General features: G+C 58.9%; 42 protein-coding genes and 1 tRNA gene. 16 read left to right on the plus strand and 27 right to left on the minus strand.

The window, feature by feature from the left end:
• Positions 1–91 precede the first annotated feature (91 nt).
• Both ACTQVX_RS07695 and ACTQVX_RS07700 read right to left on the minus strand, forming a co-directional pair.
• Positions 92–1,117 (minus strand): aspartate-semialdehyde dehydrogenase, encoded by a 1,026-nt coding sequence (locus ACTQVX_RS07695; RefSeq protein ID WP_154514908.1) that lies wholly within the window; start codon positions 1,115–1,117, stop codon positions 92–94.
• A gap of 220 nt (positions 1,118–1,337) precedes the next feature.
• Positions 1,338–2,726 carry an aspartate kinase gene (locus ACTQVX_RS07700; RefSeq protein ID WP_154514910.1) on the minus strand — a complete coding sequence of 463 codons (1,389 nt, stop codon included), beginning with the start codon at positions 2,724–2,726 and terminating at the stop codon, positions 1,338–1,340.
• A gap of 104 nt (positions 2,727–2,830) precedes the next feature.
• Between ACTQVX_RS07700 and thrC the strand changes: the two genes are divergently transcribed.
• Together thrC and thrB are read left to right on the plus strand one after the other, a co-directional pair.
• The gene (thrC, locus tag ACTQVX_RS07705) at positions 2,831–4,348 is read left to right on the plus strand and encodes a threonine synthase (protein ID WP_441560763.1); all 1,518 of its coding nucleotides are present in this window, start codon (positions 2,831–2,833) and stop codon (positions 4,346–4,348) included.
• A gap of 156 nt (positions 4,349–4,504) precedes the next feature.
• Positions 4,505–5,386 (plus strand): homoserine kinase, encoded by an 882-nt coding sequence (gene thrB, locus ACTQVX_RS07710; RefSeq protein ID WP_154514914.1) that lies wholly within the window; start codon positions 4,505–4,507, stop codon positions 5,384–5,386.
• 395 nt (positions 5,387–5,781) lie between these two features.
• Here the strand turns inward: thrB and ACTQVX_RS07715 are convergent, their stop codons facing one another.
• The 11 genes from ACTQVX_RS07715 to ACTQVX_RS07765 form a co-directional block, all read right to left on the minus strand.
• A complete protein-coding gene (locus ACTQVX_RS07715; RefSeq protein ID WP_441057876.1) occupies positions 5,782–6,414 on the minus strand; it encodes a helix-turn-helix transcriptional regulator in 633 nt (210 codons plus the stop codon).
• Between the two features lie 31 nt (positions 6,415–6,445).
• On the minus strand, positions 6,446–7,129 hold the full coding sequence (locus ACTQVX_RS07720; RefSeq protein ID WP_441560765.1) for a DUF3990 domain-containing protein: 684 nt from the start codon (positions 7,127–7,129) through the stop codon (positions 6,446–6,448).
• 101 nt (positions 7,130–7,230) lie between these two features.
• Positions 7,231–7,821 (minus strand): ribosome biogenesis GTP-binding protein YihA/YsxC, encoded by a 591-nt coding sequence (gene yihA, locus ACTQVX_RS07725; protein WP_055252447.1) that lies wholly within the window; start codon positions 7,819–7,821, stop codon positions 7,231–7,233.
• Positions 7,822–7,863: 42 nt separating this feature from the next.
• Positions 7,864–8,601 carry a 5'-methylthioadenosine/S-adenosylhomocysteine nucleosidase gene (gene mtnN / locus ACTQVX_RS07730; RefSeq protein ID WP_441536905.1) on the minus strand — a complete coding sequence of 246 codons (738 nt, stop codon included), beginning with the start codon at positions 8,599–8,601 and terminating at the stop codon, positions 7,864–7,866.
• 79 nt (positions 8,602–8,680) lie between these two features.
• Complete coding sequence (locus ACTQVX_RS07735) at positions 8,681–9,799, minus strand: serine hydrolase (protein ID WP_441560766.1); 1,119 nt, start codon at positions 9,797–9,799, stop codon at positions 8,681–8,683.
• Positions 9,800–10,026: 227 nt separating this feature from the next.
• Complete coding sequence (gene pflA, locus ACTQVX_RS07740; RefSeq protein WP_441560768.1) at positions 10,027–10,845, minus strand: pyruvate formate-lyase-activating protein; 819 nt, start codon at positions 10,843–10,845, stop codon at positions 10,027–10,029.
• Between the two features lie 186 nt (positions 10,846–11,031).
• Positions 11,032–11,886: a DegV family protein gene (locus ACTQVX_RS07745; RefSeq protein ID WP_154514928.1), complete on the minus strand. Its 855-nt coding sequence runs from the start codon at positions 11,884–11,886 to the stop codon at positions 11,032–11,034.
• A 549-nt stretch (positions 11,887–12,435) separates the two neighbouring features.
• Complete coding sequence (gene grcA3 / locus ACTQVX_RS07750) at positions 12,436–12,687, minus strand: autonomous glycyl radical cofactor GrcA3 (RefSeq protein ID WP_055252439.1); 252 nt, start codon at positions 12,685–12,687, stop codon at positions 12,436–12,438.
• Between the two features lie 85 nt (positions 12,688–12,772).
• On the minus strand, positions 12,773–14,824 hold the full coding sequence (pflB, locus tag ACTQVX_RS07755) for a formate C-acetyltransferase (RefSeq protein WP_441560769.1): 2,052 nt from the start codon (positions 14,822–14,824) through the stop codon (positions 12,773–12,775).
• Positions 14,825–15,293: 469 nt separating this feature from the next.
• Complete coding sequence (locus ACTQVX_RS07760) at positions 15,294–16,316, minus strand: 2-keto-3-deoxygluconate permease (protein WP_427794436.1); 1,023 nt, start codon at positions 16,314–16,316, stop codon at positions 15,294–15,296.
• A 108-nt stretch (positions 16,317–16,424) separates the two neighbouring features.
• Positions 16,425–17,174 (minus strand): SDR family NAD(P)-dependent oxidoreductase, encoded by a 750-nt coding sequence (locus ACTQVX_RS07765; RefSeq protein WP_427728112.1) that lies wholly within the window; start codon positions 17,172–17,174, stop codon positions 16,425–16,427.
• A 250-nt stretch (positions 17,175–17,424) separates the two neighbouring features.
• Between ACTQVX_RS07765 and ACTQVX_RS07770 the strand changes: the two genes are divergently transcribed.
• From ACTQVX_RS07770 to ACTQVX_RS07785, 4 genes are all read left to right on the plus strand, one after another.
• On the plus strand, positions 17,425–17,874 hold the full coding sequence (locus ACTQVX_RS07770; RefSeq protein WP_154514934.1) for a MarR family winged helix-turn-helix transcriptional regulator: 450 nt from the start codon (positions 17,425–17,427) through the stop codon (positions 17,872–17,874).
• Positions 17,871–20,237: an ABC transporter ATP-binding protein gene (locus tag ACTQVX_RS07775; RefSeq protein ID WP_441031267.1), complete on the plus strand. Its 2,367-nt coding sequence runs from the start codon at positions 17,871–17,873 to the stop codon at positions 20,235–20,237. Before ACTQVX_RS07770 ends, ACTQVX_RS07775 begins: the two co-directional genes overlap by 4 nt.
• The gene (locus ACTQVX_RS07780; RefSeq protein ID WP_441560770.1) at positions 20,237–22,093 is read left to right on the plus strand and encodes an ABC transporter ATP-binding protein; all 1,857 of its coding nucleotides are present in this window, start codon (positions 20,237–20,239) and stop codon (positions 22,091–22,093) included. The genes ACTQVX_RS07775 and ACTQVX_RS07780 overlap by 1 nt, the downstream gene beginning before the upstream one ends.
• 304 nt (positions 22,094–22,397) lie before the next feature.
• Positions 22,398–23,429: a 3-deoxy-7-phosphoheptulonate synthase gene (locus ACTQVX_RS07785; protein WP_154514938.1), complete on the plus strand. Its 1,032-nt coding sequence runs from the start codon at positions 22,398–22,400 to the stop codon at positions 23,427–23,429.
• 528 nt (positions 23,430–23,957) lie between these two features.
• On the opposite strand, the gene ACTQVX_RS07790 is transcribed toward ACTQVX_RS07785, so the two are convergent.
• Both ACTQVX_RS07790 and ACTQVX_RS07795 read right to left on the minus strand, forming a co-directional pair.
• Positions 23,958–26,165 (minus strand): ABC transporter permease, encoded by a 2,208-nt coding sequence (locus ACTQVX_RS07790; RefSeq protein WP_441560771.1) that lies wholly within the window; start codon positions 26,163–26,165, stop codon positions 23,958–23,960.
• Positions 26,155–26,940, minus strand: coding sequence for an ABC transporter ATP-binding protein (locus ACTQVX_RS07795; RefSeq protein ID WP_441560773.1), 786 nt, complete (start codon positions 26,938–26,940; stop codon positions 26,155–26,157). The genes ACTQVX_RS07790 and ACTQVX_RS07795 overlap by 11 nt, the downstream gene beginning before the upstream one ends.
• Positions 26,941–27,202: 262 nt before the next feature.
• Here ACTQVX_RS07795 and vsr point away from each other — a divergent pair, with 262 nt between their 5' ends.
• Complete coding sequence (gene vsr / locus ACTQVX_RS07800) at positions 27,203–28,192, plus strand: DNA mismatch endonuclease Vsr (protein WP_441560775.1); 990 nt, start codon at positions 27,203–27,205, stop codon at positions 28,190–28,192.
• Between the two features lie 701 nt (positions 28,193–28,893).
• Here vsr and ACTQVX_RS07805 read toward each other — a convergent pair.
• Positions 28,894–29,751, minus strand: a complete 858-nt coding sequence (locus ACTQVX_RS07805; RefSeq protein ID WP_022095149.1) for a class II fructose-bisphosphate aldolase — start codon at positions 29,749–29,751, stop codon at positions 28,894–28,896.
• A 334-nt stretch (positions 29,752–30,085) separates the two neighbouring features.
• Here ACTQVX_RS07805 and ACTQVX_RS07810 point away from each other — a divergent pair, with 334 nt between their 5' ends.
• Positions 30,086–30,889, plus strand: coding sequence for a DeoR/GlpR family DNA-binding transcription regulator (locus tag ACTQVX_RS07810; protein WP_441560777.1), 804 nt, complete (start codon positions 30,086–30,088; stop codon positions 30,887–30,889).
• A gap of 64 nt (positions 30,890–30,953) precedes the next feature.
• On the opposite strand, the gene ACTQVX_RS07815 is transcribed toward ACTQVX_RS07810, so the two are convergent.
• On the minus strand, positions 30,954–32,114 hold the full coding sequence (locus tag ACTQVX_RS07815) for an FprA family A-type flavoprotein (protein ID WP_441546429.1): 1,161 nt from the start codon (positions 32,112–32,114) through the stop codon (positions 30,954–30,956).
• 129 nt (positions 32,115–32,243) lie between these two features.
• On the minus strand, positions 32,244–33,230 hold the full coding sequence (locus ACTQVX_RS07820) for a LacI family DNA-binding transcriptional regulator (protein WP_154515200.1): 987 nt from the start codon (positions 33,228–33,230) through the stop codon (positions 32,244–32,246).
• Between the two features lie 383 nt (positions 33,231–33,613).
• Here ACTQVX_RS07820 and ACTQVX_RS07825 point away from each other — a divergent pair, with 383 nt between their 5' ends.
• On the plus strand, positions 33,614–34,819 hold the full coding sequence (locus tag ACTQVX_RS07825) for a galactokinase (RefSeq protein ID WP_441546430.1): 1,206 nt from the start codon (positions 33,614–33,616) through the stop codon (positions 34,817–34,819).
• Entirely contained in the window at positions 34,810–36,438 is a 1,629-nt protein-coding gene (locus ACTQVX_RS07830; RefSeq protein WP_441546431.1) for a UDP-glucose--hexose-1-phosphate uridylyltransferase, read from the plus strand. Before ACTQVX_RS07825 ends, ACTQVX_RS07830 begins: the two co-directional genes overlap by 10 nt.
• Before the next feature lie 269 nt (positions 36,439–36,707).
• Here ACTQVX_RS07830 and ACTQVX_RS07835 read toward each other — a convergent pair whose 3' ends face one another.
• The 7 genes from ACTQVX_RS07835 to ACTQVX_RS07865 all read right to left on the minus strand — a co-directional run bounded on the left by ACTQVX_RS07835 (position 36,708) and on the right by ACTQVX_RS07865 (position 43,124).
• Entirely contained in the window at positions 36,708–37,643 is a 936-nt protein-coding gene (locus ACTQVX_RS07835) for a hexose kinase (protein ID WP_441546432.1), read from the minus strand.
• Between the two features lie 56 nt (positions 37,644–37,699).
• The gene (locus tag ACTQVX_RS07840) at positions 37,700–38,581 is read right to left on the minus strand and encodes an aldose 1-epimerase family protein (protein WP_441083272.1); all 882 of its coding nucleotides are present in this window, start codon (positions 38,579–38,581) and stop codon (positions 37,700–37,702) included.
• A 232-nt stretch (positions 38,582–38,813) separates the two neighbouring features.
• Positions 38,814–39,338: a galactose-6-phosphate isomerase subunit LacB gene (gene lacB, locus ACTQVX_RS07845; protein WP_441560779.1), complete on the minus strand. Its 525-nt coding sequence runs from the start codon at positions 39,336–39,338 to the stop codon at positions 38,814–38,816.
• Positions 39,339–39,401: 63 nt separating this feature from the next.
• Positions 39,402–39,830, minus strand: coding sequence for a galactose-6-phosphate isomerase subunit LacA (lacA, locus tag ACTQVX_RS07850; protein ID WP_006234830.1), 429 nt, complete (start codon positions 39,828–39,830; stop codon positions 39,402–39,404).
• Positions 39,831–40,140: 310 nt separating this feature from the next.
• Positions 40,141–41,151, minus strand: coding sequence for a hypothetical protein (locus ACTQVX_RS07855; protein WP_441031291.1), 1,011 nt, complete (start codon positions 41,149–41,151; stop codon positions 40,141–40,143).
• Between the two features lie 415 nt (positions 41,152–41,566).
• On the minus strand, positions 41,567–41,905 hold the full coding sequence (locus tag ACTQVX_RS07860; protein WP_055252615.1) for a PTS lactose/cellobiose transporter subunit IIA: 339 nt from the start codon (positions 41,903–41,905) through the stop codon (positions 41,567–41,569).
• A 214-nt stretch (positions 41,906–42,119) separates the two neighbouring features.
• On the minus strand, positions 42,120–43,124 hold the full coding sequence (locus tag ACTQVX_RS07865) for a LacI family DNA-binding transcriptional regulator (protein ID WP_427718989.1): 1,005 nt from the start codon (positions 43,122–43,124) through the stop codon (positions 42,120–42,122).
• Between the two features lie 357 nt (positions 43,125–43,481).
• Between ACTQVX_RS07865 and ACTQVX_RS07870 the strand changes: the two genes are divergently transcribed.
• Together ACTQVX_RS07870 and lacG (ACTQVX_RS07875) are read left to right on the plus strand one after the other, a co-directional pair.
• Positions 43,482–45,257: a PTS lactose transporter subunit IIBC gene (locus tag ACTQVX_RS07870; protein ID WP_427718986.1), complete on the plus strand. Its 1,776-nt coding sequence runs from the start codon at positions 43,482–43,484 to the stop codon at positions 45,255–45,257.
• Positions 45,258–45,323: 66 nt separating this feature from the next.
• On the plus strand, positions 45,324–46,763 hold the full coding sequence (gene lacG, locus ACTQVX_RS07875; RefSeq protein WP_154514977.1) for a 6-phospho-beta-galactosidase: 1,440 nt from the start codon (positions 45,324–45,326) through the stop codon (positions 46,761–46,763).
• A gap of 356 nt (positions 46,764–47,119) precedes the next feature.
• Here lacG (ACTQVX_RS07875) and ACTQVX_RS07880 read toward each other — a convergent pair whose 3' ends face one another.
• Positions 47,120–48,121 carry a LacI family DNA-binding transcriptional regulator gene (locus ACTQVX_RS07880; protein WP_441031412.1) on the minus strand — a complete coding sequence of 334 codons (1,002 nt, stop codon included), beginning with the start codon at positions 48,119–48,121 and terminating at the stop codon, positions 47,120–47,122.
• Positions 48,122–48,405: 284 nt separating this feature from the next.
• Between ACTQVX_RS07880 and ACTQVX_RS07885 the strand changes: the two genes are divergently transcribed.
• Positions 48,406–50,163, plus strand: a complete 1,758-nt coding sequence (locus tag ACTQVX_RS07885; protein WP_441031294.1) for a PTS lactose transporter subunit IIBC — start codon at positions 48,406–48,408, stop codon at positions 50,161–50,163.
• Positions 50,164–50,238: 75 nt separating this feature from the next.
• Positions 50,239–51,660, plus strand: a complete 1,422-nt coding sequence (gene lacG / locus ACTQVX_RS07890; RefSeq protein ID WP_441031296.1) for a 6-phospho-beta-galactosidase — start codon at positions 50,239–50,241, stop codon at positions 51,658–51,660.
• A 513-nt stretch (positions 51,661–52,173) separates the two neighbouring features.
• On the opposite strand, the gene ACTQVX_RS07895 is transcribed toward lacG (ACTQVX_RS07890), so the two are convergent.
• Positions 52,174–52,938: a DeoR/GlpR family DNA-binding transcription regulator gene (locus ACTQVX_RS07895; RefSeq protein ID WP_441031298.1), complete on the minus strand. Its 765-nt coding sequence runs from the start codon at positions 52,936–52,938 to the stop codon at positions 52,174–52,176.
• Positions 52,939–53,144: 206 nt separating this feature from the next.
• Here ACTQVX_RS07895 and ACTQVX_RS07900 point away from each other — a divergent pair, with 206 nt between their 5' ends.
• Positions 53,145–54,197, plus strand: coding sequence for an aldose epimerase family protein (locus ACTQVX_RS07900; RefSeq protein ID WP_427795498.1), 1,053 nt, complete (start codon positions 53,145–53,147; stop codon positions 54,195–54,197).
• 206 nt (positions 54,198–54,403) lie between these two features.
• Positions 54,404–54,479, plus strand: a tRNA-Thr gene (locus ACTQVX_RS07905).
• The last annotated feature ends 198 nt before the right edge of the window (positions 54,480–54,677 follow it).

Genomic DNA, 54,677 nt, shown 5'->3' on the forward strand with positions numbered 1-54,677 from the left:
GTCCGCGGCTCCGAAGGAGCAGGACAAGGCGCCGCACATGGTCGAGGACGTTCTGAAAGCTAAGCCCGGCCCCCGCCGGACAGTCCCACCGCTACTCGCAGAGCAGCTTGGCGATCTGGACGGCGTTGGTTGCCGCGCCCTTGCGGATTTGGTCGCCACAGCACCAGAAGGTGATGCCACGCGCGGCCTCGGGGTTCGAGATGTCGCGACGCACGCGACCGACCCAAATCAGGTCCTGGTCGGAGGTGTCCATCGGCATGGGGAATCGGTCGTGCGCATCCTCGGCACCCAGGTCGTCGACCAGCTTGACACCCGGGGCAGAAGCCAGCGCAGCACGGGCCTCCTCGACCGTAATGTCGCGCTCAAACTCGAGCGTAATGCTCTCGGAGTGCGAGCGCAGCACAGGCACGCGCACACAGGTGCAGTTCACGCGCAGCTCGGGCAGGTGCATAATCTTGCGACCCTCGTTTTGCAACTTCATCTCCTCGGAGGTAAAGCCCTCCTCCTTGACGCCGCCAATCTGCGGAATCAGGTTGCTCGCCAACTGGGCGGCAAATGCGCGCGGCTCGGGAATCTCCTCGCCACGACCCAGGGCGGCCAGCTGGGCCTCGAGCTCGGCCATACCGGGAGCACCAGCGCCCGAAGCCGCCTGGTACGTCGAGACGATCATGCGCTTCACGCCGGCGAGCTTGTGCAGCGGCCAGGTGGGGACCAGGCCGATGATGGTTGCGCAGTTAGGGTTAGCGATAAGGCCGTGATGCCACTTGATGTCGTCGGCATTGATCTCGGGCACGACGAGCGGCACCTCGGGATCCATACGGAAGGCGTGGCTGTTGTCGACCACGACGGCGCCACGCTTGACGGCCTCGGGCAGCAGCTCCTTGGCGATATCGTCGCCGGCAGCGCCGAGTACGATGTCGCAGCCCTCAAAGGCCTCGGGGCAAGCCTCCTCAATAACAACCTGCTCGCCGCGGAACTCGACGGTCTTGCCCGCAGAACGCGCGCTCGCCAGCAGCTTGAGCTTGCCAACCGGAAACTCCTGCTCGTTGAGGCACTCGAGCATCTGGGTGCCCACGGCCCCCGTCGCGCCCAAAATAGCAACCGTGTACTGTTTCATGCTTCCCCCTTTAAAGGTTGTGGCTTTTGCCCGCACGCCGAGCAGGCAGGATATTCTTGCCCAGTGTATACAAGAACGGGGCGGACACGAAACCCACCCCGTCGAAACGAAACCGAAACGAAACGCCCCGCGCTAGATTTTTTGGAGCATGCCTCAAAACCCACTCGTGCGCCAAAAGGTAGATTTCTAGACATATCCCAAAAATCTACCGGGATGGTCGCTATTTGTGGAGGGCAGCCAGGGCGGGTTCAATCGGTGCAGGAGCCTCCAGATCGGAGACCTTCACAATGCCGTTCTCGTCGGAGAAGGCACGGTAAATGGTCTGAATCGCCAGGTCGAAGTCCTTATCCTCGACACCGATAATGATGTTGATCTCGTCGCAGCTCTGCGAAATCATGCGCACGCTCACACCAGCCTGGCCGAGCATGCCAAACAGGTGGCCGGAAATACCTGCGCGGCCACGCAGGTTACGACCGACAGTCGCGATGAGCGCCAGGCCCTCGACAACCTCAATCTCGAGCGGCTCAACCTCCTGCTGGATGTCGCCCACGAGCGAGTACAGCGAATCGTGCACATCCTGCTCCTGCACCACGGCGCCAAAGCGGTCGACGCCGGTGGGCATGTGCTCGACGGAAACGTCATAGCGCTCGAAGACCGAAAGTGCACGGCGCATAAAGCCGACGCGGGGCTTGGTGCGATCGCGGGCCACGTTGATGGCGACAAAACCGCGCTTGCCGGTCACGCCGGTAATGATGGGCTCCGCCTCGCCCTCATCAGCCGTCTCGCTAATGATGGTGCCGGGGTCCTGCGGCGCATTGGTGTTCTTGATGACCAGCGGAATACCCGCCTCGCGCACGGGGAACACGGCCTCCTCGTGCAGGACGCTTGCGCCCATGTACGAAAGCTCGCGCAGCTCCTCGTAGGTAACGCGCGCAATGGGCTGAGCCTCGGGAACAATACGCGGATCGGCAGAGTAGAAGCCCGAGACGTCGGTCCAGTTCTCGTAAAGGTCGGCGTCCAGACACTTGGCCAGGATCGAGCCCGAGATATCGCCGCCGCCACGATCGAGCAGCTTAATCTGGCCCTCACGCGTCGCGCCATAGAAACCGGGCATAACAAAGCCGCCCTGCTGACCGTACTCCTGCACCAGCTCGGAGGTGCGGTTCATGCTGAGCGTACCGTCGTGATGGAACGCCACAACCGTCGCGGCGTCCAGGAACGGCAGGCCCAGGTACTCGGCCATCAGGCGAGCGGTGAAGTACTCGCCGCGGCTCACAAGCTCCTCGGTGGAGTAGCCGCCCGAGCGGGCGCGCTCGGCAAAGGCCGCGAACTCCTCACGGATGGGATAGGTGAGCTCCAGCTCGTCAGCGATATCAAAATAGCGCTGGCCAATGTCCTCGAGCAGCTCCTCACACGACACGTGATACTTAACGTGCGCGTTAACCAGGTAGAGCAGGTCGGTCACCTTGGTGTCGCCCTTAAAGCGGCGACCGCAGGCGGAAACCACCACAAAACGGCGGGCCGGGTCGGCATCGACGATGGCCTTGATCTTCTTAAAGTGTTCGGCGTCGGCGACCGACGAGCCGCCAAACTTGGCAATCTTAATCATGGGCTGGAGGTTACCTTTCTAAAAAGCCTCTGCGAACCTATTTTGCACGCTCTGATACCATGGTTTCACCGATTGGGACCAAGGCATCCGAGGAGCAGTGTTATATGGGAACTTATCATAGTACACGAGGACGCACTTTATCGTGCTCAAGTAAGGTGGCAATCCGCACCGGCATCGCTCCCGACGGGGGTTTGTTTGTCTCGGACGAGCTCGGCACCCAGCAGGTCGATATCAGCTCGCTTGCAGATAAATCGTACTTTGAAATCGCTCAAGATGTGTTGGGAATGTTACTGAATGATTACACGGGCGAAGAAATTTCGGCCTGTGTGAATGAGGCATATCGCGGCACGTTCGCGAGTGAAGAGGTTACGCCGCTCGTCAAACTCGACGCTGCGCCGGGCGCTGACGCCCCTCAGACCTATGTGATGGAGCTCTTTGGCGGCCCCACGAGTGCCTTTAAGGACGTCGCCCTGCAGATGCTCCCCCGCCTCATGGCCCGCACTTCCGCCAAGGACGGCGGCGCCGAGCGCATCATGATCGTCACCGCCACGTCGGGCGACACCGGCAAGGCCGCACTCGCCGGTTTTGCCGACGCTCCGGGCACGGGCATCACCGTCTTTTATCCCGAAGGCAAAGTCAGCCGCGTGCAGAATCTGCAGATGTCCACACAGGAAGGCGATAACGTCGCCGTCTGCGGCATTCGCGGCAACTTCGACGATGCCCAGAGTGCCGTCAAGCGCATCTTTGCCGATAAGGAGCTTGCCGAGCGCTTGGAGGCCGCCGGAACGGTGCTCTCGAGTGCCAACTCCATCAACGTCGGCCGTCTGGTGCCGCAGGTCGTCTACTACTTTGCCGCCTATGCGCAGCTGTTGCGCGCCGGCGCCATCGAGGCCGGCGACGCCGTGGAGTTCTGCGTACCGACCGGCAACTTTGGCGATATCCTGGCCGGCTACTATGCCAAGCGCATGGGTCTGCCCGTCGCCAAGCTCATTGTCGCGAGCGACAAGAACAACGTGCTGGCTGACTTCCTGACCACCGGCGTCTACGACCGCAACCGTCCGTTCTTCACGACCATCTCGCCGTCGATGGACATCCTCATCAGCTCCAACCTGGAACGCATGCTCTACTTCCTGTCCGATGGCGACTGCGAGCTTGTTGCCAACCTTATGGAGCAGCTGGCAAAGACTGGTCGCTATGAGGTTCCCGCCGACCTGCTGGCAAAGATTCAGAGCGTCTTTGGCTGCGGCTGGGCCAGCGAGGACGAGGTCCTCGCTGCCATCAAGAGCTGCTGGGATGCGAACGGCTACGTGATCGACCCGCACACCGCTTGCGGCTATCACGTCTTTGAAAATGTCGCTCCCGCCGAGGGCGCCAAGGCCCGTGTGCTGCTTTCGACCGCCAGCCCCTACAAGTTCCCGCGTGCCTGCTGCGATGCTCTGGGGCTCAACGTTCCCGAGGACGACTTTGAGGCCATGCGCGTGCTCGAGCAGGCCACCAATACGGCCGCACCGGCACAGCTCGCCGAGCTCGAGTCCAAACCCGTCCGCTTCGAAGACGTCTGTGACGTCGATGAGATGGCAAGCTACGTCGAGTCTGCAGCAAAAAAGATGGCTACCAACTAAAACCCTTATTAAGCGCCGGCGAAAGCCGGCGCACCTTCTTTTATCAGATAACCCCCGGGATGATGACGAACGCGCACAGCGTGCCTGGCTGTTTAGTTCGTCGCGAGTCCTGCACAAGCAGCAAACTAAACAGCCAGGCACGCCAGGAGGACCCACATGATCAAGATCACCGTCCCAGCAACCAGCGCCAACCTAGGCATCGGCTACGACACCCTCGGCATGGCCGTCAGCCTCTACTCGCACTTCACCTTCGAGCGCGCTGACAAGCTCACCATCACGGGCTGCCCCGAGGAGTTCCAAAACGAGAACAACCTGGTCTACGTCAGCTTTGTCGATGCGCTGGCCGCATGGGGCGAGCCGGCTTTTCCCGTCGCCATCGACATTCAAACCGATGTACCCGTCGCTCGCGGCCTGGGTTCCAGCTCCACTTGCGTCGTCGCTGGCATTATGGCCGCCGCCGCACTGACAGGCCACACCGTCGACCGCGCTGAGCTCGTCCGCATTGCCACCGAGGTCGAGGGCCATCCCGATAACGTCGCTCCCGCCATCCTGGGCGGCGCCGTCTGCTCCTTTACGCCGACCGATTCGCTCCCCCAGTGCCTGCGCTACGAGGTGAGCGATCGCTTGCGTTTTATTACCGTGATTCCGCCCTACGAGGTTCACACGAGCGAGGCGCGCAAGGTCGTGCCGCAGGAAATTCCGCTCTCCACCGCCGTATGGCAAATGGGCCGTATCGCCGGCATGACGCGAGGCCTGGAGGCCGGCGACCTCGACCTGATTGCCGCCGCCAATGATGACCGCATCCAGGAGCCCTATCGTCGTCGCCTGATTCCCGACTACAACGCTGTGCGCGACACCTGCCTTAACGGCGGCGCCAAGACCATCTGGATCAGCGGTTCGGGCTCTACCCTTATGGCTGTGACCGACGACACTATCGTGGCAAAATTCCTGCAGGTCAAGCTGCGCGAGCAGTTCCCCAAGTGTGAGACGCATATTCTGACGTGCGACACCGAGGGCGCTCAAATCGAGTACCTGTAGCGCCCTGTCTCATTGCTCTCACCGGTCTCCTTGGGGCTTCCCCTGAAAACGTCCTCGATCATGAATTGCCCCGTCGTGCGCTTCGCGCGACGGGGCAATTCGATCTGCGGATTGTTTTCAGGGGAAGCCCCAAGGAGACCTACGCGACCTCGACAGGATAATCGCATTCGCTGATTTAATATTGCGCTCCTTCGGAGCTGCGGATAAGCGGGCCTCGTGCTGCGGAATGTTTTTAAGGGGATGCCCCCGGGTGGCCCTATGGCAACGTGGCTAGCGATGTCTATAGGGACCCACGCTTTGGAGGGGCGCCCGGCTGAAATTATGGCCTTTTATTGGTAGGAGCTCTTGCTGGGTAGGAGCACTTACCAGCAACAGGCTTCGACTGTGTGCTTGGTTTACGCCGCACTGGGTTCCTTGTATTCGAAGACTGGTTCTAGGAGGTCTTCGATGTTGCAGTGGAGGGCTTTTGCTATGGCTCTTACGCTTGTTACCGAAGCTTCATTGATGTTTCTCTGGCGCTGCTCGTACATTTGGATTGAGCGGAGTGACACACCCGATTCGTATGCTAGGTCTTGTTGGGTTTTCTTAAGCTTCTTTCTTGCTAACGCAAGTTTGGTTTGCCTGGACGCTTTTTTCGCCATATCGCAGACGAGGCGAGCCACTCGTTCCTCCGAGGCTTCGTGCCAGGGGTAATACAGACTGCGCAGCACATCAAATGGAACGACATGCAGCAAATCTTCGAAAGACTCTCCTAGGCGCCACTGCAGGTATGCCAGCATCCAGCCCGCCCAATATTCCGGCGTCTTCTCAAATCGATAGGTGCAGTCCGGTATAGGCCTGTTTTGATAGCCCGACCTTTCAGCGATAAGCGCGAACAGCTCAACACCCGATTTTCCCGACACTACCCATGCGTTGCCGCGTTCAAACTCGCGAGCAACCCCGCTCAGGCAAAAGAGTTCAGCAACTTCAGATCCTTCTGCTCCATAGTCATTGACGGCATAGTCGAAGCAGTCGCCGAGGTTGTTCATTGCGTCCTCGAGGTAGTAGACGGGATATGTCCTACTCGGCCCACGATCTGTTAACTCTTGGATCATTTAAATCAACCCTCCCTGCCATTAAATCCCTAATGTCGATACCTTCGGAATCGAACCCATTGACCGTATCCAAGTATTTGCGTCGAGCATTCTGCTCTCGCTCAAAACGCTTGGGATAAAACTCAGACCCCGAAGCCCGCTTCCAATCGCAGAATCTAATCATCGAAAATGCGCGCTCGCTCATAAGGGCATATTGGATACCCAAATCACCCAAGCACATGATACGTTGCAGCTGTCTGAGCGATATCATGCCGCTGACAAACTGTCTTGCAAACGAAAAATAGGAGTCGTCAGCACGATAGCCTCGAATAACGTCATAAGGAGATGTATCAATTAAGCAGTTATCAAGTAGATAGCGAAGCCCTTCACGCGCCAATGGCGTCGAAACATTGAACTCTCTGTTATTCGCCAGAATTGCAAGCCAATTGAGGATTGAAAACTCCCCAGACTCCAAATCCAAGACCGAAAGGCCATCTAAATCAAGCTCATATCGATTGGCAACGCCATCAGACTCGGTCCGGCATGCCCATTCCATCGCCATTTCCTCATGTGACGTGCAATAAAACCCGCGCCCATAGTCATTGAATTGTCTGCATTTATCCAACGACGGACGTTCGACAACAACCTCCGACCCGTGCCAAAGCTCCATATCGACCTCCGAACAAAAATATCACCCCAGTGATAGTGTACCAACAACTATCACTGGGGTGATATAGATGGATGAATACTATTGTCTGCCAAGAGCCCCTACTAGAGGCAGGCCTCGGCAATGCGGCGCTTGAGCTCGTCGATGCCGGTGCCGGTCTGGGAGCTTGTGATGATTACGTTTTCGGCCGGGACGTTGAGTTGCTTTTTGATGGCTGCCGCTTGGCGTGCCTGCTGGGTGCGGCTGAGTTTGTCGGCCTTGGTGAGGCAGACGATAAAGTTGAACTCGTTGCCCTGCAGGTAGTCGATCATGTCATGGTCGAGCTTGCTGGGGTCATGGCGAATGTCCACCAGCGACACAACCAGGTTAAAGCTGCGCTCGGAGTCGAAGAAGTCGCCGATGAGCTCGGCCCAGCGGTCGCGCTCGGCCTTGGAACGACGGGCGAAACCGTAGCCCGGCAGGTCCACAAAGTGCACGTCGTCGGCCTCGAAGAAATTGATATTGCTCGTCTTGCCCGGCGTGCTCGAAACCTTGACCAGGTTCTTGCGGCCAAAGAGCTTGTTCATGATGGACGACTTGCCCACATTGGAGCGGCCCACAAAGCTCACCTCGGGACAGGTGGACTCGGGGATCTGCGAAACCTTGCCGTAGCTGGCGACGAACTTGGCAAGCTGGTAGTTAATGGAATCGGCCATGGATACTCCTTGGTCGTAGGTTCTTACAATAGGGATGCACGATTACGCAGCGGCGATGCAGCGGACGATATCGAGTGTGATGCCGCTCGCGGTGCGGGCGTACTCGTCCAAATCGAACTCTCGCTCGCAAAACGCGTCATATGCCTCGTCACAATTATCGCTGATAGCACGCAGCACCAGACAATCGACACCGTTCTTGGCTGCAATATGGGCAATCGCAGCACCTTCCATCTCAACGCAATCGGCATGCGTCGCGTCGATGGCGGCGGTGCGCATAGCGTCGCCCGTTACAAAGCGGTCACCTGTAGCGATAGTGCCAACCAGGAACTGCTTAGGGTCCTTCTCCGCAGCGGAATCGGAAGCGTCAGCATCGATAAACCCATGTTCGGCAAGCACGGTGGTGGCGATGTCAACCAGAGCCGGTGTCGAGGCAAACTCCTCAAGCTCCGGCGCCGACTCGGCGATGAGCGCCGTGTCGGTATCCAGATAGCGCAGACACTTGCCAATAACCACGTCATTGATATGGAGTTTGGAGTTTAAGCCACCCGCAATGCCCGAAAACACAACGGCCTGCGGAGCATATTTGCTGATGAGATGCTGTGTTGCACCAGCGGCGTTTACGGTTCCCATGCCAGCGGTCGTGGCGACCACTGACAGACCGTTGAGCTCGCCGCTTACAACGCTCAAGCCTGCCTCTTGCGACACATGGGCGCCGTTCAGTTCTTCTTTAATCTGCGCAACCTCTTTTTCGAGTGCACCGATGATTGCGATGGTAGGCATACCATCCCCCAAACCTGTGAAAACTGTTTATCCACGGTATGGTACCAGCATTTTGACTCAACCGCGCAATACGAAGCCGTTAGGCCAACGCAGCGCGGGTATCGTAGAGCGCCTTGGCGATGGCGGCCACGGCCTCACTCGAACGGTCACTCCACGGCATCGATGACATGATGCTCATAATGTAGGTGTCGCCATCGACATCGATGAGGCCAGCATCGCACGTCGCATTGCAACCTGCCTCGCTGATCCAACCGGCCTTGTTACGCACCATGACATGGTCGTCCGCAATGCCGTCACGGATAAAGGACCGGGTCGTAGAGGCCAGAAGGCCCGACAGCCATTGCGACGTCTCGCTCTCGCGGCTCAAATACTCGCTCATCTCGCGCCACAACTTGGCCGAGGTGCGCGGGCAGTAGGTTGGGAAATCGCTCATTGGATCGAGCGCGACCTCGTCTTCGACGCCGAGTGCGGCAATCCAATCCTCGTAGCCATCTTGATCAAACGTTGCACGCAACGCGATAAACGAGTCGTTATCCGAGTTGACGACCGAGGTCTCGATCAGGTCGCGAACCGTCAGCCAGCCCATACTGTAGCCGCCATAGGTGCCCAGAGTATCATCGAGCGATACTTGCCCTGTCTCGACCAGTAACTCGCAGACGTAGAGTACATAGAGCGCCTTGTAGCTGCTCGCACCGTACACCTCGGCGTCCGCGTTATACGTCACGCTCTTGCCGCTCGACAGATCGTAAAACACCACACCCACGTCGCCCAATTCCTGGGCCTGATCAAGGGTATCTTGGAGCGCGGCGAGGCTCTCATCCTCAAGGACGGGGATCTGGTCATCAACCAGTGAGAAGGTCTGCACGGTATCGCCTGAGGGAATATCGTTAAAGTCCGCCTTCGAAAGCCTCGTCTTGAGGCTCGCTGTCGACAGGGTTTGACTTGCGGTGGCTTTAGATTTAGAGACCTTTTTGTTTTGCGTCTGTACCGTTGACGCATCTGAGTGTGCCATTCGCTCCGACGCGTAGGTTTTAGCGGTAATTCCGAGGATAATAACCGCCAACGTTAGCATCCCCATGGCGGCAATCTTCGTCACGCGGATGCGAGCGTCGGCAAGGCCACGCGAAGACGTGCCCTTCGTCTCATATCTGCTGCTATGCTGCGGCACATGCTCGTCCCGCGATGCGTTGTTTCGCACGTGGTCTCCTGATTGCTCCCGTTCATATACGAGCAGCATAATACCGAGCAGGCATTTCTTTCCAAAGATATTCAGAAGCGTTTAAGGTGTCTTTAAAGAAACCACAAGCGTATTTATCCAAATGGCACGATTCTGTTGCGCATCTCACCGCAACCCAGAGAGCAGTCTTTTTAGGACGGGGCTCTTTTAGCTACTTCTCCACCCTACCGGCCCCAAATGAGCTACCCCTAGCCGATAGCGTTTTTGAGTTCCGCGCGGCGCTTTTTCATGCCCGTCATGACGGCGTTGCGCAGCTCGGGCATGCGCGCGGCATCCATCTGCGGAACGCCCTCGAGCTTATAGGGAATCCCCAGCTGCTCATACTTGACGACGCCCATCGTGTGATACGGCAGCATTTCCAGGCCCACCACGTTATGCCACGGGGCAATCAGACGACCGAGCGCCTCGCACTCCTCTGCCGTGTCGGTAATGCCCGGTACTACCACGTGACGGATAACGACCTTGATCCTGCGACGCGCCAGCTCATCGCCAAACGCCAGGATGCGCGCAGGATCGCAACCGGTCAGCTTTTTATGCTCGACGGGATCGGCATGTTTAATGTCGAGCAGCACCATATCGGTCTCGTTGAGTACGGCATCGAACTTCTCGGGATGCGCGGGGTCGAACGCATAGCCGCAACTATCCAAGCAGGTATGTACGCGACCGTCGGGGTTGTTGTGCATTGCGCGGAACAGGTCGGCCAAGAACTCAGGCTGCAGGAGCGGCTCGCCGCCGGATACCGTAATACCACCGCTGCGGTAAAACTCATGGTTGCTCTGGAACTCGTCTATCAGGTGCTCGACGGTCACCATGGTGCCGCCGTTAACCGACCAGGTATCGGGGTTGTGGCAATACGCACAGCGCATGGGGCAGCCCTGAACAAACACCACAAAGCGGATGCCGGGTCCATCGACCGTTCCCATCGTCTCGATCGAATGCACGCGGCCCAGGGCAAACGCGGAGTCCTCAGGACGAGCGTCCATACCCTCGAGCTTCATCTCAGCCATTCCCGCTACCTTGCCTCTCATTGGTTTTAGCTACATAAATGCCAGAGTCATTCTAGCCTATATGCTTGATGGCGAAACGGTTTAGCGGTCAATTGGATTGTCCTATTTGGCCCCATGCAAAAGCGGCGGGAAGGTTGTCGCAACCCGCCCGCCGCCGAGGCAATAGAAATCGATAGACGCCAGGCGTTACGCCTTGAGCGTGAGCACCGCGCCGAAGGCGGTCGGGCCGCAATGGCTCGAGATGACGCCGCCGACCTGAGTCCAGGTAACGTCCCTAAAGCCCAGGTCGTGCGCATAGACTTCCATGTCGTCGCGCAGCTCCTCGGAAAGGCCTACCGAATACGCCAGGCCAATGTGCGAGTAGTCAATTTCGCCCTTCGCAACCATGTGGTCAATAAAAGCGCGGGCGCACTTGAGCATAGAGCCGCGGAACTTCTTAGTCGCCACGAACTTGCCGCCCGTTACCTCAATGCAGGGCTTAATCTTGAGCAGATGGGCGCCTAGGAACGCGACGTTGGACAAGCGACCGCCCGCCTTAAGGAAGGCAAGGTCGGTAGGAACAAAGCCCAGCAACACGCGGTCCATAACGGAGCTCGCGAAGGCGAAGATCTCGTCGACGGTGGCATCGGGATGAGCCTCGATGTATTTGGCGGTCTCGACGACAACAAGCGACTGGCCCACCGAGACAAAACGCGTGTCCATGGAGAACACGTAGTCGCGCCCCTCTGCCGCGATCTTCGAGGACTGATGCGAACAGGTCGTGGCCTCGGAATACGCAAGATGCAAAATGGTTGCGTCGGGCTGCTCGGCGTGAATGCGGTCGTACACGCGAGAGAAATCTGCCGGCGCGCAGCCGCTGGTCTTGGGCATCACGCCAAACTCGTTGCAGCGCGAATAGATCTCGAGCGGATCGATCGAGCCGTCCTCGACGGTCTCGTCACCAATCGTGACATGCATGGGCACACGCACGATGCCGTAGCGTTCGCAGAGCTCTGGCGTCACATCCGAACCAGATTCAACCACGATTACGTACTTGCCCATTCTTATCACGACCCATCTCGACGTTGACTTTTTAATATGTGACGCACGTCCACCGTCCTGCTACAGAACGGCCTCCAAGCGCCAAAGAGACGCCGTCCCTTGCACAAAACAAAGGACAGCGTCTCCCTGGAAAACTCCGTTCTTAACTGAGATTTTACACGGTTTATTACTAAGTGTTACTTACTCCGCAAACGGTAGCTATACGCGATAAACGGTAGCAAGTAAGTATCCAGAACGCTCAGTCCATTAGGAGAGTTCCGCCTAAAGGGTGACTACACAGGACCCCGCCGGGGCTGTTTGGGCTACCTCCCAAAACATTCCGCAGGACGCAAGAAGCCCTCGCCGCACGAAGTGCGCAGCGAGGGCTTCTTGCATGTCCGAGGACACCAATTTAATTTAGCGTGGTTCCCTAAAGTGCGATAACGCAGGAGACCCGGCAAGGCCGGGAGCACTTTGCCTCGCAAACATTCCGCAGCCGCGAAGCGGCGAGGACGTTTGAGAGGCAAAGTGCGTAGGCCTTACCGGGTCTCCGGTGGGAGTTGAGTCCCTTTAGAACTTGTTGTGGAAGGTACGCGAAATGACCTCGTCCTGCTGCTCCTTGGTGAGCGTGTGGAAGTTCACGGCATAGCCGGAAACGCGGATGGTCAGCTGCGGGTACTTCTCGGGGTGAGCCTGAGCGTCGAGCAGCGTCTCACGGTTGAAGACGTTGATGTTCAGGTGGTGGCCACCCTTCTCGGCGTAAGCGTCGAGCATGTGGACCAGGTTGTCGGCCTGAGTCTCGGAAACTTCAGAAACCTTCATAATGTGTCTCCTTCGATCGATAGGCGCCGGCCGAAACCGGCGCACTAATCAGTAATCGTTATTGTTAGTATAGCACTAACAATAGTTACTCGCCCAGCTGATCAAGGTCGATATCACCAAAGAACACTTGGTCCTCCTTGCCGAGCGCGCCCGGGATGATGGAGAAGGTGTTGGAGATGCCGTCCTGGGCATCGCGGAACGGGAGCTTGGAAACCGAAGACAGCGAAGCGATGGCGCCGTGGCTATCGCGCTTGTGCATGGGGTTAGCACCCGGGGCGAACGGCTGGCCAGCCTTGCGGCCATCGGGCGTGGAGCCGGTCTTCTTACCGTACACGACGTTGGAGGTAATGGTCAGAACCGAGGTCGTAGGCACGGAGTTGCGGTAGGTGTCGTTCATGCGGATGTACTCCATGAACTGGTGCACAACGTCGTGAGCGATCTGGTCGACGCGGTCGTCGTCGTTACCGTACTTGGGGAACTCGCCCTCGGTCTCGAAGTCGACGATGATGCCGTTCTCGTCACGGACGGGGTGAACCTTGGCGTACTTGATGGCGGACAGGGAGTCAGCCACGACGGAAAGGCCAGCGATGCCCGTAGCGAACCAGCGGTGCACGTGCTTGTCGTGCAGAGCCATCTGGATGCGCTCGTAGCAATACTTGTCGTGCATGTAGTGAATGATGTTCAGCGAGTTGACGTACACGCCAGCGAGCCACTTCATCATGTCGTTGTACTTGGCCATAACGTCATCGTAATCGAGCGTGTCGCCCTCGACGGCGCGATACTTGGGGCCGACCTGCTTCTTGGAGACCTCGTCAACACCGCCGTTGAGTGCGTACAGCAGGCACTTGGCCAGGTTGGCACGAGCGCCGAAGAACTGCATCTCCTTGCCAATGCGCATGGAGGACACGCAGCAGGCGATGCCGTAGTCGTCGCCGTGGTAAACGCGCATGAGGTCGTCGTTCTCGTACTGGACCGAGGAACTGGCGACAGAAGTCTTGGCGCAGAACTTCTTGAAGTTCTCGGGAAGACGGGTCGACCACAGAACGGTCATGTTGGGCTCGGGGCTGGTGCCCATGTTCTCGAGCGTGTGCAGGTAGCGGAAGCTCATCTTGGTAACGAGCGTACGGCCGTCAACACCCATGCCGCCGATGGACTCGGTGACCCACTGCGGATCGCCGGTAAACAGGGCCTGGTACTCGGGGGTACGGGCAAACTTGACCATGCGGAGCTTCATGATGAAGTGATCCACGAACTCCTGGATCTGCTCCTCGGTAAAGGTACCGTTGGCAAGGTCGCGCTCAGCGTAGATGTCGATGAACGTAGAGGTACGGCCGATGGACATAGCGGCGCCGTTCTGCTCCTTGACGGCAGCGAGGTAGGCGAAGTACATCCACTGGATGGCCTCCTGCGTGTTGGTAGCAGGTTTGGAAATATCGAAACCATAGGTCTCGGCCATCATCTTGAGCTCGCCGAGGGCGCGGATCTGCTCCTGCAGCTCCTCGCGATCGCGGATGTTATCGGCGGTCATGACCGTCGGGGTGGAAGCCTTCTGGGCCTCCTTATCCTTGATCAGGTAGTCGACGCCGTACAGGGCGACACGACGGTAGTCGCCGATGATGCGGCCGCGGCCATAGCCATCGGGCAGACCGGTGATAATGTGAGCCGAGCGGCAAGCACGCATCTCGGGGGTGTAGACATCGAAGACGCCGGCGTTGTGGGTCTTGCGCTCGAAGGTGTAGCGCTCGACAACGTTCTCGTCGATCTTGTAGCCGTGCTGGCCGGCAGCCTGGCAAGCGATGCGGATACCACCGTTGACGTGCAGAGCGCGCTTGAGCGGCTTGTCAGTCTGAAGACCGACGATGGTCTCCTTCTCGCGGTGGGCGTTATCGATGTAGCCAGCGGGGTGGCTCACGATACCCGTGACAGTCTTGGTATCCATATCGAGGACGCCGCCCTGCTCGCGCTCCTTGAGCAGCAGGTCGAGAACCTCGCCCCACAGCTCCTTGGTACGCTCGGTCGGACCGGCGAGGAACGATTCGTCGCCCTCGTAGGGGGTGTAGTTCTTCTGGATGAAGTCTCGGACGTCAACCTCTCCCGTCCAGATGCCTTCCTTGAAGCCTTCCCATGCCTCCTGCATTGTGTAACCACGCTCCTAGTTACGTATAATGCGGCGCTCTCTCACACCGCTGCTTATTGAATTCTTGAATGTTCGGGTTGCATGACCGGCTTCATTCGCCTTCCATCGCGCGTTAGCACAGGGAAAAACGTTTGTCCACCTTGGAACTGCAACCCAAAACCCAAGATTTCACCCGTTTGAGAAGGATAACATAGCCACCCCCTTCATCAGGGCTGTTATATGTTTCTTTTTTTATACCATTAGGGCGTTTTTAACAAATCCGCAGGAAATGCGAGCGCGAACAACTACCGTTCACCGATTTGTTTGGTATTTTTCCTTGCCTTTGTACGACGTTCACTCTAGCTGTTATGCCAGCTTTAGCAGGGTAAAGTGCCCCAGAGACCCACAGAAACTGCAGGGCGGCCACGGGATTTCCCCCGGGGCCGCCCTGTGGCGTGGCTAGTTATTTAGCTTTGATTGCCGCTTGGCATTAAGCGGCTGCGGCGACCTTGTCGGCCGCGGCCTTTTTGCTGTCGCCGTGACCCTGGCCCTCAAAATGCTTGTAGCACCAGCTGGTGACCAGCGGGGTCAAAATGGCCGTCACGATGGCGCACGCTGCAACCTGCGCCGTAGCCGTCGCGAGCACGGCGCCACCGTACATGGCCTCGTTGACGCTTGCCATGGCGGCAGGCGTGGCCACATTGGCTCCGGCGCAGCTCGAAATGGCCGCACCTGCGACACCCGTACCGCCCGTGAACTTATCGACCGCGATGACGGGAATTGCAAAGACCACCGAGCAGATCACGCCGAGCAGGATGCCGGGAAGACCGCCGTTGATGAGCTGGCCAAAGGTCATGGTCGAGCCCATGGCAAAGAAGACGAGCACGATGATGGCGGAAAGTGCCGGAGCCATCATCTTCTTAAAGCTCGGGAAGAGGTTACCCAGAATAATGCCGACGACGATCGGCAGGATGGCGCCCACGAGCGACCAGCCGATCGGAGCCTGGCCAGCAGCGCCGAGCACGATCATTGTGACCGGAGGGCCGACAACGAGTGTGGTGATGGCGACGGCGCCACGTTCGGCCTCGTTGCCCATGGTGCCCATCAGACCAGCGTACATAGCGTTGTTGGCGCCGGTGCAAGCCGCCAGCATCACCATGGCAGAGATGCCAAACAGGTTGTCGTTGAATACATAAAGGATGAGCAGCGACACGGCAACGACCACGATCTGCTTGACAGCGATGATGATGGCGCCGCGTGCAGCGGCGGCAGGCGCACTTTTAAACGAAATCGTCGTACCGACGATGAGCAAAAAAGCGCCCACGAGTGGGCTTGCACCCTGCTGGGTCATGCCAAGCGTAAAGCTGCCGAGCGTTTTGAACAGGTCGGGGAATAGCGTGTTGAGCAAGCAGCCCAGCAAAAGCGGCACCAAAATATTGGCGCCCGGGATGGACGACATCTTAAAGAACGGCTCCTTTGCAGCCGGCGCCTCCACCGCAGTCGATTCACTCATATATATCTCCTTTGGATGCATGCGAATCGTAGCCGCACGCGCCTATGTCAGAAAGAAGGCGACAACCCCGATTCGCCAGGGTCGCCGCCAAACGATTACCGCGGGGTATTACCCGTCCAGGACGATGCCGCCGTCGCAGTCACCGATCTCGCCGTTCACGAAGCTGGCGAGGTCGGAAGCGAAGAACAGCACCATCTGCGCAGGCTCGCTGGCCTGGGCGGCGCGGCCCAGAGGAATACCGTTGATGATGCGCTGAGAGTTCTCGTCAGAAAGGATCGACGTCATGTCGGTAAGCGTGAGCGACGGGCACACAGCGTTGCAGCGGATGCCGAACTTACCGCCCTCCTTGGCGACCGCCTTGGTAAGGCCGTTGACACCGGCCTTGGAGCTCGCGTAGGCCGCGGTGCCGAGCAGGCCGCCGCCGATCTTGCCAGCAACGGAGCTCACGTTGACGATAGTGCCGGCATGTGCCGCCTTAAAGTGCGGGTACACGGCATTCATCATGGTAAAGGTGCCGTTGAGGTTGATGTCGATGGTGCGACGCCACTCGGTGTCGTCGATCTCGTCAAACTTCTTGGTGCTGATGACACCGGCGCAGTTGATCAGGATGTTGGTTTGCGGCAGGTCCGTAAAAATCTGCTCGACGGTCTCGCGCGCCTTGGGCGCATCGGCGACATCGAGCTGATAGAACTTGTTGCCCTCGCCAAGCTCGGCCACAGCCGCCTCGCCCTTAGCAGCGTTCCTTGCGATGAGCGCGACGTGTCCGCCGCCCGCAACGATACCCTTGGCAATCTCGAGGCCAATGCCCTGAGTGCCACCGGTAACGATCGCGGTTTTACCCGTGAAGTCAAATGCCATGACTCCAACCCCCTTGATTCAGATGTCTCCTTGCGGGAAGTTGGAGCATCGCACATGGCGATAAATAAGTCCCAGTCGTCATGGTGGTGACAACCCCTCGCCTAACCGCGGGCATGATAGTTCTTTGAAACGCTTCAGCAATTGAATTATTTTAAGTCTTTATGCGTTCTTAATATTGCCCACTGCATGAGGCCCGCATATGGGGGTATCATCTTCTACCAAAAATAGTTTCTAGTGTTAGGGGTTTTCGGTGAAAGATACCGATTTCCGTGAACTTGGGCGTCAGCTCCTTACCGAGTTCGGCAGTATGCATCAGCGCATTTCGCGCTTTGCGGACAAAGCCCTCAGTGGTGAGATGGCCGTCATGCGCGCCCTCATGCTCGCTGGCGGTTCGCTCACGCCAAGCGAACTCGCCGATCGTGCCTGGGTCTCGAGCGCCCGCATCGCCAATATCCTGCGCGCTCTCGAAGCCAAAGGCTGGGTCGAGCGCGAGCACTCAAAGACCGACCGTCGTCGCGTACACGTCACGGTGACCGACAAGGGATTCCATGATCTCGAAATCAAGCATCGGGAATTCGAGGACCGCACCGCGGCCTTCCTCGAGCAGCTCGGCGAAACAGATACCCAAGAGATGGTGCGCCTTCTTAGGCGTGCCAACGAAATTATCGACCGCAATCAAGAAAGGAGAGATGCCGAGTGAGGATTCTCAAGCTCTTTAAAAAGCATGTCCTGGCACTGTTCGCAGCTATCGTACTTATCGTAATCAGCTGCAACGCCGATCTGGCGCTGCCTACGTATATGAGCGACATCGTCGACGTGGGCGTGCAGCAAGGCGGTATCGCCTCGCCCGTACCTGACACCATTCGCACCGAATCGCTCGACGACCTCGAACTCTTTATGAGCGATAAGGACGCCAAAGCTGTGGAGGCCGTGTTTAGCAAGGCGGATAATAACGGCATTCGAACGTACAAGGGCACCGAGGAAGAGCGCGCCGACGGCGGCAAGATTGCCGACATCGTGAGCCTGCCCGAGACCGTCGTCCTTTCGTTCAACCAGGGCATTGACGCCAACTCCATGGATGACATGATGGGTTCGTCCAGCGAGAATAACAACAACGCCGCCCAGGCCATGCCCACCCCCGAGCAGATGGCGGCAATGACGCCCGAGCAGCTCGCCGAGATGCAGCAGAAGGCCGCGGCGGCGCAGAACATGCAAAAGCAGATTGATACCGACGGCGGTAAGATCACCATGAAGAGCCTGCGCCTAGGCGTTGAAGGCGGCCTAATCGACCAGGGCAAGCTCGTCGAGGGTGCCAACGATATGGCGGACAAAATGGGCTCCATGTCGGGTTCCATCGTGACCCAACGCGCCGTGAGCTATGTACAAAACGAGTACAAGGCGCAGGGCATCGACCCCGCCGACGTGCAGAACGCCTATCTGGGCCGCATGGCAACCACGATGTTTGGTCTGTGCCTGATCTCGCTCATCGCCACCATCCTGACCGGCGCCGTGGCCTCGCGCACCGCCTGTTCCATCGCACGCGACCTGCGCCGCGAGACCTTCAACAAGGTTATGCACTTCTCGCCGGCCGAGGTGGGCAAGTTTAGCCAGGCCTCGCTCATCACCCGCTGCACCAACGACATTCAGCAGATTCAGATGGCCTCAACCCTGTTTATCCGCATGTGCCTGATGGCCCCCGTCATGGGCATCGTCGCCGTCATGCGCGTCCTGGCCAACCACACCGGCCTGGAATGGACCATCGCTGTGGCCATCATCGCGGTCTCGGCCGTCGTCGGCGTGCTTATGGGCCTCACCATGCCCAAGTTCAAAAAGATGCAGAGCTTTGTGGACCGCGTGAACCTCACCGCCCGCGAGCTGCTCGACGGCCTTATGCCCATCCGCTCGTTCAACCGCGAGGAGCATGAGCTCGAGCGTTTTGACAAGGCTTCGCTCGACCTAATGACCACGCAGCTCTACACCAATCGTGCCATGAGCTTTATGATGCCGCTCATGATGCTCGTCATGAACTGCATCACCGTGCTTATCGTCTGGTTTGGCGCGCAGGGCGTGTCCGATGGCGTGATGCAGGTCGGCAACATGATGGCGTTTATCTCCTACACCATGCAGATCGTCATGGCGTTTATGATCCTCACCATGGTTTCGGTCATCCTGCCCCGCGCCGAGGTCGCAGCCGAGCGCGTGGAAGAGGTCATCACCTGCCCCACGAGCATCAACGACCCCGCCTCGCCCAAACTGCCCGCGGCCAGCGCACCGCGCGGTGAGCTCACCTTCCGCGACGTGAGCTTCCAGTATCCCGATGCCCGCGCCGACGTCATTAGCGGCGTGAACTTCACCACGCATGCCGGTCAGATGCTCGGCATCATTGGTTCCACGGGCTCGGGCAAGTCCACGCTCGTACAGCTGATTCCGCGCTTATACGACGTCACGGGCGGCAGCATTTCGCTCGACGGTATCGACGTGCGCGATATGACCCTTTCCGAGCTTCGCCGCCGCATTGGTTACATCCCGCAGCAGGGGCGTCTGTTCTCGGGCACCGTGGAGAGCAACCTTAAGTTTGCCGGCGACATGGTAAGCGACGAGAACATGCACGAGGCCGCGCGCATCGCCCAAGCCGAGGACTTTATCGCCGAGCGCGAGGGCGGCTACGACTCCCCCATCAGCCAGGGCGGCTCCAATGTCTCGGGCGGTCAGCGCCAGCGTCTGGCCATCGCCCGCGCGTTGGCAAAAAAGCCCGAGGTCCTGGTGTTCGATGACTCGTTTAGCGCCCTCGACTACAAGACCGACGCGCGCCTGCGCGAAGAGCTTGCCAAAAACGTTACCGACGCCGCGCTCGTTGTCGTAGCCCAGCGCATCGCGACCATCATGCACGCCGACCAGATCATCGTGCTCGACGACGGCCACGTGGTGGGCACTGGTACGCACGAGGAGCTGCTGCACAGCTGCCCGGCGTACCTGGAGATCGCACAGTCGCAGCTTTCCGCCGAGGAGCTGGGGCTCACTCAAGAAGAAATTGCAGCCGTTATGGAGGGAGGCGAGCACTAATGGCAGACGAGACCAAGACTCAGATTCCCAAGCCCACCCGCCAGCGCGGTCCCATGGGCCGCATGGGTGGCATGGGCCGCGGCGAGAAGGCCAAGGACTTTAAGGGCGCCATGCGGCAGTTGCTCGGCTATATCGGTCAACACAAGGTTGCCGTGCTTGCCGCCGTCGCCTTTGCCGTGTGCTCGGTCGTCTTTAACATTGTGGGACCCAAGGTGCTCGGCCAGGTTACGACCAAGCTGTTCGAAGGCCTGGTCGCCAAGGTCAACGGTACCGGCGATGTCGACTTTGCCTGGATCGCCAAGACGCTCGGCTTTTTGCTCTGCCTGTATCTGGCAAGCTCTGTTTGCAGCCTCATCCAGGGCTGGCTCATGACCGGCGTCACGCAAAAGATTTGCTACCGCATGCGCAAGGAGATCGCCGCCAAGATTGCCGTCGTGCCGATGAGCTACTTTAACGGACACAGCAAGGGCGATGTGCTCAGCCGCATCACCAACGACGTCGATACGCTGGGTCAGTCGCTCAACCAGAGCGTGACGCAGCTCATCACGTCGGTGACGCAGATTGTCGGCGTGCTCGTCATGATGCTGTCGATCAGCCTGCCGCTTACCGGCGTCACCGTGCTCACACTGCCGGCCGCCGCGATTATCCTGACCGTGATGATTCATTTCTCGCAGCCGTACTTCCGCGAGCAGCAGCAGGTCCTGGGCACCGTCAACGGCATTATCGAGGAGGACTTTGCCGGCCAGAACGTCATTCAGGTGTTCGACCGCGCCGAGGCCTCAATCGAAGAGTTCGACCGTCAAAACGACCGCCTCTTTATTAGTGGCTGGCGCTCGCAGTTCCTGTCGGGCCTGATGATGCCGCTTATGAGCTTGGTGGGCAACATGGGCTACGTGGGCGTCGTCGTGGTGGGCGCACAGCTCGCGCTGACCGGCAATGCCACGCCCGGCGACATCCAGAGCTTTATCCAGTACGTTCGCAACTTTACGCAACCCGTGCAGCAGCTGGGCAACGTGAGCAACACGATGCAGTCTATGGCCGCTGCCACCGAGCGCGTCTTTGAGTTCCTGGCCGCGCCCGAGGAGGAGCAGAAGGCCGACGCGCAGATTCCCGAAAAGCGCCCTGGCCATGTGGAGTTTGACCACGTCAAGTTTGGCTACACGCCCGACAAGACCATCATCCACAACTTTAGCTGCGAGGCACAGCCCGGCCAGACCATCGCCATCGTCGGTCCCACCGGCGCGGGCAAGACCACGCTCATTAAGCTGCTTCAGCGCTTCTACGACGTGGACGGCGGCTCGCTGCGCGTCGATGGCGTCGACGTACGCGATTGGGACCGCGCGGCACTGCGCGGCGAGTTTGCCATGGTGCTGCAGGATACGTGGCTGTTTAACGGCACCATCCGCGAGAACATCCGTTACGGACGCCCCGATGCAAGCGATGCCGAGGTCGAGGCCGCTGCACGCGCTGCACGCTGCGACCACTTTATCCATACGCTCGCCGGCGGTTACAACTTTATGATCAACGAGAAAGGCACCAACCTTTCGCAGGGCCAACGCCAGCTCGTGACCATTGCCCGCGCCATTTTGGCCGACCGCCCGGCGCTGATTTTGGACGAGGCGACATCCAACGTCGATACCCGCACCGAGGAGCTTATTCAGCGCGCCACGGATGCGCTGATGCAGGGCCGCACCAGCTTTGTTATCGCACACCGCCTGTCCACGATCCGCAACGCCGACGTGATCTTGGTAATTCGCGACGGCGACATCGTCGAGAAGGGCACGCACGACGAGCTGCTCGCCCAAGGCGGCTTCTACGCCGACCTGTACAACTCGCAGTTCGACGAAGCGGCGTAAATTCTGCCGCAGGGAACGGATAACACCCGAAAACGGGGGCGCAGGACAACCTGTGCCCCGTTTTTTGTTCTGCGACCCTCAAACCGCCTCCCCTGGGACCAAATCGACGGCCTCTTCCAAGCCGCGTGGCATCATTCCATTCCAGGGCCAGCCAACGTTTGCCCAGATAAAACCTGCCAAAATAAACCTGTCCCTTTTTGGCAGGTTTTGGGGTGACGAGGGCTTGCACTTTAGCGTGCGACAGCGGATAATGCCGAGCATTCGACAATGCACACTTTGTCTTATTTGATTGAGGAGGCCCCGTATGGCCATGGAATTCAAGCGCAGGTTGCCGATCCCCATGGAAATCCGCGAGGAAATGCCGCTTTCCGCCGATCTTACCGCCAAAAAACAGGCATTCGACGCCGAGGTCGCCAAGGTCTTTACCGGCGAGGACGCGCGCAAGGTGCTCATCATCGGCCCGTGCTCTGCCGACCGCGAGGACTCGGTGCTTGAGTACATGAGCCGACTGGCCAAGGTCGCCGAAGAGGTCAAGGACAAACTCATCATCATTCCGCGCGTCTATACCAACAAGCCGCGCACCAAGGGTACTGGCTACAAGGGCCTGCTGCACAACCCCGACCCCGAGGCTCCCGACGACCTGCTCGAGGGCGTCAAGGCCATCCGCCATATGCACCTGCGCGTCATCGAGGAGACCGGTTTCTTTACCGCCGATGAGATGCTCTACCCGTCCAACTACCAGTACCTCGTCGACCTGCTGAGCTACGTCGCCGTGGGCGCGCGCTCGGTCGAGAACCAGGAGCATCGTCTGGTGTCGAGCGGCATTTCGGTGCCTGTGGGCATGAAGAACCCCACCGCCGGTTCCACCACCGTCATGCTCAACTCCATCTACGCCGCCCAGGCACATCAAAGCTTCATCTTCCGCAACTGGGAGGTCGAGTGCGACGGCAATCCGCTCGCGCACGCCGTCATGCGTGGCTACATTGGTCTCGACGGTCGTACCTACCCCAATTACCACTACGAGCATCTGGAGCGTCTGGCTGAGCGCTATACCGAGCATGCCGGCTACGCCAACCCGGCGGCGATCATCGACTGCAACCACGACAACTCGGGCAAGCGCCCGCTGGAGCAGCACCGCATCTGCAAGGAGGTGCTCGACAGCTGCCGCCGCAACGAGTCCATCTCCAAGCTGGTCAAGGGCTTTATGATCGAATCCTACCTGGAGGACGGCAACCAGTCTGTCGACGGCGGCGTCTTTGGCAAGTCCATCACCGACCCGTGCCTGGGCTGGGAAAAGACCGACTACCTCATCCACGAGATCGCAGAGCGGGTGTAGGTTACGGCGTTTTACCAAACGCCGTAACCGGCCGACGCTACAAACCCGTACACGCGAGCAATCTGCCTTTCAGCTTCGACGGCATGACCAAAAGGTCAATGCCGCCTCGCTTCAAGGCACCTTGCTCGCGTGTACGGGTTTTCGCTGACGTTTTTCTACCAGCGTCGTTGCCAAAGCTGGCACTTGGGGACGCTCCTTTTGGGGTAGTCGTTGGGGACGCTCTTGTTTGACTAGTCGTTTAAGAACGTCCCCAACGACTACCCGGGGGAGTTGCCTTCCCTCGCGGCGGTCTTCTAGCAGAAAAACCAAGTGAGTAGGCTTTTTGCAGGAGGCCAAGCACGCCCCAAAACGCCACAGCTCTGACCTGCGGTTTTATTGAGCATTTGTCGCGATGTGCTCGGCAGGTTCAAAAAAGTCTACTCACTTGTATCTGAGACGCACCAGGTTGTAAAAAACCGCCGCGAAAGGGCCCCTTGTCCCTTCGCGGCGGTCATACGCCTCTGATTTTGCGACGATTTTGCCCGCTTGTTATTCGCTGTAGCGGGTGGCTATGGCAGCTCGCACCATTCCGGTGCTCATGAGGTACGTCACCAGGAAGTAGCCACCGTACGCTGCCAGGAAGATCGCGCAAGTGAGGCCCACGGTGCCGCCGATGCTCATATTTCCGAATATGCTCACCAGCTCGATGATCACCTTAAGTGCCACAAAGGAGTGCGCCAGGCCCACTGCCTGCGGGAACAGGAAGAATACCGCTTGCTGCGCCATCACCGAATGGCGAATCTGGCGGTCGTCGCAGCCGATCTGTGCCAGCACACGATAGCTGCGGCTGCCGTCGGCCACGTTGGAGAGTTGCTGGATCGACAGAATCGCCGCGCATGCAACAACCAATACAAAGCCGATGTAGATGGCTAGGTAGCTAATAAGACCGTTCATTTGCGCTGCTTGCGTGTACATCTCGGAGCGTGTGATGAAGATTCCCCACGATCCCGGCTCCTTGCCGTCAACGAGCAGATTGTCGAGCACAGTGTATTCAATGCTCTCGTCTGCCTCGGTCGTATCCATCCCCTGTTTGTAGTTAACGAGCAGGCTACTGGAATACGGCTGCAGATTAAGTTGGGACAACAGCTCGTCGGCAACGACGACGGTACCCGGATTACTGCCCATCGCCGAGTTGGCGATGGCCGCCGTGTCCTCGTCCGACTTATCGGTTGCGGGCTTGAGCGTATGCCCGCCCAAGGTAAGGGCATGGCCGCCAGCCATATACTTGGTGTACAGGTCGACCAGCTCACCGCCCATATCACACGTAAGCAAGTACTGGTCGCGGCCAATGCTCACCGGCTCCTCGCCCATCATCTGGCACAGTTTGTTGTACTGGCTCGCCGGCGTCACAAACAGACCCATCGCATCGGCCTTGCTACCCCCGAACGCCTTGGGAAGCTTTTCGCCCATGGTCTTGCACATCTCACCCGCAGACACCGAAGGACTCGAACCGCCAAGCGGGTAACTCAGATACGAATCGATCTGCACATGCTCACCGGCAACATCGGCGATATAGACCTTCTTGCCGGTCTCGTCGTTGTTGTCCGCCGACTTGCCCTTACGATCGCCGTGCCATGCGGAGTACAAATCGACCGTTGTATCGGCCAGCACCATGCGATCGGCCTCAGACGGATTGACATACTCTTTGTAGTAGTCGAGCGTATCGGGCGTGTAATAGACATACGTCTGCGACATATCGGCCGGCGTATAGCGCTCCAGATTCTCGTTCATCACATTGGCAATCGACATACCGCACGTCACCGAGGTGATGGCCAAAAACAGAAGCATCGCGATGACGCCCATCGAAAAGCACACCGTGTTGACCTTGGCCGCAAGCTGGCGCACGATAAACATGTTGAGGCCGCGCCAATACACGCCGCGCAGGCTCTGCAGCAGCTTGATAAGCATGCCCGAGAGTCCCCAAAACAGGGCAAAGGTACCCACGGTAACCATAGCGGTCGTAATGCCAAACTGGTTCATGGCCTCTTGCAGCTTGCTGTCCGTCGCGGTTAGCGGGAACCCATCACGTAGCAGACGGTAATAGGCCACGCCCACAAGCACCACGCCCACAGCAAAGATGGCAATCGCGATCCAGGGGTTGCGTGTCTTGATGCTCTCGTTGCGACGCTCGGCACCCATAAGCTCGATGAGTTTGGTACGACGCACGGCGCGAAGGTTCAGCAGCAGCGTGAGCACAAACATTACGAGCATGCAGGCAAGGGTCAGGTTGAACGCATGCACCGAGAAAAAGAAGTGGAAATTGGCGATCTGTGTCTTAAAGAGCGAGGCCGTAAAGAACGTCATGAGCTGGGAGAGTCCCACACCCAGCACAATGCCGGCGACAAAGGCCACAACCGATACTATCACCGTCTCGAGCGCCATGATCGTGGCGACGCGCCCGCGCCCCATACCGAGCACCTGGTACAGGCCAAACTCCTTCTTGCGCCGTTTCATGATGAAGTTATTGGCATACACCATCAAAAAGGCCATGACACCGGCCAAAAAGTACGTCAGGTAGCCGAGCATGCTGCCCATAACCTGCGCCAAGCCCTCTTCATCGATTCCGGCGATGTCGACCTGCATCGAGATGGTGTTAAAGGCATAGAAGACCGTGACGCCCAGGGTGAGCGTCAAAAGGTAGACGAGGTAGTCGCGGCCGGCGCGGCGGACGTTGCCCCAAGCGAGTTTACAGAGCATCGGAGCCCTCACCGCCCATCATGGCAACGACCTCCATAATGCGGTCGAAGAACTCGCGGCGGTCGGTGTCTCCGCGGCGCAGCTCGGTGAAGATCTTGCCGTCGCGAATAAACAGCACACGGCTCGTGTAGCTGGCGGCAAAGCTGTCGTGCGTGACCATGAGCACGGTGGCGCGCAGGCGGCGGTTAAGGGCCTCCAGGCTCTCGAGCAGCAGGCGAGCGCTCTTGGAATCGAGGGCGCCGGTGGGCTCGTCGGCCATGATCATGGTGGGGTCGGTGACGAGCGCGCGAGCCGCGGCAACGCGCTGCTGCTGACCGCCGGACATCTGGTAGGGATACTTGTCGAGCACCTGACTGATGGACAGGCGCGCTGCCACATCCTGCACGCGGGTCGAGATCTCTGCCGAGTTTGTGCGGGCGATGGTGAGCGGCAGGGCGATGTTCTCGCGTGCCGTGAGCGTATCGAGCAGGTTGGAGTCCTGAAAGATAAAGCCAAGCTCCTCGCGGCGGAACTTCGAAAGCTTAGCCTGCTTCATGCGCGTCACGTCCTGGCCGTTGATGCGGATCGTGCCACTTGTGGCGCTATCGATGGTCGACACGCAGTTGAGCAACGTCGACTTGCCCGAGCCCGAAGCGCCCATGATGCCAACGAATTCGCCGTGGTTGACGGTAAAGCTGACGTCGTTGAGCGCGCGGGTCACGTTGCCCAGCGCTCCGTATATCTTTTCGAGATGCACGACTTCCAGTACCGGGGTCGCCATGTGCGTGGTTTGCATACCGAGTCCTTTCTTGCGATTAGTCTACGGCATCTATAGTCGCAAGAAGCCGAGTCGGCTACCATCGATATCGCTTACGCTTGCCTTACCGTTGCGTAAGCTAGGGGTAGTCTTTTTGGGACGGGGCTTTTTTAGCTACCCTATCCGTAGCCTTCGAAGCATGAGGCCGCATTTGACATAGGGCAGCTAAAAAAGCCCCGTCCCAAAAAGACTACCCAAATGAGCTGCCTTGTCATGTGTTGATGTTGAGAGAGGACTCCTGTTGAAGACTGTTCATGTTGCCGCTGGGATCATTCGCAAGGAAGGATCTGACGAGCTGCTTGCCGTGCAGCGCGGCTATGGCGACATGCGGGGACTTTGGGAGTTTCCCGGCGGCAAGCTCATGCGCGGCGAGACGCCCGAGGACGCCGTACGCCGCGAGCTCATGGAAGAGCTGCAGGTCAAAGTCACCAACCTGCGCGATTTTTACACCGTTGAGTACGACTACCCCGATTTTCATCTCTCCATGGAGTGCTACTACTGCTCGCTCGCCGATGACTCCGATGAGCCCCAGAAGCACGACCGCCAGCTCGATATCCGCTGGATTCCGCGCACCTCGCTTGCCACCGTTGAGTGGATGCCCGCCGACAAAGGGCTTATCGATGCTCTGATTGAGTTGAAGGAAGATCGGCTTGAGGCCAACGGCGCCGCCGATGACGCCACGCCCAACACGGCCGACAAACCCGCCACCAAGCCCAAGCGCGCACCTAAGCGCCGCAGCAAAAAGCGTCCCAAGCCAGGTCTGCTCGACGGCATCGATACCTCGGACCTCTCCGCTGACGAGCGCGAACTGGTGCGCCGTCGCGCCGCTATAAAAAAGTCCATGAAGGGCAACAAGCGCGCCAACACCAAACCCGAGCTGCTCGTTCGCCAGCGCCTGCGGGCAGCGGGCCTTACGGGATACCGTCTGGAATGGAAGGTGCCCGGCAAGCCTGACATCGCCTTTCCCGGGCGCAAGATCGCCATTTTCGTCAACGGATGCTTTTGGCATCGCTGCCCTAAGTGCAATCCGAGCCAGCCCAAGCGCAATGTTGAGTTTTGGGAGGCAAAGTTTCGCCGCAACGTCGAGCGCGACCGAGCCGCCATCGACGCGCTTACCCAAATGGGCTGGACGCCCATCACCGTCTGGGAATGTGAGCTCAAGAAAGACCGCATCGACGCCACCATGGAAAAGGTCATCGAACAGGTACGCGCCGCCGCACCGCAGCGCTAACAGCGATCATTCACACGCTCCGCACGTCCGCGCCACATCCGAGCCGCAAACCTTAGAAAGCCCTTAAGCTCAAAACCTTTCAAGAGTGTTATTCGATACCTTTGACCTGCAGTTTCACTGTTATAACAAACCTGATTAAGCCTTTCTTTAGTGCTTCTTTGCAGCAGCCGCGGCATAATACTGCCAACGAACGGGACCTAGCAGCACACCCCGTGCGCAACCTTTTGGTGGACATCGAGGAGGCCGCATAAGCATGCATTCTTCCAATGACGCAACACAGCAGCCATCCCTAAAACATGCAGACCTTTTCTCCTTCCCCCCGACACAGAGAAACGGCCTCCTCGACTCCCCCACCACAAAAGCCAAACGCTCAACCGATCAGAATCTCAACTTGCGAATATCCTTCGATAAGCTCCAAGCATCCCTAAACAAGTCATTCCCCAACCAAGCCCGGGCATACTAGTCCCCCATCAACAAAGAAGCCCTAACGCCCCACCAATTTCCGCCCCAACGCCACAAGGGCGATCGAGCAGGGCCGTCCGGAAACGGAAAAGGGCCTATCTCTCAGAACATTCCGCAGGACGGAGGAAGCCCCGCAGCGCGTAGCGCGCAGCGGGGCTTCCGACATGTCCGAGGACGTTCTGAGAGATAGGCCCTTTTCCGTTTCCGGACGGCCCGGTGGGATCAGAGTACCCTTGCTGTTACTCTGCTTTGCCCACAGAGTTGAGGTTGGTCATGCGGATCTTAACCAGCTCGGTGATCTCACGCATGCCCTCCTTGGCCGGCTTCTTGGGATCGAAGCAGGCGGGGTTCTCGGCCATGTAGGCCATGAAGCCCTTGGTGTAGGCCTGACGCAGCTCGGTAGCGTAGTTAACCTTGCAGATGCCGTTCTTCACAGCCTCGGCAACCTGCTCATCGGGCACACCGGAAGTGCCGTGCAGAACCAGCGGCACGTCGACGGCGTCGCGGATGGCCTTGACCACGGACTGCTCGATGTGCGGATCGCTCGTGTACACGCCGTGGCTGGTGCCAACGCCAATGGCCAGCGAGGTGCAGCCGGTGCGCTCGACGAACTCCTTGGCCTCGGCAGGATCGGTGTAGGGGCTCTCGCCCTCAACCGCGGGACCGTCGTCCTCCTTGCCGCCAACCTTGCCGAGCTCGGCCTCGACGGGCACGCCCATGGCGCGGCCAGCGTCAGCGACGGACTTGGTCAGGGCAATGTTGTCCTCAAAGGACTCGTGCGAGCCGTCGATCATGACGGAGGTGTAGCCCGTGCGGAAAGCCTGCATGCAGCGGTCATAGCCATCGCCGTGATCGAGGTGCAGAGCGACGGGCACGGAAGCGCGCTCGGCAGCGGCCTTCACCATGCCGTAGAAGTAGTCCAGACCAGCGGTCTTGATGGTGCCCGGGGTGGTCTGCATGATGACGGGGGACTTGGTCTCCTCGGCAGCGGCCAGAACGGCCATAACAAACTCGAGGTTCTCGACGTTGAACGCGCCGACGGCGTAGTGGCCGGCCTGAGCGTCCTTGAGCATCTTTTCGGTGGTAACAAGTGCCATGAGCGTTTGCTCCTCTCCCTCGCCCGCATCTGGACATCGGGCGTAGTTGTTCACAAGGCGTTTTACCTTGCGTTTTACTGCGCTCATTGTATGAAATTCAGCGGCTTTGCACGTGCGAGATATTGAGTCCATGCAGGCCAATACAGTCGTTTTTGAAAAGTAAACGGAAGGAATCGGAAGCGAGTGGGCGTGTTCGATATTGAATTTTGAGCGTTTAGCGTCTTTCTTTTATAGAAAAGATAAGTAATCAAAAGGTGTTTTCTTACTCAAAAAGAAAATGAACGAAAATAGAGTCAACACAATTCCTGCAAATTTAGCCGAGAATGGAACAAACATGGCCCAAACTACCAACCGTGCTTTTGCTGACGAGCGCCGTACCGCCATTATGGAAATACTCGAGCATAACGCCTCGGTGCAGGTAGCAGAAATCGCCCAGACCTTTGGCGTGTCCTCCGTCACCGCCCGCGCCGACCTGGACGCGCTCGCCGAAGCAGGCAAGCTGCGTCGCACACATGGTGGTGCCGTATCGCTCCACAAACGCCTGACCGTCTCCACGCAAGATCGCCGCATCAATGTCAACGTCGCCGCCAAGCAGGCCATCGCGCAAAGCGCCATCGAGCTCGTTAATGACGGCGACACGCTGCTCGTCGACTCGGGCACCACGGCGCTCGAATTCGTCCGGCTCCTCGATCAGCGCGACGGCATCACCGTTATCACGGCCGACATTACCATCGCCGATTATATTGACGAGAGCATGCCCTCGGTCGATGTCGTCATGCTGGGCGGGGCACTGCGCAAAGGCCATCGCTATCTGTACGGCCCACTTACCATGCAGGCGCTCCAAATGGTCCACGCCGACCTTGCCGTCATGTGTCCTGGCGCTTTTGTTCCCGGCTGCGGCTTTACGACCGACTTTCCGCAGATGGCCGAGACCAAAGCGGCTATGGTCGGTGCCACCCGTCAAAGCGTCGCCCTCATGGATGCCAGTAAGGTCAACGGACGCGGCATGTACCGTTTTGCCGAGCTTGCCGACGTCGACATCATCGTGATGGACAGCGACCCCGACGCCGCCGTCGCCACCTCAATCGCCGAGGCCGCCGACAGCGCACGTCCAGCCCTCATCATCGCCGGCGCTTAAACAAAAACCACCACAAAGGGCCTGTCCCTTTGTGGTGGTTTTGCCCGTTAAAAGCGAAATATCGCTACTTGGAAAGCTCGTCGGCGAGGGCCTCGATCTGGGCGCGCGATGTGTCGTTGAGCGATCCCAGCACGGTCACCTTGTTCTCCGCCAGGGTGATGTCCTTCATGCCCTCGAGCTCCTTGGTCATAACCTTGGCAGCGGCGGGCGCCCAGGAACCGGCCTCGACGAGCGCCACGGTGCGGTTCTGGTAGGCATGCTCGGCAAGCGTGTGGATAAAGGTGCTCATGAACGGGAAGATCTCGCCCTGATAGGTGATAGAGGCGAGCACCAGGCGGTCATAGCGGAACGCATCCTCAACGGCCTCGGCCATGTCGTCGCGAGCCAGGTCAAAGACGGAAACCTTCTGGCCGCGAGCCTCGAGCGCTGCGGCGAGCTCCTCGACAGCGGCCTTCAGATGGCCGTAGACACTCGCATAGGCAATCGTGATGCCCTCGTCCTCGGGCTGATAGCTCGACCAGGTGTTGTAGGTGTCGAGGTAATAGCCCAGATTCTCGGTAAGGACAGGACCGTGGAGCGGGCAGATGATCTGGATATCCAGATCATCTGCCTTTTTGAGCACGGCCTGCACGAACTTGCCGAACTTACCGACGATGCCAAAATAGTAGCGGCGAGCCTCGCAGGCCCAGCCCTCGGGATCCTCGATGTCGTTGGCGCCAAACTTGCCAAAGCCGTCGGCGCTAAAGAGCACCTTGTCGGTGGCCTCATAGGAGAAGAGTACCTCGGGCCAGTGAACGTTGGGGGCGCCGATAAAGGTCAGGCTGTGGCCGCCCAGGTCGAGCACATCGCCCTCTTTGACAACCATTTTGCGCTCGGGGAAGTCGGTGCCAAAGTAGTTGACCATCATGCGGAAAGCACCCATGCTGGCCACAATCTGCGCCTGGGGATAGCGCTCCATAAAGGCGGCGATACCGGCGGAGTGATCAGGCTCCATATGATGGATGACCAGGTAGTCGGGCGTACGGCCATCGAGCGCGGCCTCGAGGTTGCCGAGCCACTCGTCGACAAAACCACCGTCGACCGAATCGGCGACAGCGATTTTATCGCCCAAGATAACGTAGCTGTTGTATGCCATACCGTTCTCGGACACATCGTACTGGCCCTCGAACAGGTCAATGTCGTGATCGTCGACGCCAATGTAGCGGATATCCTTGGTGATCTCCATCAGGCAAAGCCTCCTAGATAGACAAAATAACCTGTCTATCATAGCACTTGGCAGCATTCCAACTGTTATCTGCCGGCATCCTTACCGATTGTTATTAAAATACGATAAATCGCCGTTTACCTGCGCAAACTATGAGCGTGGCATCGCCGTGCTATGTCGAATAATGAGCTGGCCGGGAATACGGATAGCAACGGTTTTGCCCGCCGTACCCGCCTCGGGAACCGCGTGCTCAAACACCTCGCGTCCACGCTGATGTAAATCGAATCGAACGGTCGTGAGCTCGTTATGCGCGACAAAGTCGTCGAGCGAATCGTCGACGCCCACCACGCTTACGTCCTCGGGCACGCGCAGGCCGCTATCACGCAACGCGGCAATCGCGCCATTTGCCATCTGGTCGTTTGCCGCATAGATCGCCGTCATGGTGCGATCGTGCTCGGCCAGGTACCTGCCGGCCTCGTAGCCGCTGTTGGCAGACCAGTCGCCCTCGAGCGGCGCCTGCGGCTTAATGTGCTTATGCTCGAGCGCATCCTGCCAGCCGGCGCGACGAAATTGCTCGTCGACCGAGAACGACGGGCCGCCAATATAGCGAATTTGCTCGTGCCCCAGCTCAAACAGATGATCCATAAGCAAGAGCGAGCAGCCGTAATGGTCGGAGTCGACCGTGGTCACCCGCGGGTGCGCGTACATGGTAACAATAACCGTGCCAATGCCCGGCAGCGGATCAAACGTCTCAAAATCGGGCGCCATGCGGCTCATGCCGATGATGATGCCGTCCACCGGCAGCGCAGCCATACGACGCGTGGCCTCGGCAAGCGAAAACTCCTCGGTCTTGGACATCTCGACCAGCGTGATGGCGCAATTATGCTCGCGAGCAGCGCTGGCGATGCCGTCGATCATTGAGAGGTTGCCAAACTTGGTGATATCGTTGACGCACAGACCGACCGAATGGTAACGGCCGTCGCGCAGCGAGCGGCCGGCATAACTCGGACGAAAGCCGAGCTCTTGCATAGCGGCCTGCACGCGCTGGCGCGTCTGCTCGTTAACGTTGGGCAGGCCGTTGGCGACGCGCGAAACCGTCTGCTGTGAAACACCGGCAGCGCGGGCGACGTCGGCCATGGAGACCGGACGCGTACCTGTATCGTTGGACGAGTGCCTTGCCACAGAATCACCTTCACCCTTGCGAGATCTGAATAGCGTGCATGCCGGCCCGGGCAAAAATATATCCCGCTCCGAGGCCCGCTATCGTCGGACGCATGTTAACGTACTCTACTTTTTCTATCCGCAACTCTTCTGCTTTATAAGTCCATACGGCGGTACCGTTCACGGCTGTAATTCTACCGATTACCGGATTCTCAAAAAGTGTCAAGCGTTGTGTTATGAGTACGTTAACATAGCCCGTAACGTGCGGCATCGTGAACACTTGGTTCATGCCGCTTCAAGTTGTTAACGTACTCATAACGACGCAAAACTCACCCGTGCGCGCCAAGGAAAGGACTCCCATGACCACCCCCGACGAAAAGACACTCACCATGCTCACCAGGCTGTTTGAGGAGGAGTTTGGACCCATCGGCGACCGCCAGGTGCTCTACGTGCACGCGCCCGGCCGTTCCGAGATCAGCGGCAATCACACCGACCACGAGGGCGGCCATGTTATCGCCGGCTCGCTCGATGTCGCCGTTGTCGGTATCGCCGTGGCAACCGACTCCAACAAGATCCGCGTCGCCGACGAGGGCTATCCTACATTTGCGATCACGCTCGACACGCTGGATATTCAAGAGCCCGAGAAGGGCACGTCCGCTAGCCTCGTCCGCGGTATGGCCCACGAAATCGCTGCTCTGGGCGTTGAGCCCCAGGGCTTCGACTTCGCCTTCACCTGCTCCGTTCCCTCGGGCGGCGGTCTTTCGAGCTCCGCTGCTGTCGAGGCGGCGTACGGTCGTGCCATGGAGGCGCTCTGGGGCGCACCCGCCATCGAGCCCGTCGCGCTCGCCCAGATGAGCCAGCGCGCCGAGAACAACTACTATGGCAAGCCCTGCGGTCTTATGGACCAGGCCGCCGTTTGCTTGGGCGGCCTCGCCTACATGGACTTTGAGGACCAGGCTCAGCCTAAAACCCAGAAGCTCGAACTCAACTTTGAGGATCACGGCTATGCGCTCGTGCTCGTTAAGGTTGGCGCCGACCATGTGGCAGCTACCGACGACTACGCCGCCGTTCCGCGCGAGATGCAGGACGTCGCCGCCGAGTTTGGCAAGACACGCCTGTGCGAGGTAAACGTGGCGGATTTTGACGCCAAGCTCCCTGAGCTACGCGCCAAGCTGGGCGACCGTGCCTGCCTGCGCGCCGTTCACTACTGGTATGAGAACGGCCTGGTCGATAAGCGCTGGGCAGCCCTTAGCGCCGGCGACATCGACCAGTTCCTGGTCCTGACGCGCGAGTCCGGTGCCAGCTCCGCCATGTACCTGCAGAATGTCGTCGCCAAACTGGGCTCCGAGCAACCTTCCATGTATGCCTTGGCGCTGGCCGAGCATGTGCTCGACGGCCGCGGCGCCGTCCGCATCCACGGTGGCGGCTTTGGTGGCACCATCCAGGCCTTCGTGCCGCTCGACCTGGTCGACACCTTCATCACCAAGATGAACGGCTGGCTGGGCGAGGGCTCTGCCCGCCACTACGCAATTTCTGACAAGGGGGCTTACGCGGCATGGCTGTAATGACTGATGTGCGCGAGGCCGCGCAGGGCCTGATTGAGTATGCCATCCATCGATCCATGATCGGACAGGATGACCGCATCTGGGCCTACAACACCATTCTCGAGTGCATCGGCGCCACGGGTCCTGCGCTCGACATGGCTTGGGCGATGCAGAACGAGAAGCTCTCGCTCTTGCACCCCGATACGCTCCCCAATTTTGACCTGGAGGGCACGCTTGCCGCGCTTTCCGAGGACGCCGTTGCCAACGGCGCTGCCGAGGACACGGCGTCGGGCCGCGACCGCATCGCCATGCGCATCATGGGCGCGCTCATGCCGAGGCCTTCGGTTGTAAACGAGGAGTTCAACGGACGCATGGGCGTCAACGAGCCCCGCGCCGCGACCGACTGGTTCTATGGTCTGTGCTGTGACGCCGGTTACGTGCGCCGCGCCGCCATCGCGCGCAATATCAAATGGAGCACCCCCACCAACTGGGGCGACCTGGAAATCACCATTAACCTGTCGAAGCCCGAGAAGGACCCGCGCGACATTGCCGCGGCCGGCGCCGCAAAGAACACGGGCGAGAAGTATCCCGCCTGTCAACTGTGCATCGAGAACGAGGGCTACCCTGGACGCTCCGCCGCAGCCGACGGCGGCGCCCATCCCGCTCGCCAGAACCTGCGCGTCATACCCATCCAGCTCGACGGCGAGCGCTGGGGCTTCCAGTACAGCCCGTACGCGTACTTTAACGAGCACTGCATCGCTATGAGCGCCGAGCATCGCCCGATGCACGTCGACCGTAAGGGACTAACCTGCCTGTTCGATTTTGTGGACCTGTTCCCGCACTACTTTATTGGCTCCAACGCCGACCTGCCCATCGTGGGCGGCTCGATTCTGTCGCACGACCACTTCCAGGGCGGCGCGCACGAGTTCCCCATGATGCATGCCGCCGAGGTCTCGCAGTTTAACGTGCCCGGCTTTGATCAGGTCAGCGGTACCGTGTTGCAGTGGCCGCTTTCGGTGCTGAGACTGCGCTCGCACGACCGCGCCCAGCTGCTCGACGCCGCCGAGAAGATTATCCTCGCCTGGCGCGAGTGGACCGATGAGTCTGTGGGCGTCATCGCGCACACAGCCGACGGCGTGGCGCATAACACTGTGACGCCCGTCATCCGCCGCGTCGACTCTCGCGGCAATGCCGGCGGCGAGATCTACGAGGCCTACCTGGCGCTTCGCTGCAACATCACAACCGACGAGCATCCGCTGGGCGTATTTCACCCGCATGCCGAGTACCACCATATTAAGAAGGAGAACATCGGCTTGATCGAGGTCATGGGCCTGGCCATTTTGCCGCCGCGCTTGGTTCCCGAGCTCGGCGCTGTCCGCGAGCACCTGCTGGCAGCCAAGGCCGATGTCAGTTACGACCTTGCCGGCGCGCTCGAGGGCGACGACCTTTGCCGCAGCCACGCCGCATGGGCCGAGGACGTCTTTGCCCGCCGCGCCGACGAGCTTACGGCGGATAGCGCCATCGACATCCTGCACGAGGAAGTCGGCATGGTGTTTGGCCACGTGCTCGACAACGCCGGCGTCTTTAAGTGGGACGAAGCCGGTCGCGCCGCCCAGCAGCGCTTTATCAACTCGCTGTAATGATCCCTTGGGGACGGAGGAAAACGGATCATTTCGTCTTCAAGACAACGGCGCCCGCCGGCAACATCGCCGGCGGGCGCCGTTTTTGGTGCAAGGGCAGCTAATTTGGGACGGGGCTATTTTGACTACTTTGCATCTAGAAGTAGTCAAAATAGCCCCGTCCCAAATTAGCTGCCTCTCATGAGAGTGGAAAATCTCCCACTCTAAGCCCGCTTGCGAGCCCAAAATGGGAGATTATCCACTCTCGTTTTGTTCGGTACGCCGTAACTCTAAAGTTCGGTTACCTCTACGCTGTTGTAGACCTCGTCCCAGCGGTCCATGACCAGGTGGCCGGTCTTGGGATCCATGGCGTTGAGCTTGCCGCAGGTATTGGCGGTCTTGAGCACCGTGACGTCGTCGGCACCGGCAGCAATGGCATGCGCAAAACCGGCGATGGTCGAGTCACCGGAACCCGTCGCGTTCACAGCCGCAATCGCGGGCGTCTTGGCGCGGAACGCGCGGCCCTCATGGAAGCCCACCGAACCGGCAGCGCCCATCGAAACGACGACCCAGGGGATACCGGCAAAACGGTCATCGGCGGCAAGCGCCTCGCGCAGAGCATCGACATCATCGGTCGTAAAGGACGTACCCAGCAGGCCGTTAATCTCGGTCAGGTTGGGCTTTACGAGCTCAGGCTTAGCGTCGGACTCCAGCGCGGCCCCCAGCGATGCACCCGAGGTGTCGAGCAGCACCTTGGCGCCCGCCTCTTCGGCGATCTTGACGAGCTCGGCATAGTAGCCAGCATCTACGCCACGCGGCAGCGAGCCCGAAAGCGTCACAACGTCCGCCTTCTCTGCAAGCTCGGCGAACTTGGCCGTAAAGGCCTCGAGCTCGGCCGGGGCGATCTGCGGGCCGCTCTCCAAAAGCTCGGTCTGATTGCCCTCGTGCAGAATATTCAGGCAAATGCGCGTCTCGCCGGCAATGGGTACAAAGTCGTTCTTGACGCCGTCGGCATCCATAAGCTCGGCCATAAAGGCACCCATGTGACCACCAAGCAGGCCGGTTGCAAGTACGTCGTCGCCCAGCTGCAGCAGCACGCGGCTCACGTTGAGGCCCTTGCCGCCAGCGGTCTTTTCGGGCGTCACCCGGTTAACATCGTCGATGACCAGCTTATCGAGCTGATAGCGCGTATCAATCGACGGGTTCATGGTAACAGTCAGAATCATATTGAACTCCTGTTTCCGGGGCACGACACGCGCGACCCCAAACATACGATAGCTCGTTAAAGGATCTCGATCTCAAAGCCGCGGGTGACGGTCTCCCCCGGCTTGGCCACCAGGCAGCCGCGCTTGTGCTCCAGAATATCGTCCTCGTCGGAGCAGGTGGACAGGCCGCCCCACGGTTCCACGGCCACAAAGTCACCCTCGGGCTTGCTCCACACAATCAGGTATGGCATATCGGGGAACGTCAGACGCACGCCCTTGTCCTCGGTTTTCTTGGTAAGCGTAACCACGCGGCTCTCGAGCACGTCAAAGATGGTCTCTGCGAAGTCAAAGAGTTCGTGGGTCAGCGGCAGGTCATGGCCAACCATCGGGTTCTTGCTGCGATGCTCAACATCAATCAGGCCCGTCGAGGGAACGGCAGTACAGAGCTCGGTGGCCTCGCGCTGCTCAAAACGGAGCTCGTAGTCGTCATAGGACTCGCCCTCGTCAAGCGGGCACTTAAAGCCAGGGTGACCGCCCACAAAGAACGGCATGTCCTCGGTGCCCTCATTGGTCACCTCGTACGACACGGCCACCTTCTCCGCATCGATCGTGTAACGAGCAACGATCTTAAACGGATACGGGTACTGCTCGAGCAACTCGGCATGGTCGGCAGAGCTTAGGCTCAGCGCGACCATGTTGTCGCCCTGCTCCTCGAGCTTCCACTCCTGTTTGCGAGCAAAGCCGTGACGGGCAAGCTTGACCTCGCGGCCGCCCATGGTCATTGCGCGACCGTCACGAAGGCCGCCGCAGATTGGGAAACAAATGGGTGCCTGGCCCGACCAGACCGCCGGATCACCCTGCCACAGGTACTCACGGCCGTTGGCCGCAATAGAAGTGAACGACCCGCCCGCCGTGCTCAGTGCCACGCGGATAGAACCGTTATCAAGAACAAACTCCATAGGAGCCTTCCCTTTCTTACGACAGCCCACCAAGTCAATAGGGCTGATAGAAAACCGGCCCGCGCCCCCTCACAGAAACGCGAGCCGTCAATTGAAAAGCTGCAGAATGCCGGGTACCGCCAAGAGCGAAGCACTCAAGCCAAGCAAGCAAACGTGTTATCGGAGCAGCTAGCCCGCCAGATGGCTTCGCAGCGTCGGCCGGTCCGGCGTTCGGTAGAACGCCGGAATCTCCTTAGTCGTGGTATTCGCCGCGGTCCCACTTCTCAAGGAACTCATCAAAGAAGTGCGGGTTAGCCTGAGCCTCGGCGTCGGCCTTATTGCAGGCATCGATCTTGGCGATCAGGGCATCGTGCTCGGGGGTCTTCTCGTAAGGCTCCTCCAGGAAGGCAAGCATGATGTCGGCCATCAGGAACTCGCCGGTGATCTTGCCACCAAAGCCCACGATGTTGGCGTTGAGCTCGCGACGGGCATACAGGGCAGAGGTCATGTCGCGAACCAGGGCACAACGGGCGCCGGGAACCTTGTTGACGGCGTTGGTGATGCCGATGCCGGTGCCGCACAGGGCCACGCCAAAGTCGGCCTTGCCGCTGGCAACAGCCTCGCCCACGGCCTTACCGTAGATGGGATAGTGCGTACGGGTGTGGCTGTAGGTGCCGCAGTCGAGCACCTGGTAGCCAGCCTGCTCCAGGCGGTCGGCCAGATAGATCTTCTCGTCCGTAACGATATGGTCGCAACCGATTGCGATGGTCTTCTTCATCAGAACGTCCTTTCGTCTGAATTCACAAGTTGAGGTAGAAGTTCGAGTTCTCGGTGGCTCTCGTTAGGCCATCTTGTTGAGCATGTCGACACGGATCTGGTGACGGCCGCCGGCGTACTGTGCACGCAGGAACTCGCGGGCGATCTTCTTGGCGACCTCGGTGCCCACAACGCCCGGGCCCATGGTGACCATGCGCGAGCCGTTGTGCTCGCGGGTCATGTAGGCGGAACGCTCGTCGGAAATGTTAGCGACGACCATGCCCTTGATCTTGACGGCGGCCATATAGGAGCCAACACCGTACTTATCGAATGCGAAGCCCTGGGAATCCTTGTGCTCCAGCAGGTCCTTGGCAACGGCGGTCGCGGAATCGACAAAGTCCGCGGCAGGGGTCTCGGAATAGTCGACGACCTCGTGACCATCGGCGATGAGCATCTCCTTGATGGATTCCTTCATCGACATACCGTCGGCATCGGAAGCGATTACAACCCTCATGACATCCTCCTTGAGAGATACGCAGGTGCGTAGTTTCTGTTTGGAAGTGTTGAATCTCGTTCAGGTCCGGGCATCTGAATGTGCGATTCTTCACTGTTCATGTTTATTTGAACACATTCGAACAGTAACTGCAACAACTTTTTGTTTATCTTTGTTCTTTTTTGAACAAATACCGTTCACGGATGATTGCTGACCGTTTGGACCGGGCGCGGGCGTAGCGACCATGTGTTCAACAAACAAAAGGGCGGCCGAGAACGTGTCTCGGCCGCCCTTCGGCGGTATTCCCCGGTATATACAGCTGTTTTAGCTACTAGGACTGCCCGCCCTTCTTGGCATGCTTGGACGGAGTGCCCAGAAAGCGGCCCGTCAAATAATTCGTCGGCCCGGAAATATCAATCCCCAGCAGTGTGTGCCCCAGCCACAAAAACGCCGCGAGCACCAGCAATGGGATAACGCACGAGGTCACTATCATCACAATGACGCCTTCGATCAGATCGGTCACCTGCTGCACAATCTCATCGGTCATCTGCTTGGCGCCGCTGGTCACCGTCGTGACGAGACCCGAGGCACCGTCGGCAAGCTGTTCAAGCACGTTCTTGGACTCTGCGGACTCAGTCTTTTTCTTGGTTGCTTTGGAGCTATCGCTATCTGCCGCACTCGCAGCGTCAGTCGCCTTTTGCTCGGCCGCCTCGATGCTCACTCGATACGTTTCATCGACCTTCTGCGACACCCATACGCTCGCGGGCACCAACACCATGCTAATGATGGCGACCACCAGCACACGCGTTGCCACGCGACGAATGACCGTGCTCGTGCTCCAGCGTCCGTGAATGCCAAGCGACGCTGCAAAGAGCACCAGCGCAAACGGGATCAGGATGCCCAGGCCAACCGACCACAAAATCGTGAGTAAATATTTCTCTAGGTATAGCACGGCAAGCACGATACCAAGATTACCCGAAAGCTGTGCGAGCTGCTCGGCAACCGGCGTTCCCGTATCACCCGGCAGCGCGGTAATGCCCGCAGATAGGGCGACGCACGAGGTCGTGAGCGCCAATACATTGCCCTTCTTTTGATCGATGACCTCGATGGTAGAGTCCCAAGTCTTGGTATCGGCAAAATGCGGACGAGCCACAAACCCCGACAGCAGCGCCAGTACCATGAGCGCAACGATGAGGCCAATCTGCAGTTTTTTGTTTGCGCACACGACATCGGATAGGCTGGGCTGCAGCTCGGTCACCGTTGTTTGCTCGGTTATCTGGACAGGACGCCCATGAGTCATCTCGCTCGCGTCTCTCTTTTGAATCGATCCGTTGTCCGGCATTTGGATACCTCCTCATTCCGGCCTGTATTGCGGATGGAAGTATACCCACCCAGCGAAAAACCGAACGGCAAGAGGCGCAACAGACTGCTGCATGACCTGCCCGCCACGAAATGGGCCATCTACTACGTTTAACTGCCCATCCCCGACCATGCCCCGTGGCGTAAAAACAAAACCACAGGTAGAACGCCTGCAGTTTTTCATGAAACGCAGGTGTGTTCGGGGGCACCGGGTTAAACGTAGTAGATGGTCCAGTTTCGTGGCGAGTACTGCTAACTGATCCTCCGGGGACAGGAAAAGCGGGTCATTTTGGTCTATCGACCCCTTTTTCGCCGCAACCGAGATAGATGGGATACAGAAAAGCCCTGCCGCGGATAGCGGCAGGGCTTTTGGAAGGGGACTTGGTTGTGCGGGCTCGTTAGGCGAGCTTGGCCTCGAGCTCGGCAATGCGCTTGTAGGCATCGATGGTAAAGCGGGCCTGCTTCTCCAGGATCATAGTGGTCATGAGAGTGTCCTGAGCGTGAGCCATGATGAAGGTCATCTCCATCTCGCCGCCGCCGGCCTCCTGCGAAAGCAGCTTGGTCTGCGTGTCGTGGGCGCCGATAAGCGCATCGCTGGCATCCTTGTGCAGCTGTTCGGCCTTCTCAAAATCACCCTCGCGAGCAGCATCGAGCGCTGCAAGCAGATCAGTCTGGGCGTCACCCGCGTATGCGACAATCTCGAATCCAACCATCGAGATTTCTTCTTTGGTTGCCATATTGCGTTCCTTTCACATATGAACCAACGGAGAGCACCGCGTCCGGGCATACGCGCTGCGTTGTGTATGACAGAAACAATAACATTCAAACAAAAAAGAACAGCGCAAAACGTAATTTCAAGCTATGAACGGTCAATTTTTGCCCGTGAACGGTTTCCAAACCATTTCGAACAATATCAAACATGATTAACGGAAACCCAAACAGGACCGCGCCCTAACGCAAATCGTGCACCGTATCGCCCTCTACGAGCACGCCGGGGATCAGCATGTGCTCCACGCCAGACGCAACTCCCTCGGCGCCGGCGATCTTGTCGACTGCCCACATGCCGACACGCTTGTTGTCAAAGCGCACGGTGGTCAGGCGACGATCGGGCACGATGTCGCCCAGACTATCATCAACCCCCACCACGCTCACGTCCTCGGGCACACGCCTTCCGCGCGACTCGAGTCCGCGAATGCAGCCGTAGGCCATGGCGTCATTGGAGGCATAGATGGCAGTACAGGTCGGATCGTCCGCCAGAGCCTGGCCTGCGGCATATCCACTCCGCGCCGTCCAGTCGCCACGGATGAGTCGCGGCAGCTCAATACCATGCGCGCGCAATGTCTCGCGCCAGCCCTCCTCGCGCTGCATGCCCGAAAGCGAGCGTTCGGGACACGAGATAAAGTGCACGGTCTTGTGCCCCTGCCCCAGCAAGTACTCGACAACCTGGCGCGAGCAATCGAACTGATCGTTATCGACCGTCGAGCACAGCGGGTGCTCCAGCATGGTAACGAGCACCGTCTGCATACCAGGCAGCGGCTCAAAGGTGCCAAAGTCCGCCGGCATGCGATTCATGATTACGACCATGCCATCCACCGGCAGTGCGCTCATGCGCGACGATGCGCTCTCGAGGGTATACGGATGTCCATCTACTTTAGTGAGGGTAATGGCGTAGCCGTGCTTATCGGCGGCGGCGGCAAAGCCCTCCATACGGTCGAGGTTGCCGGTACCGGTAATGTTGAACATGGCGACGCCGACGGTCTTAAACTTGCCGCGGCGCAGCGATCGACCGGCAAAATTGGGGCGATACCCCAGCTCGCGCATGGCGGCACGCACGCGCTCCTTGGTCTCGGGGCGCACGCTGGGTGAATCGTGGACGGTGCGCGAGACCGTCTGTTCTGAGACGCCCGCGAGGAGCGCCACATCCTTAACGGAAACCGATTTTTTAACAGCGGCCATAGGTCGATCTTTCTATGTCAACGATGCCATTGGTGGCACCCTACGCAGTCAAATGAAACGTCTTCAAGTATATCTAACGCCTCCCCCACCATACGCTCACCACCCAAAACCTACCGTTCACCGACATTTTTGCTTCCCCGAACGGCTTTTATCGCCCAAATGTTAACGTTGCCATTGTGCAAACACAGAGCCACCGGGCGGCTCAAACGTTTACGCGCAAGAAATCGACGGTCCGCAGGCACAGGGGCCATCGGTTCGTGTCTTATTTTGTGTCACAAAATGGCAACGTCAACATTTTGGCAACCAAACGTCAAAAGCTACCATCGTTGCTAACCCACCGACTCTTAGGAGCTTTGCATGGAGCAACTCATCGCCACCATCGAAAAGGGCCAGCCCTTTTTCAACGCGATCGCCCGCAACAAGTACCTCAAGGCGATCCGCGACGGTTTTATCTCCGTCATCCCCATCATCATCTTCTCGTCCATCTTCTGCCTGGTAGCCTCGGTCCCCAACATCTGGGGTTTCTACTGGCCCGATGACATCAACAACGCCCTGTGGAAGTGCTACAACTACTCCATGGGCATCCTGGCCATCGCCTGCGCCGCTACCACGGCCAAACATTTCGCCGACGCCCAGAACCGCGATCTGCCCAAGAATAACCAGATCAACTTTATCTCGTGCATGTGCGCGGCCATCATCGGCTTCTTGCTCCTTTCGAGCGACACCATCGCCACGGATGCCGCCAGTGGCTTCAACACCACCTACCTTGGTTCCAAGGGCCTACTGACCGCCTTCATCGCTGCGTTTGTGACCGGCATCATCTACAAGTTCTTTATCAAGCGCAACATCACCGTCAAGATGCCCGAGCAGGTTCCGCCCAACATCTCGCAGACCTTTAAGGACATCATCCCCTTCTCCGTCTGCATCACCGTCTTTTGGGTCTTTGACATCGTCTTCCGCGCTGCCTTTGGCTTCTGCTTTGCCCAGGGCGTCATCCAGGTGTTCCAGCCCCTGTTCACCGCTGCCGACGGCTACATCGGCCTTGCTGTGATTTACGGCGCCATGAGCCTGTTCTGGTTCGTGGGCGTCCACGGCCCCTCGATCGTCGAGCCCGCCATCGCCGCCGCCCTCGTTTCCAACATGACCGACAACCTGGCTGCGTTCCAGGCCGGCCAGCACGCTTCCGCTGTCCTGACCCAGGGTGCCCAGTACTTCGTCGTCTGCATGGGCGGCACCGGCGCCACGCTCGTCCTGGTCTTTATGTTCTGCTTCCTGGCCAAGTCCCAGGAGATGCGCGCTGTCGGTAAGGCCGCCATCGTCCCCGTGTGCTTTGCCGTCAACGAGCCGCTGCTGTTCGCCGCGCCTATCGTGCTCAACCCCGTCTTCTTTGTCCCGTTTGTCTTTGCCCCGATCGCCAACATCTGGATCCTCAAGATCTTTATCGACTTCTTGGGCATGAACGGCTTTATGTACACCCTGCCTTGGACCGTCCCCGGCCCCATCGGCACCATCATGGGCCTGGGCTTCCAGCCGCTCGCCTTTGTGATGCTCGCCCTTATCCTGGTCGTCGACTTCGTTCTGTACTATCCGTTCTTCCGTGCCTATGACGCCCAGAAGTGCGCCGAGGAGGCCGAGATTTCCCAGGAGGAGCTCGCCGCCAAGAACGCCGAGAAGGCCGCCAAGCTCAACGATGCCTTCCAGGGCAAGGCCGACGCCAAGAGCGTTGCCGCCGGCGCTGCTGCCGAGGCCGTGGAAGCCGGCGCTCCCGCCGCTTCCGCAGCACCCGCTGCCGAGGCAACGGCCACCAGCGACCTCAACGGCAAACGCGTGCTCGTGCTCTGCCAGGGTGGCGGTACCTCGGGCCTGCTCGCCAACGCGCTGGCCAAGGCCGCCAAGGAGCGCGGCATCAATCTTGAAACCGCTGCCGAGGCCTATGGCAACCACGTGGACATGCTCCCCGACTTCGATCTGGTCGTCCTGGCCCCGCAAGCCGCAAGCTACCTGGCCGACCTGCAGAAGGACTGCGAGCGCGTGGGCAACAAGTGCGTCGCCTGCCGCGGTAAGCAGTACATTGAGCTTTCCCAGAACGGCGATAAGTCTCTCGCCTTCGTAAGCGAGCAACTCTCGAAGTAAGTAACGCACAGGGCCAGCCGACCATCCAAGACCGGCTGGCCCTTCGCTTTAGACGATTGGATCATCATGTCCGTTAACCCTGCTAGCGTCACCAACCCGCCTGCGCAGTTTCCCGAGGACTTTGTCTTTGGCGGCGCCACTGCTGCCTACCAGGTAGAGGGCGAGACCCGCACCCACGGTAAAGGCAAGGTTGCCTGGGACGACTTCCTGGAGGCCCAGGGGCGCTTTTCCCCCGATCCCGCTTCGGACTTCTACAACCAGTACCCCGTCGATCTGGAGCTGTGCGAGGAGTTCGGCATCAACGGCATTCGCCTCTCCATTGCCTGGAGCCGTATCTTCCCCAACGGCACCGGCGAGATCAACCCCGAGGGCGTGCAGTTCTACCACGATCTCTTCGCCGAGTGCCACAAGCACCACGTTGAGCCGTTTGTCACGCTGCATCACTTCGACACGCCGCTTGCCCTCTTTGAGAAGGGCGACTTCCTCAACCGCGAGACCATCGATGCCTTTGTGGACTTTGCCACCTTCTGCTTTAAGGAGTACGCCGACCAGGTGACCTACTGGTTCACCTTTAACGAGATCTGGGCCGATGCCTCCAACACCTACATCGAGGGCACCTTCCCCGGCGGCGTCAAGGCGCATCTGGCCGAGGCTTTCCAGTGCGAGCACAACATGATGCTCGCCCACGCCAAGGCCGTACTGGCCTTCCACAACGGCGGTTTTAAGGGCAAAATCGGCGTCATTCAGTCGTTGGAGTTTAAGTATCCGCTCAACGAGAACGACCCCGCCGACATCAAAGCCGCCAACAACGAGCACGTGTTGCAGAACCAGTTCTTGCTCGACGCCACCTTCCGCGGCGACTACGCGCCCGACACCCTCGAGTGCGCCAACCGTCTGGCTGCCGTCTCGGGCGGCACCATCGAGATCCTGGACGAGGACCTCGAGATTATGCGCGAGGCCGCGCTCTACAACGACTACCTGGGCGTCAACAACTACCAGTGCCGCTTCTTGAAGGCTTACGACGGCGAGAACGACCTGCACCACAACGGTACGGGCGAGAAGGGCACCGGCCGCTGGCGCGTTAAGGGTATTGGCGAGCACGTGAACAAGCCTGGCATCCCCACCACCGACTGGGACTGGATCATCTATCCCGAGGGCCTGTTCGATCTGCTCGTCTACATTAAGCAGCGCTACCCCAACTACAAGCAGATCTTCATTACAGAAAACGGCATGGGCTACAAGGATCCCTACAAGGACGGTTTTGTGGACGACCAGCCGCGCATCGACTACATCGAGCAGCACTTGCGCTGGCTGCTCAAGGCCATGGAGGTGGGCGTCAACGTGGGCGGCTACTTCCTGTGGAGTCTGCAGGATCAGTTCTCCTGGACCAATGGTTACAACAAGCGCTATGGCTTCTTCTACGTTGACTTTGAAACCCAGAAGCGCACGCCCAAGGCAAGCGCCTACTGGTACAAGCACGTGGCGCAGACCCGTCGTCTGGACTAGCGGCTGGCGACCAGCGGAATTGCCCCGCTCACATAACCTGTCCCCATTTCTCAGCCGGGGGTGGCACGTCACACGGCGCGCCGCCCCCGGCCTTTTGTTTTTGTTCGGCTGGGGGGCCGTTTGTCTCGATCTGTAACATCTAGCCGAGTTTTTGGTCCCTAGCTGTTACAAATCAAGACAAACCGGGAAGACGGGGCCGTTTGTCTAAATCTGTAACACTAAAACCGGTTTTGGACGTCTGGTTGTTACAGATCGAGACAAACGCACAGGACAATCCTCTCAATCTCGATCTGTAACATCTAGCCGAGTATTTCGGTCCTACCTGTTACAGATTGAGATGAACGAGCTGAGCACGTCTACGCCCGCAGGTCTTTCACGCTGGAACGCTCGATCAGCACGCCCGACACAAGCGTGCGGCTTCTGGAGCTCGGAGCCTCAAGGCCTGCGACGACCTCGTTAAGTGCACGGATGCCCAGCTCGCGGTGACGAAACTTCACCGACGTCAGAATCGAGTTGGGAATCGTCTTGTAGAGCTCATCGTCGAAGCCGATCACGGACACGTCGTCGGGCACACTGAGCCCTTTGTCACGTAGAGCCATCATCACGCCGTTTGCCATGCAGTCGTTAGCAGCGAGGACCGCCGTGCAATCGGGTTTATCGGCAAGCACAAGGCCCGCGGCATAGCCACTATCCGCATTCCAATCACCTTGCAGAGGCTCGGGCGGCTCAATGCCACGCGTCTCGAGTGCTGCACGCCAACCTTTCATACGGCACTGGCTCGACAGCGACTCTTTTTTACCAGAAACGAAATACACGTTCTTGTGCCCGCGATTTAAGAAGTACTCGCACGCCATGCGCGCACCGTCCTCTTGATCGTCACTAACGGTAGAGCAGGTAGGATGTTCCATCGGCGTGATAATCACCGTCTTGAGGTCTTTCGGCGCCTCAAAGGTATCAAAGTCATCGACCATTTGACGCAGGTTGAAGATCATGCCGTCGACGGGAAGCTGCGACATCCTGCGCGCCGCTTCGGCAAGGGTCATCTTCTCCCCCGCCCGCTTTTTGATCATCGTGAGCGCAAAGCCTCGCTCTTCGGCGGCATCGGCGATTCCGTCAATCATGTCCACGGCGCCGCCCGACAAGTGGAACAGCACGACGCCGATGCACCCGTAACGGCCCAACTTGAGTGAACGCGCGGCAAAGTTGGTTCGAAACCCGAGCACCTCCATTGCGGAATGGACCTTATCGCGCGTCGACTCGCGCACGCTATCGGGCTCGTTGATCACGCGCGACACCGTCTTGAGAGAAACACCCGCGGCAATCGCCACATCGTTCATCGAGACGTTTTTCTTGTCCATCGTTGCCACTGCTTCTCCACTCGGTTCTCTATCGCTTGTTTTTTGCGTTCTAGCATACACTACCTGCCCGACTGACAAATCAGCCGTTTATCGGACAATATCGACCGTTCACCCGTAAATCCTTGTTGCTCTTCCAAAAATGTCTTACGTTGTCATTAACGAAATGACAACGTTGTCATTTCGCAATGCCTTCCTTAAGCGGGAAGGTTTCCGGGCAGTCCTGACCATCCATCGACGACCAGTTCCATCCACATGCATCGCGCATCAAGTAACAAAGGAGCTTTATGGACGCCATCGTAAAGATGCTCGAAAAGCATCAGCCGTTCTTTGAGAAGATCTCGAGGAACATCTACCTCCAGGCCATTAAGGACGGATTCCTTGGGTGCATGCCCATCGTCCTCACCTCTTCGATCTTTTTGCTAATCGCCACGCTTCCCGGCGTGGTCGGCATCACGTTGCCCCAACCGCTCATCGACTGGTGCAACAAGCTGTACAACTTCACCATGGGCGTCATGGGCATCATGGTTGCCGGCACCACCGCCAAGAACTTCACGGCCTCCATGAACCGACGCATGCCCGCCGGCAAGGTGCTCAACGACGGCTCCACCATGGTGGCCGCCCAGTGCAGCATGCTGCTGCTCGCCGTTACGCAGTTCACCACCAAGCTCGACGGCTCCGAACTTTCGGTCTTCGACTGCACCAGCATGGGCACGCGCGGTCTGTTCTCGGCCTATATCGCCGCGTTCATTACCGTGTGGGTCTATAAATTCTGCGTCTCGCGCGATTTGACCATTAAGCTGCCCAAGGAAGTCCCGGGCGCCATCGCTCAGAACTTCCGCGACATCATCCCCTTTGGCGGCGCCGTCATCATCTGCGGCATCATCGATGTCGTCGTGCGCAACCTCATGGGCGTTCCGTTCTCCGAGCTGCTTATCAAACTGCTCTCCCCGCTCTTTACCGCCGCAGAAACCTATCCTGGCCTTATCCTTATCCAGGCAGCCACCGCGTTCTTCTGGTTCATCGGTGTCCACGGTCCTTCGATTGTCCAGCCGGGCATCGACCCCATCCGTCTTGCCAACCAGGCCGAGAACCTGCAGGTTCTGCTGGCCGGTGGTCACCCCGCCCACTCCCTCACCTTTAACATGTCGCTCGTGGGTGAGTTCGGAGGCACCGGCGCCACGTTCATCGTGCCGCTTCTGCTGATTCTCTTTATGAAGTCCAAGCAGCTCAAAGCCGTCGGTAAGGCCTCGATCGTACCGGTCGCCTTTGCTGTCAACGAGCCGCTGCTCTTTGGCGCGCCCATGATCCTCAACCCCTACATGCTCATCCCCTTTGTTGCTGCCGGCTGCGTCAACGTAAGTGTTGCCAAGTTCTTTATCGATAACGTGGGCATGAACGGCTTCTCCTTCGTGGTGCCTTGGGCTACCCCTGCCCCCATCGGCATTTTCATCACCACGAACTTCCAGCTTATCGCCCTGGTATTTGTCGCGATCATCATCTTGCTGGACGCCATCATCTACCTGCCGTTCTTGAAGGCATACGACAAGCTGCTCTGCGACCAGGAGGCCGAGCGCGCCGCCGAGCTGGGTCTCGAGTCCGATGGTGCTGCCACCATCGCCGCCAGCACCTCTGAGCCCGCCGTCGAGCCGACCGCCGCTGCCGCCGACAGCAAGCCTGTCGCCGATCAGCCCGAGCCCGCCGCCGACGCATCCGCCAAGAAGGATGTCGATGGCCTGAAGGTCCTCGTCCTGTGCGCCGGCGCTGGCACCTCTGCCATGCTTGCCAACGCCATCAAGGAAGGTGCCGCGCAGACCGGAGAGAACATCGCTTCCTCCGCGGGCGCCTATGGTCAGCACACTGCCATCATGGATCAGTACGACGTTATCGTGCTTGCCCCGCAGGTTCGTAGCTACTACAACGACATGAAGGCCGACACCGATCGCCTGGGCATTAAGCTGCTCGCCCCGCGCGGTAAGGAATATATCGACCTTACTCGCGACCCCGCTGGCGCCATCAAGTGGCTCCGCGAGAACCTCGACTAGTTCCTCCCTCTGTTGGTGCCCGGATCCCCAGTTCGGGCACCTCTCCCTATTCGTATCCCGCAGAAAGGATGCCTCATGACCAACCCCATGCAGTTCCCCGACGGCTTTGTGTTTGGCGGCGCCACCGCCGCTTACCAGGTTGAGGGCGAGACCCGCACGCACGGCAAGGGCAAAGTGCCCTGGGACGATTTCCTAGCTGCCCAGGGTCGCTTCTCCCCCGATCCTGCAAGCGACTTCTACAACAAATATCCGGTCGATATCGACTTGTGCCAGCGCTTTGGCATTAACGGTATCCGCGTCTCCATCGCTTGGAGCCGCATCTTCCCCAACGGCACTGGTGAGATTAACCCCGAGGGCGTCGCTTTCTATCACGAGCTCTTTGCCACCTGCAATAAAGCCGGCGTTATCCCCTATGTCACGCTCGATCACTTCGATACGCCCGAGGCCTTTTACCAGAACGGCGGCGAAGGCTTCCTGACGCGCACGACGATCGACGCCTTTGTCGAGTACGCCAAGTTCTGCTTTGCCGAGTTCACCGAGGTCAAGCACTGGTTCACGTTTAACGAGATTCCCGCAACCGCCGAGGGCAGCTTTATCGTCGGCAACTGGCCGCACGGCGAGAAGTACCGCCTGGACAAGGCCTTCCAGCTCATGCACAACATGATGGTGGCCCACGCCAAGGCCGTCGTCGCCTTCCATGAGGGTGGCTTTGAGGGCGAGATCGGCATTGTCCAGAACCTAGAGCCCAAGTATCCCCTCGACCCCAACAACGCCGCCGACTGCGAGGCAGCTCGCATGGCCGACGTCATCAACAACCGCTGGGTACTCGATGCCACCTTCCGCGGCCACTATGCAGCCGACACCATGGAGGCTGCGACCAAGCTGGCCCATATCGCCGGCGGCGAGCTCGACGTCCGCGACGAGGACATCGCTGCGCTGACCGCCGCGCTCCCCTACAACGATTGCCTGGGCGTCAACACCTACAAGTGCCAGTTCCTGCGTGCTGCCGAGGGCGAAAACGACATCAACCACAATGGCACCGGCGACAAGGGCTCCTCGCGCTGGTTCCTCAAGGGCGTGGGCGAGTCGTGCGTGCGCGAAGGCGTACCCACCACCGATTGGGACTGGATTATCTATCCCGAGGGCCTGTACGACCTGCTGCTGCGCATTAAGAACGATTACCCCAACTACAAGAAGATCTACATCACCGAGAACGGCATGGGCTATAAGGACGACTTCGAGGATGGCTTTATCGACGACGCCCCTCGTATCGACTACATGCGCCAGCATCTCGCGTGGATCCTCAAGGCGATCGACGGCGGCGTGAACGTCGACGGCTACTTTGTGTGGTCGCTGCAGGACCAGTTCTCCTGGACCAACGGCTACAACAAGCGCTACGGCCTGTTCTACATCGACTTTGAGACCCAGGCCCGCTATCCCAAGGCGAGCGCGTACTGGTACAAGAACGTCGCGGAGACCGGCCTGCTCATGGCCTAGTTTCCGCCGCATACCCCCTGACGGCCGCATGTGAGTCCCTCCACGGGATTGCATGCGGCCTCTTTTGTTTTGGCTCGGCCCGAGCAGGTCGTTTATCTCGATTTGTAACATCTAGCCGAATATTTCGGCCCTAGCTGTTACAGATCAAGACAAACAGAACGCCCGAGCAGAAATATCTCAATCTGTAACATCTAACTCGCTTTTAACCGTCTAACTGTTACAGATCAAGACAAAGGTGATGGCTGGATAGACAAAATCTCGATCTGTAACACCTAGTCGAGTTTTTAGGTCCTAGCTGTTACAGATTGAGACAAACGGAATAGGCCGGGCCAATAATCTCAATCTGTAACATCTGGTTGGTGACTTCACCCCTACCTGTCACAGGTTGAGACGATTTGATAGCGAAGTCCCCATTTGCGCGTTATATCGCATAGCGCTGACGCGCCGATTCCCCACAATGACAGGGGGGCAAAAGTCCTCACACAGCGCTTACTAGCAATCCTGCAGCGCTAGCTAGCAGATGATCTGCGTATGCTCCTCGATGGCGGCACGATCCTCGGCGGTAATACCCGGCTCGCACACCACGGCATCCAGGCTGTCCAGGCGGCAGAAGGTGTAGAAGTCGCGCTTGCCGATCTTGCTGGAGTCGGCGATCAGATAGCGCGAGTCGGCCTTGCTAAAGGCGAGCTGCTGGATACGACCCTCTTCCATGTTAGATGTGGACACGTCGCCGTCCAAAATGCCGTTGGCACCGATAAACGCCGCGTCGATACCCAACGCACGCAGGGTATCCTCGGCCGTTGGTCCCACAAAAGCGGCGGTGCGGCGACGATACATGCCGCCCACGAGGCACAGGTCGCAGTCTTCGCGCGCCTCGAGCAGGTTAAACACCGAAAGCGAGTTGGTCACAATGCGCAGGCGGCACGTCGGCAGCATCGAGGCCATCTGCTCCACCGTAGTACCCGTGCCCAAAAAGATGGTCGAACCTTCCTCGATAAGCTCCACGGCGCGGCGCGCAATCTGCAGCTTTTCCTCGGCATGCTTGGTGCGCTTTTCGCTGTGCGAGTACTCGTGGCGCAACATAGCGTGGGGACGACCCTGCGCACTGCGGGCGCCGCCGTGCACGCGCTCGATCTCGCCCAGGCTCGCAAGCTCCTCAAGATCACGGCGGATCGTCATATCCGAGACGCCCAGTGCATCCGAAATCTCCTTGACCGAGACCGTGCCCTGCTCCTCGAGCAGCTGACGAACCTTATCCTGTCGCTCCGCTTTAATCACGATGAATCCTCGCCGTTCTTTGTGCGCATATCATTCAAACAGTAACGAACAAATTGTATCAGACTCGTGCGCGTCAAAAATGAACGCCCGCACAGCTCCAATCATCACTTTTTTGAGAAAAATACCCCCTGCTTTAGTGGGGTGTAGTGATAATCTCGCCTGTTCGCGCTACAGTTTGTCGGAAATACCTCGATGTTAGGAACCAAATGATCACTTCTGAGCTTTTCGGCACCGCGCCGTGCGGCACCCCCGTTCATCGTTACACCCTCAACGGGCCCGAGATCTGCGTTCGCATTATGGACTATGGCGCCACCGTGCTGGGTATCGATGTGCCCGACATTCCCGGCAACGTGCGCGATGTGGTGCTGGGCTTCGATAAGCTCGAGGATTACTTTGACAACCCCGCCTGCTTTGGCGCGACCATCGGCCCCGTGGCAAACCGCACCGCGGGTGCAACGATCACCATCGACGGTACGGACTGGCATATGCCCGCCAACGAGGGCGCCAACAACCTGCACAGCGATCTTGAGCACGGCCTGCACAAGCGCGTGTGGGATGTTGAGCTCGACGAGGCCCACAACGCCGTGCGCATGACCACCTCACTTGAGGATGGCGAGTTGGGCCTGCCCGGCAACCGCACCTTTACGGCCGTGTTTACCGTGACGCACACCGGCCGCTTCCGTATCGAATATGGCTGCGAGAGCGACCGTGCCACGTACGTGTCCATGACCAACCACACGTACTTTAACCTTGCCGGTCATAATGCCGGCATGGACTGCGAGCACTTCTTTGTTGCCAACGCTGCCCACTACCTGCCCATCGACGACCAGAACATTCCTACTGGCGAGATTGCTCCGGTCGAGGGAACACCGTTTGATTTTCGCGAGTTACGCCCCGTCGCGCCTGGCATGGAGGCCGACCATCCGCAGATTAAGCAGGCACGCGGCTACGATCACTGCCTGTGCATTGGCGGCTATCAGTACGGCCGCAATCTGCGCCGTGCCCTGCACGTCGAGGAGATGTGGACCGGCCGTGAGCTGGACTACTACACCACCGCCCCGGGCGTGCAGCTCTACACCGGCAACTGGCTGGGCGACGAGCACGCCAAGGACGATGCCAACTACGGCTGGGGCGCCGGCTTTGCCCTCGAGGCCGAGATGTACCCCGACACGCCGCACCGCCCGCTGTTCCCCCAGGGCATCGTGGGCCCGGGTCATCCCTACAGCAATGTGATCGAATACCACTTTATGAGGCACTAAGCTCATAACGCAACATATCGCACAGCAGCGCCCGCCGGCACACCGCCGACGGGCGTTTTTCTACCTAGTTGTAGGCAACCAGGCACATCCCGGCTTGAATGATTGGTGCATTTAACGTGAGAAAAGCTGTCAGAACACTTGCGCGGATTTGCGATGTCCCGTATCATAGACAGCCGTTGACGCCTCAGCTGCGTCACCACATGGCCGCCAGCGTAGCTCAGTTGGTAGAGCACCGCTCTCGTAAAGCGGGGGTCACCGGTTCGAGCCCGGTCGCTGGCTCCATTGCACAAGACAGCCGCCTTCGGGCGGCTTTTTTGTTGCCGATTTTGAGTGCGCGCGCCCACCCACGCATCGCAACAGCGTCAGCTCCGGCCTATAGGACAAAATGTGTGTCCCGATAGAACATCCGTTTCCATCCATTAATCCAGCCAGAACGGGTACGGGTCCCTGTGGTGGAGGTCCTCCCACACGGCCCTGTCG

Source organism: Collinsella sp. LCP19S3_A6, assembly GCF_052122015.1.
Lineage (GTDB): Bacteria > Actinomycetota > Coriobacteriia > Coriobacteriales > Coriobacteriaceae > Collinsella.

What these genes read in the sequence shown, in the direction of transcription:
- lacG (WP_154514977.1), top strand. Translation starts at nt 45,324, where the DNA reads ATGTCCGTTAACCCTGCTAGCGTCACCAACCCGCCTGCGCAGTTTCCC.
- ACTQVX_RS07790 (WP_441560771.1), bottom strand. Translation starts at nt 26,165, where the DNA reads ATGCTCTGTAAACTCGCTTGGGGCAACGTCCGCCGCGCCGGCCGCGAC.
- ACTQVX_RS07900 (WP_427795498.1), top strand. Translation starts at nt 53,145, where the DNA reads ATGATCACTTCTGAGCTTTTCGGCACCGCGCCGTGCGGCACCCCCGTT.
- ACTQVX_RS07840 (WP_441083272.1), bottom strand. Translation starts at nt 38,581, where the DNA reads ATGGAGTTTGTTCTTGATAACGGTTCTATCCGCGTGGCACTGAGCACG.
- ACTQVX_RS07795 (WP_441560773.1), bottom strand. Translation starts at nt 26,940, where the DNA reads ATGCAAACCACGCACATGGCGACCCCGGTACTGGAAGTCGTGCATCTC.
- ACTQVX_RS07805 (WP_022095149.1), bottom strand. Translation starts at nt 29,751, where the DNA reads ATGGCACTTGTTACCACCGAAAAGATGCTCAAGGACGCTCAGGCCGGC.
- ACTQVX_RS07865 (WP_427718989.1), bottom strand. Translation starts at nt 43,124, where the DNA reads ATGGCCGCTGTTAAAAAATCGGTTTCCGTTAAGGATGTGGCGCTCCTC.
- ACTQVX_RS07745 (WP_154514928.1), bottom strand. Translation starts at nt 11,886, where the DNA reads ATGGGCAAGTACGTAATCGTGGTTGAATCTGGTTCGGATGTGACGCCA.
- ACTQVX_RS07785 (WP_154514938.1), top strand. Translation starts at nt 22,398, where the DNA reads ATGGCCATGGAATTCAAGCGCAGGTTGCCGATCCCCATGGAAATCCGC.
- ACTQVX_RS07825 (WP_441546430.1), top strand. Translation starts at nt 33,614, where the DNA reads ATGACCACCCCCGACGAAAAGACACTCACCATGCTCACCAGGCTGTTT.
- ACTQVX_RS07815 (WP_441546429.1), bottom strand. Translation starts at nt 32,114, where the DNA reads ATGGAGATCACCAAGGATATCCGCTACATTGGCGTCGACGATCACGAC.
- ACTQVX_RS07885 (WP_441031294.1), top strand. Translation starts at nt 48,406, where the DNA reads ATGGACGCCATCGTAAAGATGCTCGAAAAGCATCAGCCGTTCTTTGAG.
- lacB (WP_441560779.1), bottom strand. Translation starts at nt 39,338, where the DNA reads ATGAAGAAGACCATCGCAATCGGTTGCGACCATATCGTTACGGACGAG.
- ACTQVX_RS07880 (WP_441031412.1), bottom strand. Translation starts at nt 48,121, where the DNA reads ATGGACAAGAAAAACGTCTCGATGAACGATGTGGCGATTGCCGCGGGT.
- ACTQVX_RS07715 (WP_441057876.1), bottom strand. Translation starts at nt 6,414, where the DNA reads ATGAACAACCTCGGCGACTGCTTCGACTATGCCGTCAATGACTATGGA.
- ACTQVX_RS07860 (WP_055252615.1), bottom strand. Translation starts at nt 41,905, where the DNA reads ATGGCAACCAAAGAAGAAATCTCGATGGTTGGATTCGAGATTGTCGCA.
- ACTQVX_RS07820 (WP_154515200.1), bottom strand. Translation starts at nt 33,230, where the DNA reads ATGGCCGACGTCGCCCGCGCTGCCGGTGTTTCACAGCAGACGGTTTCG.
- lacG (WP_441031296.1), top strand. Translation starts at nt 50,239, where the DNA reads ATGACCAACCCCATGCAGTTCCCCGACGGCTTTGTGTTTGGCGGCGCC.
- grcA3 (WP_055252439.1), bottom strand. Translation starts at nt 12,687, where the DNA reads ATGAAGGTTTCTGAAGTTTCCGAGACTCAGGCCGACAACCTGGTCCAC.
- lacA (WP_006234830.1), bottom strand. Translation starts at nt 39,830, where the DNA reads ATGAGGGTTGTAATCGCTTCCGATGCCGACGGTATGTCGATGAAGGAA.
- ACTQVX_RS07855 (WP_441031291.1), bottom strand. Translation starts at nt 41,151, where the DNA reads ATGCCGGACAACGGATCGATTCAAAAGAGAGACGCGAGCGAGATGACT.
- ACTQVX_RS07835 (WP_441546432.1), bottom strand. Translation starts at nt 37,643, where the DNA reads ATGATTCTGACTGTTACCATGAACCCGTCGATTGATACGCGCTATCAG.
- ACTQVX_RS07810 (WP_441560777.1), top strand. Translation starts at nt 30,086, where the DNA reads ATGGCCCAAACTACCAACCGTGCTTTTGCTGACGAGCGCCGTACCGCC.
- pflA (WP_441560768.1), bottom strand. Translation starts at nt 10,845, where the DNA reads ATGGCTGAGATGAAGCTCGAGGGTATGGACGCTCGTCCTGAGGACTCC.
- ACTQVX_RS07830 (WP_441546431.1), top strand. Translation starts at nt 34,810, where the DNA reads ATGGCTGTAATGACTGATGTGCGCGAGGCCGCGCAGGGCCTGATTGAG.
- thrC (WP_441560763.1), top strand. Translation starts at nt 2,831, where the DNA reads ATGGGAACTTATCATAGTACACGAGGACGCACTTTATCGTGCTCAAGT.
- pflB (WP_441560769.1), bottom strand. Translation starts at nt 14,824, where the DNA reads ATGCAGGAGGCATGGGAAGGCTTCAAGGAAGGCATCTGGACGGGAGAG.
- ACTQVX_RS07700 (WP_154514910.1), bottom strand. Translation starts at nt 2,726, where the DNA reads ATGATTAAGATTGCCAAGTTTGGCGGCTCGTCGGTCGCCGACGCCGAA.
- thrB (WP_154514914.1), top strand. Translation starts at nt 4,505, where the DNA reads ATGATCAAGATCACCGTCCCAGCAACCAGCGCCAACCTAGGCATCGGC.
- ACTQVX_RS07780 (WP_441560770.1), top strand. Translation starts at nt 20,237, where the DNA reads ATGGCAGACGAGACCAAGACTCAGATTCCCAAGCCCACCCGCCAGCGC.
- ACTQVX_RS07765 (WP_427728112.1), bottom strand. Translation starts at nt 17,174, where the DNA reads ATGGCATTTGACTTCACGGGTAAAACCGCGATCGTTACCGGTGGCACT.
- ACTQVX_RS07720 (WP_441560765.1), bottom strand. Translation starts at nt 7,129, where the DNA reads ATGGAGCTTTGGCACGGGTCGGAGGTTGTTGTCGAACGTCCGTCGTTG.
- ACTQVX_RS07870 (WP_427718986.1), top strand. Translation starts at nt 43,482, where the DNA reads ATGGAGCAACTCATCGCCACCATCGAAAAGGGCCAGCCCTTTTTCAAC.
- yihA (WP_055252447.1), bottom strand. Translation starts at nt 7,821, where the DNA reads ATGGCCGATTCCATTAACTACCAGCTTGCCAAGTTCGTCGCCAGCTAC.
- ACTQVX_RS07760 (WP_427794436.1), bottom strand. Translation starts at nt 16,316, where the DNA reads ATGAGTGAATCGACTGCGGTGGAGGCGCCGGCTGCAAAGGAGCCGTTC.
- ACTQVX_RS07695 (WP_154514908.1), bottom strand. Translation starts at nt 1,117, where the DNA reads ATGAAACAGTACACGGTTGCTATTTTGGGCGCGACGGGGGCCGTGGGC.
- mtnN (WP_441536905.1), bottom strand. Translation starts at nt 8,601, where the DNA reads ATGCCTACCATCGCAATCATCGGTGCACTCGAAAAAGAGGTTGCGCAG.